Annotated in this window: 51 protein-coding genes (1 of these 51 cut by a window edge); 23 read left to right on the top strand and 28 right to left on the bottom strand. The window is 64.2% G+C overall.

Features of this window, described 5'->3' with window-relative positions:
• Together ASN89_RS16845 and ASN89_RS16840 are read right to left on the bottom strand one after the other, a co-directional pair.
• Positions 1-424, bottom strand: partial view of an efflux RND transporter periplasmic adaptor subunit gene (locus tag ASN89_RS16845; RefSeq protein ID WP_058050088.1) — the 5' end (the start) only. 677 nt of this gene lie to the left of the window's left edge; only the first 424 of its 1,101 coding nucleotides appear in the window; the start codon lies at positions 422-424; the stop codon falls past the left edge of the window.
• A gap of 46 nt (positions 425-470) precedes the next feature.
• Positions 471-953 carry a DUF2165 family protein gene (locus ASN89_RS16840; protein ID WP_058050087.1) on the bottom strand — a complete coding sequence of 161 codons (483 nt, stop codon included), beginning with the start codon at positions 951-953 and terminating at the stop codon, positions 471-473.
• 124 nt (positions 954-1,077) lie between these two features.
• Between ASN89_RS16840 and ASN89_RS16835 the strand changes: the two genes are divergently transcribed.
• On the top strand, positions 1,078-1,737 hold the full coding sequence (locus ASN89_RS16835) for a helix-turn-helix transcriptional regulator (protein WP_058050086.1): 660 nt from the start codon (positions 1,078-1,080) through the stop codon (positions 1,735-1,737).
• On the opposite strand, the gene ASN89_RS16830 is transcribed toward ASN89_RS16835, so the two are convergent.
• Positions 1,734-2,993 carry an MFS transporter gene (locus ASN89_RS16830; protein ID WP_058050112.1) on the bottom strand — a complete coding sequence of 420 codons (1,260 nt, stop codon included), beginning with the start codon at positions 2,991-2,993 and terminating at the stop codon, positions 1,734-1,736. The genes ASN89_RS16835 and ASN89_RS16830 overlap by 4 nt on opposite strands.
• A gap of 112 nt (positions 2,994-3,105) precedes the next feature.
• Between ASN89_RS16830 and ASN89_RS16825 the strand changes: the two genes are divergently transcribed.
• A complete protein-coding gene (locus tag ASN89_RS16825; protein WP_058050085.1) occupies positions 3,106-4,005 on the top strand; it encodes a LysR substrate-binding domain-containing protein in 900 nt (299 codons plus the stop codon).
• Here ASN89_RS16825 and ASN89_RS16820 read toward each other — a convergent pair.
• Both ASN89_RS16820 and ASN89_RS16815 read right to left on the bottom strand, forming a co-directional pair.
• Entirely contained in the window at positions 4,002-4,754 is a 753-nt protein-coding gene (locus ASN89_RS16820; RefSeq protein WP_046681801.1) for an SDR family oxidoreductase, read from the bottom strand. The two genes, ASN89_RS16825 and ASN89_RS16820, sit on opposite strands and share 4 nt — an antisense overlap.
• A 117-nt stretch (positions 4,755-4,871) precedes the next feature.
• Positions 4,872-5,915 carry a methyltransferase domain-containing protein gene (locus ASN89_RS16815; RefSeq protein WP_058050084.1) on the bottom strand — a complete coding sequence of 348 codons (1,044 nt, stop codon included), beginning with the start codon at positions 5,913-5,915 and terminating at the stop codon, positions 4,872-4,874.
• Positions 5,916-6,042: 127 nt separating this feature from the next.
• On the opposite strand from ASN89_RS16815, the gene ASN89_RS16810 reads away from it, so the two are divergent.
• Positions 6,043-6,933, top strand: coding sequence for a helix-turn-helix transcriptional regulator (locus ASN89_RS16810; protein WP_058050083.1), 891 nt, complete (start codon positions 6,043-6,045; stop codon positions 6,931-6,933).
• Between the two features lie 57 nt (positions 6,934-6,990).
• Positions 6,991-7,395, top strand: a complete 405-nt coding sequence (locus ASN89_RS16805) for a VOC family protein (RefSeq protein ID WP_046681798.1) — start codon at positions 6,991-6,993, stop codon at positions 7,393-7,395.
• A gap of 126 nt (positions 7,396-7,521) precedes the next feature.
• On the opposite strand, the gene ASN89_RS16800 is transcribed toward ASN89_RS16805, so the two are convergent.
• A complete protein-coding gene (locus tag ASN89_RS16800; protein ID WP_058050082.1) occupies positions 7,522-10,392 on the bottom strand; it encodes an insulinase family protein in 2,871 nt (956 codons plus the stop codon).
• A 282-nt stretch (positions 10,393-10,674) separates the two neighbouring features.
• Between ASN89_RS16800 and ASN89_RS16795 the strand changes: the two genes are divergently transcribed.
• The 5 genes from ASN89_RS16795 (at position 10,675) to ASN89_RS16775 (ending at position 15,841) form a co-directional block, all read left to right on the top strand.
• Positions 10,675-12,087, top strand: a complete 1,413-nt coding sequence (locus ASN89_RS16795; protein WP_058050081.1) for an ATP-binding protein — start codon at positions 10,675-10,677, stop codon at positions 12,085-12,087.
• The gene (locus tag ASN89_RS16790) at positions 12,084-12,626 is read left to right on the top strand and encodes a hypothetical protein (protein ID WP_235501995.1); all 543 of its coding nucleotides are present in this window, start codon (positions 12,084-12,086) and stop codon (positions 12,624-12,626) included. The genes ASN89_RS16795 and ASN89_RS16790 overlap by 4 nt, the downstream gene beginning before the upstream one ends.
• Positions 12,623-13,990 (top strand): sigma 54-interacting transcriptional regulator, encoded by a 1,368-nt coding sequence (locus ASN89_RS16785; RefSeq protein ID WP_046681794.1) that lies wholly within the window; start codon positions 12,623-12,625, stop codon positions 13,988-13,990. Before ASN89_RS16790 ends, ASN89_RS16785 begins: the two co-directional genes overlap by 4 nt.
• A gap of 267 nt (positions 13,991-14,257) precedes the next feature.
• On the top strand, positions 14,258-14,620 hold the full coding sequence (locus tag ASN89_RS16780; protein WP_034752546.1) for a BON domain-containing protein: 363 nt from the start codon (positions 14,258-14,260) through the stop codon (positions 14,618-14,620).
• Between the two features lie 207 nt (positions 14,621-14,827).
• Positions 14,828-15,841, top strand: a complete 1,014-nt coding sequence (locus tag ASN89_RS16775) for a bile acid:sodium symporter family protein (RefSeq protein ID WP_046681787.1) — start codon at positions 14,828-14,830, stop codon at positions 15,839-15,841.
• A 3-nt stretch (positions 15,842-15,844) separates the two neighbouring features.
• Here ASN89_RS16775 and ASN89_RS16770 read toward each other — a convergent pair whose 3' ends face one another.
• Both ASN89_RS16770 and ASN89_RS16765 read right to left on the bottom strand, forming a co-directional pair.
• Positions 15,845-17,263 carry a UdgX family uracil-DNA binding protein gene (locus tag ASN89_RS16770; protein WP_058050080.1) on the bottom strand — a complete coding sequence of 473 codons (1,419 nt, stop codon included), beginning with the start codon at positions 17,261-17,263 and terminating at the stop codon, positions 15,845-15,847.
• Entirely contained in the window at positions 17,260-18,492 is a 1,233-nt protein-coding gene (locus ASN89_RS16765) for a putative DNA modification/repair radical SAM protein (RefSeq protein WP_058050079.1), read from the bottom strand. Before ASN89_RS16765 ends, ASN89_RS16770 begins: the two co-directional genes overlap by 4 nt.
• A 137-nt stretch (positions 18,493-18,629) precedes the next feature.
• Here ASN89_RS16765 and modA point away from each other — a divergent pair, with 137 nt between their 5' ends.
• Genes modA through ASN89_RS16745 form a run of 4 tightly spaced genes read left to right on the top strand, consistent with a single transcriptional unit; the run spans position 18,630 to position 21,590 of the window.
• Complete coding sequence (modA, locus tag ASN89_RS16760) at positions 18,630-19,388, top strand: molybdate ABC transporter substrate-binding protein (protein ID WP_058050078.1); 759 nt, start codon at positions 18,630-18,632, stop codon at positions 19,386-19,388.
• 15 nt (positions 19,389-19,403) lie between these two features.
• Positions 19,404-20,075 carry a molybdate ABC transporter permease subunit gene (modB, locus tag ASN89_RS16755; protein WP_058050077.1) on the top strand — a complete coding sequence of 224 codons (672 nt, stop codon included), beginning with the start codon at positions 19,404-19,406 and terminating at the stop codon, positions 20,073-20,075.
• Between the two features lie 5 nt (positions 20,076-20,080).
• Positions 20,081-20,782, top strand: a complete 702-nt coding sequence (locus ASN89_RS16750) for a sulfate/molybdate ABC transporter ATP-binding protein (protein WP_058050076.1) — start codon at positions 20,081-20,083, stop codon at positions 20,780-20,782.
• Between the two features lie 40 nt (positions 20,783-20,822).
• Complete coding sequence (locus ASN89_RS16745) at positions 20,823-21,590, top strand: TOBE domain-containing protein (RefSeq protein ID WP_058050075.1); 768 nt, start codon at positions 20,823-20,825, stop codon at positions 21,588-21,590.
• A gap of 98 nt (positions 21,591-21,688) precedes the next feature.
• Here the strand turns inward: ASN89_RS16745 and ASN89_RS16740 are convergent, their stop codons facing one another.
• Positions 21,689-24,763: a response regulator gene (locus tag ASN89_RS16740; protein WP_058050074.1), complete on the bottom strand. Its 3,075-nt coding sequence runs from the start codon at positions 24,761-24,763 to the stop codon at positions 21,689-21,691.
• Between the two features lie 238 nt (positions 24,764-25,001).
• Here ASN89_RS16740 and fnr point away from each other — a divergent pair, with 238 nt between their 5' ends.
• On the top strand, positions 25,002-25,760 hold the full coding sequence (gene fnr, locus ASN89_RS16735) for a fumarate/nitrate reduction transcriptional regulator Fnr (RefSeq protein WP_058050073.1): 759 nt from the start codon (positions 25,002-25,004) through the stop codon (positions 25,758-25,760).
• 3 nt (positions 25,761-25,763) lie between these two features.
• On the opposite strand, the gene ASN89_RS16730 is transcribed toward fnr, so the two are convergent.
• The 14 genes from ASN89_RS16730 to ASN89_RS16665 all read right to left on the bottom strand — a co-directional run bounded on the left by ASN89_RS16730 (position 25,764) and on the right by ASN89_RS16665 (position 41,492).
• Positions 25,764-26,288 (bottom strand): FixH family protein, encoded by a 525-nt coding sequence (locus tag ASN89_RS16730; RefSeq protein WP_058050072.1) that lies wholly within the window; start codon positions 26,286-26,288, stop codon positions 25,764-25,766.
• Positions 26,289-26,341: 53 nt separating this feature from the next.
• Positions 26,342-27,724: a cytochrome c oxidase accessory protein CcoG gene (gene ccoG, locus ASN89_RS16725; RefSeq protein WP_082654612.1), complete on the bottom strand. Its 1,383-nt coding sequence runs from the start codon at positions 27,722-27,724 to the stop codon at positions 26,342-26,344.
• 4 nt (positions 27,725-27,728) lie between these two features.
• Positions 27,729-28,649, bottom strand: coding sequence for a cytochrome-c oxidase, cbb3-type subunit III (gene ccoP, locus ASN89_RS16720; RefSeq protein ID WP_034752517.1), 921 nt, complete (start codon positions 28,647-28,649; stop codon positions 27,729-27,731).
• The gene (locus ASN89_RS16715; RefSeq protein ID WP_035823305.1) at positions 28,642-28,845 is read right to left on the bottom strand and encodes a cbb3-type cytochrome oxidase subunit 3; all 204 of its coding nucleotides are present in this window, start codon (positions 28,843-28,845) and stop codon (positions 28,642-28,644) included. Before ASN89_RS16715 ends, ccoP begins: the two co-directional genes overlap by 8 nt.
• Position 28,846: 1 nt before the next feature.
• Entirely contained in the window at positions 28,847-29,461 is a 615-nt protein-coding gene (gene ccoO, locus ASN89_RS16710; RefSeq protein WP_058050071.1) for a cytochrome-c oxidase, cbb3-type subunit II, read from the bottom strand.
• A gap of 15 nt (positions 29,462-29,476) precedes the next feature.
• Entirely contained in the window at positions 29,477-30,904 is a 1,428-nt protein-coding gene (gene ccoN, locus ASN89_RS16705) for a cytochrome-c oxidase, cbb3-type subunit I (protein WP_034752511.1), read from the bottom strand.
• Positions 30,905-31,139: 235 nt separating this feature from the next.
• Complete coding sequence (gene ccoS / locus ASN89_RS16700) at positions 31,140-31,316, bottom strand: cbb3-type cytochrome oxidase assembly protein CcoS (protein ID WP_034752510.1); 177 nt, start codon at positions 31,314-31,316, stop codon at positions 31,140-31,142.
• 2 nt (positions 31,317-31,318) lie between these two features.
• On the bottom strand, positions 31,319-33,745 hold the full coding sequence (locus ASN89_RS16695) for a heavy metal translocating P-type ATPase (protein ID WP_058050070.1): 2,427 nt from the start codon (positions 33,743-33,745) through the stop codon (positions 31,319-31,321).
• 22 nt (positions 33,746-33,767) lie between these two features.
• On the bottom strand, positions 33,768-34,523 hold the full coding sequence (locus ASN89_RS16690) for a sulfite exporter TauE/SafE family protein (protein WP_058050069.1): 756 nt from the start codon (positions 34,521-34,523) through the stop codon (positions 33,768-33,770).
• Between the two features lie 15 nt (positions 34,524-34,538).
• A complete protein-coding gene (hemN, locus tag ASN89_RS16685; protein ID WP_058050068.1) occupies positions 34,539-35,987 on the bottom strand; it encodes an oxygen-independent coproporphyrinogen III oxidase in 1,449 nt (482 codons plus the stop codon).
• A gap of 24 nt (positions 35,988-36,011) precedes the next feature.
• A complete protein-coding gene (locus ASN89_RS16680) occupies positions 36,012-37,679 on the bottom strand; it encodes a PAS domain-containing methyl-accepting chemotaxis protein (protein ID WP_058050067.1) in 1,668 nt (555 codons plus the stop codon).
• 195 nt (positions 37,680-37,874) lie between these two features.
• A complete protein-coding gene (locus ASN89_RS16675; protein WP_058050066.1) occupies positions 37,875-39,983 on the bottom strand; it encodes an EAL domain-containing protein in 2,109 nt (702 codons plus the stop codon).
• Between the two features lie 45 nt (positions 39,984-40,028).
• A complete protein-coding gene (gene yiaA / locus ASN89_RS16670; protein WP_058050065.1) occupies positions 40,029-40,460 on the bottom strand; it encodes an inner membrane protein YiaA in 432 nt (143 codons plus the stop codon).
• 84 nt (positions 40,461-40,544) lie between these two features.
• Positions 40,545-41,492: a DUF808 domain-containing protein gene (locus ASN89_RS16665; protein WP_058050064.1), complete on the bottom strand. Its 948-nt coding sequence runs from the start codon at positions 41,490-41,492 to the stop codon at positions 40,545-40,547.
• A 192-nt stretch (positions 41,493-41,684) separates the two neighbouring features.
• Between ASN89_RS16665 and ASN89_RS16660 the strand changes: the two genes are divergently transcribed.
• The 3 genes from ASN89_RS16660 (at position 41,685) to ASN89_RS16650 (ending at position 44,807) form a co-directional block, all read left to right on the top strand.
• The gene (locus ASN89_RS16660) at positions 41,685-42,326 is read left to right on the top strand and encodes a LysE family transporter (RefSeq protein WP_058050063.1); all 642 of its coding nucleotides are present in this window, start codon (positions 41,685-41,687) and stop codon (positions 42,324-42,326) included.
• A 104-nt stretch (positions 42,327-42,430) separates the two neighbouring features.
• A complete protein-coding gene (locus tag ASN89_RS16655) occupies positions 42,431-44,188 on the top strand; it encodes a DUF6600 domain-containing protein (protein ID WP_058050062.1) in 1,758 nt (585 codons plus the stop codon).
• Between the two features lie 322 nt (positions 44,189-44,510).
• The gene (locus tag ASN89_RS16650; RefSeq protein ID WP_034752493.1) at positions 44,511-44,807 is read left to right on the top strand and encodes a DUF493 family protein; all 297 of its coding nucleotides are present in this window, start codon (positions 44,511-44,513) and stop codon (positions 44,805-44,807) included.
• Here the strand turns inward: ASN89_RS16650 and ASN89_RS16645 are convergent.
• Positions 44,800-45,999, bottom strand: coding sequence for a multidrug effflux MFS transporter (locus tag ASN89_RS16645; protein ID WP_058050061.1), 1,200 nt, complete (start codon positions 45,997-45,999; stop codon positions 44,800-44,802). The two genes, ASN89_RS16650 and ASN89_RS16645, sit on opposite strands and share 8 nt — an antisense overlap.
• A 124-nt stretch (positions 46,000-46,123) precedes the next feature.
• On the opposite strand from ASN89_RS16645, the gene ASN89_RS16640 reads away from it, so the two are divergent.
• The 4 genes from ASN89_RS16640 (at position 46,124) to ASN89_RS16625 (ending at position 50,228) form a co-directional block, all read left to right on the top strand.
• On the top strand, positions 46,124-47,596 hold the full coding sequence (locus tag ASN89_RS16640) for a PLP-dependent aminotransferase family protein (protein ID WP_058050060.1): 1,473 nt from the start codon (positions 46,124-46,126) through the stop codon (positions 47,594-47,596).
• Positions 47,597-47,671: 75 nt separating this feature from the next.
• Complete coding sequence (gene lipB / locus ASN89_RS16635) at positions 47,672-48,376, top strand: lipoyl(octanoyl) transferase LipB (protein ID WP_058050059.1); 705 nt, start codon at positions 47,672-47,674, stop codon at positions 48,374-48,376.
• Positions 48,377-48,414: 38 nt separating this feature from the next.
• Positions 48,415-49,422: a lipoyl synthase gene (gene lipA / locus ASN89_RS16630; RefSeq protein ID WP_034752483.1), complete on the top strand. Its 1,008-nt coding sequence runs from the start codon at positions 48,415-48,417 to the stop codon at positions 49,420-49,422.
• A gap of 143 nt (positions 49,423-49,565) precedes the next feature.
• The gene (locus ASN89_RS16625; RefSeq protein ID WP_058050058.1) at positions 49,566-50,228 is read left to right on the top strand and encodes a uracil-DNA glycosylase; all 663 of its coding nucleotides are present in this window, start codon (positions 49,566-49,568) and stop codon (positions 50,226-50,228) included.
• 68 nt (positions 50,229-50,296) lie between these two features.
• Here ASN89_RS16625 and ASN89_RS16620 read toward each other — a convergent pair whose 3' ends face one another.
• The 4 genes from ASN89_RS16620 to ASN89_RS16605 all read right to left on the bottom strand — a co-directional run bounded on the left by ASN89_RS16620 (position 50,297) and on the right by ASN89_RS16605 (position 54,311).
• A complete protein-coding gene (locus ASN89_RS16620; protein WP_058050057.1) occupies positions 50,297-52,453 on the bottom strand; it encodes a TonB-dependent receptor in 2,157 nt (718 codons plus the stop codon).
• Between the two features lie 87 nt (positions 52,454-52,540).
• Positions 52,541-52,885, bottom strand: coding sequence for a hypothetical protein (locus ASN89_RS16615; RefSeq protein ID WP_058050056.1), 345 nt, complete (start codon positions 52,883-52,885; stop codon positions 52,541-52,543).
• 69 nt (positions 52,886-52,954) lie between these two features.
• Positions 52,955-53,776 carry a helix-turn-helix transcriptional regulator gene (locus ASN89_RS16610; RefSeq protein ID WP_200969061.1) on the bottom strand — a complete coding sequence of 274 codons (822 nt, stop codon included), beginning with the start codon at positions 53,774-53,776 and terminating at the stop codon, positions 52,955-52,957.
• Positions 53,766-54,311 (bottom strand): YbhB/YbcL family Raf kinase inhibitor-like protein, encoded by a 546-nt coding sequence (locus ASN89_RS16605; RefSeq protein ID WP_058050055.1) that lies wholly within the window; start codon positions 54,309-54,311, stop codon positions 53,766-53,768. The genes ASN89_RS16610 and ASN89_RS16605 overlap by 11 nt, the downstream gene beginning before the upstream one ends.
• Positions 54,312-54,532: 221 nt before the next feature.
• On the opposite strand from ASN89_RS16605, the gene ASN89_RS16600 reads away from it, so the two are divergent.
• Both ASN89_RS16600 and ASN89_RS16595 read left to right on the top strand, forming a co-directional pair.
• A complete protein-coding gene (locus tag ASN89_RS16600) occupies positions 54,533-55,690 on the top strand; it encodes a PepSY-associated TM helix domain-containing protein (RefSeq protein ID WP_058050054.1) in 1,158 nt (385 codons plus the stop codon).
• Positions 55,691-55,774: 84 nt separating this feature from the next.
• Entirely contained in the window at positions 55,775-56,197 is a 423-nt protein-coding gene (locus ASN89_RS16595) for a PaaI family thioesterase (RefSeq protein WP_058050053.1), read from the top strand.
• Positions 56,198-56,335: the final 138 nt, after the last annotated feature.

Raw genomic sequence — 56,335 nt, 5'->3', positions numbered from 1 at the left:
CCAGGGCGCTATCGAGCTGCTCCTGCGTGGCCGCCTTTTCCTTCACCATCTGCGCCGTGCGGGCATGGCTGCTTTCCGCGTTTTTCAGCTGCGCGCGCTGGCGCAGCAGCATTGCCTGTTCTTGGGCGTCATTCAGTTGTACCAGCACGGTGCCGGCCGCCACGCTCTGCCCCGACTCGAAGCGGATCTGCGTGATGCGCCCGCCCGTTTCGGCCGCCACCTGCACCTGGCGCGCCGCTTCCAGTTCGCCCACGCCAGCGAAGTAGCGCTCCTGCGTGCCCAGCACGACGGGCACCAGCGCCACCTTGGTGGCGGGGTAGGCGGCGGCATCGGCCGCATGGGAGTCGGCGCGCGGATAGAGGGCGGCGCCCGCGACGGCCAGGGTGACGGCCAGCGCGGAGGCGCCGACGATTTTCGTATGCATGATGAAGTCCTTTACAACTGGGAAGAAGAGGCGCAGCGGAGGCTGATCAGGTCCGCTGCGCGTTGAAGGTGAAAAACAGCGCCAGGGTCCACAGCAGCAGCACCAGGTGCGTCGTCTGCAAGCCTTCCTGCGCGATCCAGTAGCCGAACCACAGGCCGCCCAGGTGCATCAGCAGCAAAAAGGCGGCCATGGCGCACAGGGCCAGGTTCAGCCAGGGCAGCGCCTGCGTCAGCGACGCGCCAAAAAACAGCGCCACGCCCGTCCAGGCGGCGATGGCGGCCAGCAGTTGCAAGGTGAGCACCACGCCCAGCGCCAGCCGGTGCAAGCGCAAGGACGTGAGCGCGCGGCGCAGCAGCGGCGTCTGGATGGTGGGATCCTGGCGCAGCGGATCCATGCGCATGGTGTTGCCGATGGCCCAGACGGAGCCGTGGAAGGCATGCAGGTTGTTGATGGCGGCCAGGCTGAGCCAAGTGGCCAGGCCGGTGGCGAGGATGGCGTGAAACAGCCAGATCGAGTGCTGCAGCTGCATGGTGATTCCCGTCCAAAGAGTGTCTTGCCGGCATGCGGACGTGGAAACTCCTCGACAGCGGGGAGCTACCGGCCTATTATGCAAGCAATTAGTTGGTTAACTGAGCCCATGATAGTTGAGTGAAATGAATTACACAAGTAAACGTTTGGATAATAGCGAGGCGCCGCAAACGACGGAGCGCATCCTGTATTTCATCAAGACCAAGGGACCCGTCTCCACGGCGACCCTGGCCAAGACCCTGGACATGACGGGCGAGGCGGCGCGCCAACAAGTGCAAAAGCTGGTGGCGGCGGGCTTGATCGAGGGACGCCAGGAAGCGCAGGCGGGCGCGGGCCGGCCGCGCCAGAATTGGGTCTTGACGGAAGCAGGCAATGCGCGCTTTCCCGACACGCATGCGCAGCTGACGATCAAGCTGATCGGTTCCGTGCGCCAGTTGTTCGGCGAGGCGGGCCTGGACAAGTTAATTTCCCAGCGCGAAGAGGAAAGCCGCGGCGCGTATGCGCTGACGTGTTCGGCGCCGGACTTGCCCACGCGCCTGCGGCAACTGGCGGCCGTGCGCGACGAGGAGGGCTATATGGCGCGCGTGGAAGAAGACGGCGACGACTGGCTGCTGATCGAGGATCACTGCCCCATCTGCGCCGCCGCGCGCACTTGCCAGGGTTTTTGCCGCTCCGAATTGCAGCTGTTCCAGGAAGTGGTGGGACCGGGCGCCAGCATCGTGCGCGAGCAGCACGTGCTGGCCAATGCCATGCGCTGCGTGTACCGGATCAGGGCGCTGCCCTAGGCTTTCGGAAACAGCGGGCGGGCCAGCAGCGCCACCAGCCCCGCCAGCCACCACACGACGGGCCAGCTGCTGGCCGCCAGCAAATGCGGGATGGCAATCGGCGTGAGGAACAAGCCCACGTAGACGGCCGTGTTCGCCATGCCCAGGGCCGTGCCCGCGTTGGCGCCGCCCGCTTCCGTGGCCAGCTCCGTGTAGGCCACGCCATGCCAGGCGGACACGGCGATGCCGGCCACCACCACGGCGGCCATCAACAGCCAGCCCGGCGCATCGCATGCGGCGGCCATTCCCAGCAGCATGAACGTGGCCAGCGCCACCAGGGCCGAGCCGCGCAGGTAGGCGGGCCGGTTCGCGTGGCGGTCCGTGTGGCGTCCGCTCCAGATGCGCATCACCATGGCGCCAGCCTGCAGGGCCACCATCACGGCCGTGATGCCCGCCAGGCCCAGGTGGCCGTCATCGTGCAGGAACACGGTGGCATAGCTGAGTACGGCAAACTGCGGCACGCACAGCAAGCCGATGGCGGCCACCATGCGCCAGACCCTACGGTTTTTCAGGGGCGATGTTGCCTGGTCTTTCATCAGGCCCGTGGGCGCGTTGTGCGGGCCTGTGGCGGCCTCGGCAGATAAATCGGGCTCATGCATCCAGCGCCACGTAAAAAACGCCGACAGGCCGCATATGAGGGCCAGGGCGCCAAACACGGGCATGAAGCCATAGCGCGATGCCAGGCTGGGCAGGACGAGCGCGCCGAGGCCGCCGCCCAGCGGCACGGCCGTCTGGCGGATGCTCATGGCGAAACCCCGTTCGCGGGGGCCGAACCAGCGCATCACGGCGCGGCCGCTGGCGCCATTCACGCTGCCGCCCAGCACGCCGACCAGCGCCAGCCCGGCCGCCAGCGCCCACAGGGGCGGCACGGCGCCGTCAGCCGGCGTGATCCACAGCAGCAAGGTCAACAGCGCCAGCATGGTGCCCAGCAAGCCGGTCAGCAGCACCGGGCGGTCGCCCCAGCGGTCGGTGGCCATGCCCCAGGGCAATTCGCTCAAGGCCACGCCCAGACCCATGGCGCCCAGCGCCACCCCCAGTTCCGTATTGCTCAGGTGATAGCCGCTGCGCAGCCAGATGGCCGTGGTGGGCATGCCGTTGGCGGCGGCGGAAAAGCTGGCATTGGCCGCCACGCCGACGGCCAGGACTTTCCAGCGGTGGGCGTCGCCCAGCGCGGGCGTGGTGGCGGGGACAGGAATAGCTTGGCAATTGGTGCTCATGGCAAGGACAGGAAAGTGGTTGACCCTGACAGTGTTGCGCAGTACGATCATTCTGAATATCAGATAATTTACGTTAAACCATCCCATAAAACCGGACGATTGCATCTGCACCATGAGCCTGCTTAATTTCGACATCGCCTTCTTGCGCAGCTATGTGGCTGGCATTGAGCTGGGCAGCTTTGCCCGCGCGGCGGACAAGGTGGGGCGTTCCACCTCGGCCGTCAGCGCGCAGCTGAAAAAACTCGAGGAGCAGGCGGGCATGCCCTTGTTCCGCAAGGATGGACGGGGGCTGGCGCTGACGCCGGCCGGCGAAGTTTTGCTCGGCTATGCGCGCCGCCTGCTGGAACTCAATGACGAGGCGGCCGTCGCCTTGCGCGGAGCGGAACTGGAAGGCTGGATCAGGCTGGGTTTGCAGGAGGATTTTGGCGAAGCCTTGCTGCCCGATGTGCTGGGGCGTTTTGCCCGCGCGCATCCGAAAGTGCGCATCGAGGCGCACGTGGCGCGCAACACGGCCTTGATGGAAGGCCTGGCCATGGGGCAGCTGGACCTGGCCCTGCTGTGGGGCGGCGCCGGCATCGCCGACGTGGCCGAGTATCCGCAGCAGCAGCGCCAGCATATTGCCGAACCGGCCATGCGCTGGATCGCCTCGTCCAGCTTGGCCTGGCGGCCTGAGTCGGGCGAGCCGTTGCCGCTCATTGCGTTTGACCGCGAATGCCTGTTCCAGCGCTGCGCCACGCAGGCGCTGGACCATGCCGGCATCGCTTGGCGCACGGCGTTTACCAGTCCCAGCCTGGCCGGCCTGTGGGCGGCGGCAGCAGCCGGACTGGGCGTGACGGTGCGCACGGGCCTGGGCTTGCCCTCAAGCGTGCGTGCGCTCGATCACGTGGCGGCGGGCTTGCCCGCCCTGCCCCCGCTGTCGTTGGAACTGCTGCGTGCGTCCAGCGTGTCCAGGCCGCCCGTCGAGCGCCTGGCCAGCCTGATTATCGAGTCGCTGCAGCAAGATTCCGCTTAAAACGCCTGCGCCGTCGGGCGCAGCACGATTTCATTGATGCTCACGTCGGCTGGCTGCTCGATCGCATACGCGATGGCGCGCGCCACTGAGGCGGCGGGAATGGCAATCTCGTAGAACTCCTTGACGGCCTTGGCGCTCTCGGCATGGCTGCTGCCCTCGCTCAGTGGCGTGTCCACGGCGCCCGGTGAAATGACGGTGGTACGGATGGTACCGCCGCTGGCCGCCAGCTCATGGCGCAAGCCTTCCGAAATGGCGCTGACGGCAAACTTGGTGCCGCTGTAGACGGTACCGCCCGGGCTGAAGACTTTTTGTCCCGCCACCGACGAGATATTGATGATGTGGCCGCTGTTTTGCGCCTGGAAATGCGGCAGCACGGCGGCGATGCCGTTCAGTACGCCTTTGATGTTGATATCGATCATGTTATTCCATTCGTCGACCTTCAAGGCGCTCATCGGCGCGATGGCCATCAACCCCGCATTGTTGATCAGCACGTCGACCTTGCCGAACACGGCCAGCGCCGTGTCGATCAAACGCGTCAGGTCGCCCGCCTGGGTCACGTCGGTCTGGGCGATGGCGGCCTGACCGCCGGCCGCCGTGATTTCCTCGGCGATGATGGTGAGCAAATCCATGCGCCGCGCACCAAGCACGACGGAAGCGCCCAGTGCGGCCAGATGGCGCGCGGTGGCTTCTCCCAGGCCGCTGCTGGCACCGGTGATGACGACGACTTTCCCTGCGATATGTAGACTCATGATGGATTCCCTGTGGAGGCAGCAGAGTGCTGCGGATGACATCGATCAATGCCGGCACAGCTTAGCGCATTTGCGTCCCTTTTTGCTATAAAAAAGATAATTGCTAAATGGTAATTGTTAGGCACGAGCAATCAGCACTTGCACGGGCGCCATGGGGAAATCGCTGGCGCCGTACTGCTCCACTTGTCGCCAGCCCGTGTCGCGCAGCAGCTGCGCCAATTCACCGTGCCGTGTCACCTTGCGGCCCAGCATGCGCATCGGCAAGTAGTACGGCAGCACGCGTGCCGCGTCGCCCGGCGCCGGGGCGATTTCCGCCTGTACGCAGACGAGTACGCCACCGGGTTTTAACGCTGTCTGCATCTTGCGCAAGGCCGCCGCCATGTCGGGCACGAAATGCAGCACGGACGAGCACCAGATCAGGTCGTAGCCGTTGCCGATGTCGTCGCAGCCCAGGTCGCCACCCAAGGTTTCCAGGCGGTCGGATAGTTGTGCATGGGCGATGTTGGCGGCCGCCACGGCCACCGTTTCCGGCCAGTCGAACACGCAACCGTGCAAGCCTGCATGGGCTTGCGCCAGCGCAATGGCCACCCAGCCCGGGCCGCCGCCTACGTCGAGCAGGCGCAAGGGCGTGTTGCCGTCCGCAAACGGGGCGATGCGCTGCATCACGGACAGGGCCGCGCGCATGGTGACGGCACGTTGTTCCTGGCCAATTTGCTGCTGTGCGGCGGCGGCCCAGTTGACCCCGTTCGCCGTGTTGTAGGGCGCCACCTTGCCGCCGTCGCGCACGAGGGCAGGTAACTGCGTGGCGAAGTGACGCAGCGCATGCAGCCGGTATAGCCAGGCATCGCCGCAAAAGGCCACGGAGTTGCGGCAGAAATACTGCAAGGTGCTGGCCGTGCAGCGGTAGCGTTGTGTGTCTGCTTCAGCATCCGCAGCGGCCCCGTCGCGCTCCAGCACCTGCATGCTCCAGAGCAGTTCCAGCAGCAGGGCCGTGTGCGGCGCATGCAGCGACAGGGTGTCGGCCAGCTGCGCCGGCGTGTGCGGCGTGGCCAGCACATCGAAAATACCCAGTTCCAGGGCGGCGGCCAGCCCGTCCGCTTGCACGGGCGCGACGGCCAGGTCCCAGTAAGGCTGCAAGGCATGCTGTGACGTGAATGACATGAAAGTTCCTTTCGACGAGATGGGCATAAGCGCAATTTTATGCAACAATGAGAATAATTATCATTTGCATTTGAATGCGGCACGGCGTATTTCGTATGCGCGACGGCGCGAAAGGACGGGAGGAGCGATGAGGGGACAAGACAGGGAAGCGGCGGGCTGGACGCGGCGCCAGCTGGACCCGGGGATGGGCGAGTGCCGCGCCGACCAGCGCCAGGTCGACCAGGGCTTGCTGCTTGTGCATTCCGATTACCGTCCGCGGCTGGCGCTCGTCGAGCAATCGAAGCATGACGATGCGGGCGGCATGGTGATCACCATCGGCCTGGAAGGCGCGTCCGGCTACGTCACGCGCGATGGCGAACAATTGCGTTTCCGGGGCGGCCATACGACGGTGACGGCGTTTCGCCACACGAGCGGCGAGCGCCGTTTCGAGGCGAATCAGCGGGCGGCGCAGTTGCGCGTGCTGGTGGGCGAAGAGGCGCTGGCGCGCTACTGGCCGGAAGGCCTGGCGTCCCTGCTGCCCGAAGGCGGCGCGCGCCAGCTGGCGCATGCGGCCACGACGCGCAGCACCGCCCTGCACGCGCGCTCGCTGCTGCGCGCGACGGACCCGCTGGACGTGCATATCGGCGTGCTCAGTCTGTTGGCGGAACAGCTGCGGGCACTGCGGCCGGCGCCCTCTCCCGTGCCGCGCTGGTCCGAGGCCGATATCGCCAGATTGGAACGCGTCCACGCGCTGATGCAGGAACAGATGGCACAGGAACTCACGCTCGATTACCTGTGTGCGCAAGCAGGACTGAGCTTGTTCAAGCTCAAACAGGGATGGCGCTACCGCTACAACGACAGTCCGCAGCGCACCCTGCTGGCGCTGCGCATGCAGCGGGCAAAGTTATTGCTGGAAAATGGTTGCCAGGTGGCGCAGGCGGGCTGGCAAACCGGTTATCGCCACCCAGCCAATTTCAGCGCCGCGTTCAGCCGCTATTTCGGCTACGCGCCGAAGACCGTGGCGCGCGCGAAGGGCTGAACAGCCGGTGTAGAATCGGCGGGCAGCACATATTCATACGACCCACAAGGAGACATGATGGCCCGCAAAATCTTTGTCAATCTGCCTGTCCAGTCGCTGGAACGCTCCGTCGCGTTTTTCACGGCGCTGGGCTTCAGTTTCAATGCCCATTTCACGGATGAAACGGCGACGTGCATGATCGTCGCCGACGACATTTTCGTCATGCTGTTGACGCACGACAAATTCAAGCAATTCACGCCCAAGCAGCTGTGCGACACCAAGGTGGCGACGGAAGTGCTCGTGTGTCTGTCGGCCGAGAGCCGCGGTGAAGTCGATGAGCTGGTGGCGAAGGCCGTCCAGGCGGGCGGCAGCATCTACAAGGAGCCGATGGATTTCGGCTTCATGTATGGACATAGTTTCCAGGATCCGGATGGACACCAGTGGGAGTTGATGTATATGGAACCGAGCGCTGTACCGCAGTAGCAGCGCAATCCGACAAGACAGGCCAACAATGTTGTCGGATTACGCTGCGCTAATCCGACCTACCCGATTCGTAGGTCGGATTAGCGGCGGCACGCCGCGTAATCCGACATGATCCGCCTGCCCAGCTTAGGAAGCCAGCGCCAGCAAATCCACCACTTCCAGCCCGGCCAGATCCTGCGTCGTATTGCCCGCAAACGCGGCGCGGCTCGGCTGGCCGTTTTTCAGCCACGTGCGCGTGACTTCCTTGATCTGCGCCAGGGTGCAATTGAGCACGCCGGTGCGGAATTGCTGGCGCACGGCTTCCGTCGTGCCACGCTGCTGCATGTTCCACGCCGTCAGCGCTTCCGCGTACGGCGAGTGCGGCTTGTCGAGGCCCTTGATGACGCAGATGATGGCTTCTTCCACTTGTTCCTGCGAGAACTCGCCGTCGAGGATTTGATCCAGGGTCGTGCCGAAGTCGGCGAACGTGCCCGCCAGGCGCGGATCGCGGTAGGAACTTAACGTAAACGTGCCGGCGCCGGCCGCATAGCTGGCGCTGCCGCCATAGGCGCCGCCTTTTTCGCGCAGGGCCGTATGCAGCACCTGGTTGGTCATCAGTTCGGCGGCGACGGCCAGGGCTGAAGCGTCCGGATTGTGCACGCCCGGCACAGCCCAGGAAACGAAGCAATGGTTGATCTGGCTTGTCGCATGCAGGGCCGTGTTGGCCAGCGGCAAAGCTGCCGGCGCGGCCGCCTCTGTCGATGCGGTAGCGTCCGTGCTGGCTGCCGGCAATTCCAGCAAGCGGGCCAGGGTAATGCCATCCTGCTCGAGGCCGGCGCACAGCACGGTTGGCTGCTGGGCGATGATGTGCGCGTGCAGGGTGTCGAGTTCGCGCGCGATTTCCTGCAAGCCTACCGACGTCTTGCTCAGCTGCTGCAAGCGGCGGTAGAACGGCAGCGCTGCCGGGCCGCCGACGATGTCGTCAAAGCGGCGCGTAGGCGACAGGGGAGCTGCCGAGGCCAGCATGGCGTAGCGGTTGCCGGACTCGGCCAGGCTGGAGAGTTTGTCTTGCACCAGGCTTTCGATCAGGAAAGCCAGGCGCTCTTCTTCATCGAAGCGGGGCTTGGCGATCCAGGCCGACAGCACGGCGGCGATGGCCGCATGTTCTTCGCGCAAGCCGCTGGCCGAGAACGACAGTTCCACGCGCATCGCCTGTTGCGGGCGGGGAATGGCTTCCAGGCCGATGTGGAACGAGGGGACCATGCTCTGGCGCCAGGCGCTGGCGTCGTCGAACGACATGTCGCCCACGCCCAGTTCCGGCGCCAGGTCCGTGTACAAACGCAGCCATGGCCACGATGCTTCCGGCAAGTTCGACACGTCGTACAGCACGTTGGCATAGCTGATGCCGTTGGAAGCAATGCTGAACGCCACGGCGCCGTCGACGGCGGCTGGAATCGGCAGGGCTGGGCGCGGCAGTGCGCTGACGTCGCCAGGGCGGATACGCGGCAAGACTTCGGAATTCGATGGCAGTTGCTGATGCGCTTCCAGCGCGGCGGACTCGGCCACGATGTGCTCGCGCTCGGCATCCGTCAGCGTCGCCTGCAAGGCCGCCAGCTTGGCGTCTTCCTGGGCGGCGCGGGCCGTGAAGTAGGCGCTGTCGGGCACCACGTGCGTCGTCAAGCGGGTCGGATTGGCGATCAGCTCGCGCACCAGCTGCTTGAAGAATTCAGGATCGTCGATCTGCTGTTCCAGGGTTTCCAGGATGGCCGCATTGTCGAACGCGTCCATCACGTCGCCGCCATACATGGCCAGCGGCAAGGCGTGCAGCAAGCGTCCCAGGCCGTAAGGCATGCGGCCGCTGCTGATTTCGCGCTGGCTGTACTTGATGTCGCGCAAGGCCGCGTGCAGCACGGCGGCGGGAATACCCTCTTCCGCCGTCTCTTCCAGGGCCGTCCAGATGCGCTGGTGCGCATCGGCGATCTGTTCTTGGGTTAAACCTTCCATGCCGATGTGGAACACCATCTGGCGGATGCCCGCGTCGCGGCCATTCATGTCCGATGGGCGGCCATAGCCGGCCGATTCCATGGCGCGCATGACGGGCGCCGACGATTCACCGAGCAAGCCGTGCGACAGCAGATGCGCGTGGTAGTAGGCGATGGGGTCGCTCGACTCGCCCATCAGCCAGGCGAATTGCAGACCGAACTCATCGTCGCGCGCTTCCTGCGAAGGAATTTTCACAATATTTTCCTGTGGCGCCGTCCATGCGGGCGCCAGCTGCGGCAGGCGGCGTTCGGAGAAACCGCTGAGCTTGGACAACACGCGCTCGGCGACTTGTTCCTGCACGGCCGACGCTTCGATATTGCCGGCGGTCATGATCACGGCTTGCGAAGGGTGATAATGGCTGGCGTGGAATGCTTTCAGCATGTCATGCGTCAGTTCTGGGATGTCGAGCGGATCGCCGCCCGATTCCACTTCATACGTCGTGCCTTTGAGCAAGGCGCTGGCGATGCCGCTGTCGAGCGCGCGCATGGGGCTGTTGAACGCGCCCTTCATTTCATTGAAGACGATGCCCTGGTACACGAGCTTGTCGCCTTCGAACGCATGGCGCCAGCCTTCCTGGCGGAAATTCAGGTAATCGAGGTTCGGGAAGAAGGCCGCGTCGAGGTACACGTCGAGCAGGTTGAAGAAATCCTTGCGGTCGGTGCTGGCGAACGGGTACACGGTGCGGTCCGCATAGGTCATTGCATTCATGAACGTGGCCGTCGAGCGGCGCAGCATCGAGAAGAACGGGTCGCGCACCGGGTAGCGCGACGAGCCGCACAAGGCCAGGTGTTCCAGGATGTGGGCGCGCCCGTCGCTCACTTCGGGCACAGTGGGAAAGGCCACCAGGAACACCATCTCAGCCTGCTCGGTATGCATGTGGATATGGCGCATGCCCGTTGCTGGCTCGACATATTGCTCGATGGTTGCCTGCAAGACTGGAATGAAGTTGCTGCTGACTTTTTCAAATGTGCTCATGCGGTATGGGATCTCTGCGGTAGGTGATTCGGATAGTCGGTGGGGCTGCATCACATGTGGGGGCAAAGCGGCGTAATGCCAGGGCCGGGGCCACTTTGATGCCTGTATGAAGTTTTTCCCTATTGTACTAGGAGTATCTGCGCGCCGCCGCCGCCGCTTGCTTGTCGGACGCAAAAGCAACAAGGTTGCCAAATAGGCTATTTTTGACAGCTGGCGCCCCGCGATGGAGGCTTAGCGTACCATGCGCCTTTTACTCTCCAGACTGAACCGAAGGCGCCTACCTTGTCTCGACTTTCCTTTCGCCAACTGTTATTTGCCGCCTTCATTTTGACGACGGGCATTTTGACGGCTACCTCCGTGCAAGCCCTGCTGACCCTGGAACATCTGGCGCGGCTGGGGCGCGAGACGGCGGCGCAGGCGATTGCCCTGACGGAACAGTCGCAGCGCCTGTCCGAGCGCACCTTGGCCATGGAGCGCAGCGCGCGCCAGTTTCTCGTGCTCGATGATCCCGTGTTCCGCGAGCGTTTCGCGGCGGCCCGCGACGAAGCGACGGCGGCGCTGCAAGTGCTGAACCGGGCCACGCCCGAGTTCGCTCCCCAGCTGGCCGACGAATGGACGGTGCAGGCGCAATCGGCCTGGGAAGTTTTACAGGCGGGCAAGCGCCGCAAGCGCGATGGCCACGCCGTCGTATACCGCGCGTTTGCCCGCATGGCGCAGATCAATGACAGCCTGGCGCGCGAAAGCAAGACGGAAATCGGCAGCCGCAACGACGCCCTGCTGGCCGAGCTGGAACGTCAGCGCCGCCTGCTGGGCATGCTGGTCGGCGGCGCCGTGCTGCTGGCGGCCGTGCTGGCCACCTGCTTCGGTTTTCTGTTGTCGCGTCCGCTGCGCCGCATCAAGACGGCCATCGAGCGCCTGGGCGACAAGCGCTACGACCAGCCCATCGTCGTCGGCGGCCCGGCCGACACGCGCCGCCTGGGCCAGCAGCTGGACTGGCTGCGCCAGCGCCTGGCGGACCTCGATGCCGACAAGGAACGGTTTTTGCGCCATATTTCGCATGAATTGAAAACCCCACTGGCGGCCCTGCGCGAAGGCGTGGCCTTGCTGGAAGACGAGGTGGCGGGCAAGCTCAGCGACAGCCAGCGCGAGATCGCCGGCATCCTGCAGCAAAACACGGCGTCCTTGCAAACCCAGATCGAGGACTTGCTGCGCTACAATACCGCCGCTTTTGACGCCCAGCATCTGGCACACAGCAAGGTCGATTTGCTCGTCTTGCTGCAAGATGTGGTGGCCGGGCAGCGCCTGCAATGGCTGGCCCGCCGCTTGACGGTCGAGGTGCAGGGCGAGTCCCTGATCGTGCAGGCCGACCGCGACAAGCTGGCGACGGCGCTGGCGAATTTGCTGTCGAATGCCGTGCGCTTCAGCCCGGAAGGCGGCACCGTGCGCTTCACCCTGTCTTGCGAAGGCGGCCGCGTATGCATCGATTGCATCGACGAGGGTGCCGGCGTGGCGCCCGAGGATGCCGCGCGTATTTTTGAACCGTTTTACCAAGGAGTGCGCCAGGCGGCCGGCGCGCGTAACGGCAATGGCATCGGCCTGTCCATCGTGCGCGAATATATCGCCGCCCATGATGGCAGCGTCACTCTTTTACCGCGCCCCGCCGGCGCGCATTTTCGGATAGAACTGCCCTTATGATGACGAGAATTTCCCTGGCCGCCATGGCCGCCTGCGCATTGCTCTTGGGCGCTTGCGCCGCCAAGCCCCCCATCCAGACGCCCGTGCTGGTGCAAACGCCGCCCCGCGTGGTGGTGGTGGCCGATCCCCAGCTGACCGAACTGCTCGCGTATCAAAGCGCCTTGCGCCTGATGACGCCGTCGGAACTGGTGAAAGCGCAGCTGGACCTGGCGAAAGCCGACCATGCGCCGCACAACACGCTACGCCGCGCCATGCTGCAAGCGGCCTTGCGCGGCCCCGGCGACCTGGCCCGCGCGCAAGCCTTGCTGGAACCGCTGGCCACGGCCACGGGCAAGGATGCGCAACTGCTGGCGCCGCTGGCACAATTGCTGGGCAGCCAGTATGCGGAACTGCGCCGCCAGGAAGAGAGCATCGACAAGCTCAACACACAGCTGCGCGACGCCCAGCGCCGCAACGACTTGCTCAATGAAAAACTCGAAGCGTTAAAGAATATCGAGCGCAGCCTGTCCGTGCGCCCTGCTGCGGGAGCGCCGAAATGAGCGAGCACGCCCACATTTTATTGGTCGACGACGATCCCGACCTGCTGCGCCTGCTGACCATCCGCCTGAAGGCGGGCAACTATCGCGTGACGGCCGTGGGCAGCGCGGAAGCGGCGCTGGCGCGCCTGGCCGTGGAATTGCCGGCCCTGGTCATTACCGACGTGCAATTGCCGGGCCGCGACGGCCTGGCCCTGTTTGATGAAATCCGCCGCCAGCATGCGGCCCTGCCCGTCATCCTGTTGACTGCCCACGGCACCATTCCCGACGCTGTCGACGCGACGGCGCGCGGCGCGTTTGCGTATCTGACGAAACCGTTCGACGGCAAGCTGCTGATGGAAAAAGTGGCGTATGCCATCAACTTGTCCACCGTCATGCCGGCGCAAGCGTCCGGCGACGAGAGCTGGCGTGCCGAGCTGATCAGCCGTAGTTCGCAGATGGCCGAATTGCTGGCCGAAGCCAAGCTGGTGGCCGGGTCCGATGCCAGCATCCTGATTCGCGGCCCCAGCGGCACGGGCAAGGAGTTGCTGGCGCGCGCCCTGCACAATGCCAGCCGCCGCGCCAAGGCGCCGTTCATCGCCGTCAACTGCGGCGCCATTCCCGAGCAGCTGCTGGAATCGGAACTGTTCGGCCACGTGAAGGGATCGTTTACGGGCGCCGTCGGCAACCGCGAAGGCTTGTTCCAGGCGGCCGATGGCGGCACCCTGTTTTTGGATGAGATCGGCGACATGCCGCTGCCGCTGCAAGTCAAACTGCTGAGGGTGCTGCAGGAGCGGGCCGTGCGCCCCGTCGGCGCCGACCAGACGCGTCCGGTGGACGTGCGCTTGCTGTCGGCGACGCACCGCGACCTGGACGTGGCGATGACCGAGGGGCAATTTCGCGAAGACCTGTATTACCGCCTGAACGTCGTGACCTTGACCTTGCCGCCGCTGGCCGAGCGCCGCGAAGATATCTCTCTGCTGGCGAACCATTTCCTGCAGAAACTGGCAGCCAAGTATCAAAAACCCTTGAACGGTTTCGCGCCCGACGCCTTGACGGCCCTGGTGGCCGCACCATGGCCCGGCAATGTGCGCCAGCTGGTCAATGTCGTCGAGCAAGTGTGCGCGCTGGCGACGGCGCCGCTGGTGCCCTTGTCGCTGGTGCAACGAGCCCTACGCGTGCCGTCGCTGGAAGCGCTCAGCTATAACGAAGCCAAGCAGCGCTTCGAGCGCGACTATCTGATTCAGCTGCTGCGCCTGACGGACGGCAACGTGGCCGACGCGGCCCGCCTGGCCGACCGCAACCGCACGGAGTTCTACCGCTTATTACAGAAATACGAGCTGACGCCGGCCCTGTTCCGGGGCGATGGCGACCCTGTCGCTGAATAGCGACAAAAATAAAGCGTTAAAAATCAGGGGCTTGGCGTAAAACATTGACGGTCTTGCCACAAGCTGTCGCTGCCAGGCGACAAAAAGCCCCTTTTTTCGGGCCAGATCGCCGCGAAATGGGCTGGAAAAATCGAGATGGGATGTAAGTCCTTGATTTTGAATACAATTTAAAAGCTGGCACGGCGCTTGCTGTATGGGTAGATGTGACGCTTCAAAGTGTTGCTTTATCCAAGTAAGAAGCTTTTAACTTCATTGAGAGGAACTACCATGCAAACATCGAAACTGTTCAACACCCTGGTTGCCGCTATCGTACTGTCGGGCGCCTCGATCACCGCTTCGCATGCCGCTGACTCCGCACCAAAAGCACAAGCTCCTGCTGACACCGTCGTGGCCGCCAACGCTGCCGCAGCCGTCCCTGATGAAACCATCACTTCCTCGGCCAAGGCCGCCCTGAGCGCCGATGCGCAAGCCGCTGCCCTGCCAGTCAAGGTAGCAACCCAGCAAGGTGTGGTCGTCCTGTCGGGCGACGTGCCGAGCGCCGAAGCGGGTGACCGCGTCGTGCAGATCGTCGCTTCCGTGAGCGGCGTTAAAGAAATCAAGAACGAGCTGAAAGTCAAAGCCGCCGGTTAATCCCCTCGCGCTGTACTTTACTCCGGGTTGCCCTGTCTGCGGACAGGGCATTTTTTTGCACGCACGGTTTTTCCCGGCAAGCCATGCCGCCAGGCAAGGAGCTGGGCAATGCGGTTAGAATAGCCAGCACTGGCGCCGCTCCCGGCGCCGTTTGTCATCCCCGGCACAGCGTTCTGTTGCAAGGCTGCGCCGTTACCAGGTTACCGCATGTCTTCTTTTTCTCCCGCTGCCCTGCTGCGCAATTTGAAACCCGATAATTTCACTATCGCCCTGCTCGTCACCGTGGCGCTGGCCACTTTCCTGCCCTGCACGGGCCAGACGGCCGTGGTCTTCGGCAATATCACCACGGTCGCCATCGGCGCCCTCTTCTTCCTGCATGGCGCCAAGCTGTCGCGCGAAGCCGTGGTGGCAGGCGCCATGCACTGGCGCTTGCACTTGCTGGTGCTGGCCAGCACCTTTGTCCTGTTTCCGCTGCTGGGCCTGGCCCTGCGTCCGCTGGCGCTGACCTTCCTCACGCCGGACCTGTACATGGGCATCTTGTTCCTGTGCGCGCTGCCGTCCACCGTGCAATCGTCGATCGCCATGACGGCGATGGCGCGCGGCAACGTGCCGGCCGCCATCTGCAGCGCCTCGGCCTCGAATTTCATCGGCATCTTCCTTGCCCCCATCCTCGTGGGCTTGCTGGTGGCCAAGGGCGCGGAAAGCAAGTCGTCCGTGGACGCCGTGCTGTCCATCGTCATGCAACTGCTGTTGCCATTCCTGGCCGGCCAGTTCCTGCGCCGCTGGATCGGCCGCTGGGTCGACCGCCATAAAGCTACCTTGAAGTATGTCGACCAAGGTTCGATCTTGCTGGTGGTCTACACGGCCTTCAGCGAAGCCGTCAGCGAAGGCCTGTGGCATACGATCTCGGTAGAAACCCTGGTCGCCCTGGGCCTGATCAGCCTGCTGCTGCTGGCGCTGGTGCTGGGCATCTCCACCTTTGTCAGCCGCCGCCTGGGCTTCAACAAGGAAGATGAAATCGCCATCGTCTTTTGTGCCTCGAAGAAAAGCCTGGCCAGTGGCGTGCCGATGGCCAAGGTGCTGTTTTCCACCCGTTCGCTGGGCATGGTGATCTTGCCGCTGATGCTGTTCCACCAGATTCAGCTGATGATCTGCGCCGTGATCGCGCAACGCTATGCGCGGCGCGATGAGGGGCAGGATGTGCCGGCGACGACGTTGTGATGGCTACCCTGCCCTAGGCCCCAACAGCAGTGCCTGCCGCAGGCCGTCCACGATCACCGCGTAAGCCTGCCGCCGACTCCCCTCATCAGGCGCGCGCAGCACGTATGCCGGGTGATACACGGTTACCACCGAGCGTCCCGCATGCTCGATAGTCGTGCCGATCAGCGGTGTCATGCTCACCGCACCGTCCTGCAGGATGGACTTCAAGGCTGTGCTGCCCAGCGCCACGATCACCTGCGGCTGGACACGCTCGATCTCTTCTTCCAGCCAGCCATGGCAGGCGAGGATTTCGCGCTGCGCGGGCGTCTTGTGCAGGCGGCGCTTGCCGCGTGGTTCCCACTTGAAATGCTTGACGGCGTTGGTCAGGTAGATGCTGTCGCGCGCCATGCCCGCTTCCTGCATGGCTTGCTCGAGCAGCGCACCGGCCGGGCCCACAAACGGCAAGCCCTCCAGGTCTTCCTGGTCGCCCGGCTGCTCGCCCACGAGCATGATGCGCGCCTGTGCCGGGCCAATGCCCGGCACGGCTTGCGTGGCGTGTTGCCACAGTTCGCAGCGGCGGCACTGGTCCAGGCTGGTCGCTACCTCGCGCGTGGGCTGGGCGCGCTCGGCGGCAATCGGGATCGTGGTGGCGCCGCTGCGCTGGCCCACGCTGGCCGTCTGGCCCGTGCGCCGTTCGCCGTTGGCGGCGCCGCTGAGCATGGCGGGCACGATGGCGCCTTCCGGCAGATTTTTCCAGAAACGCGAGGGGATATGACTGTGCAGCAAATCCGCATTCACGCGCGCGGGGTTGAAGATGCTGCGGTAGTAGGTCAGCCATAGCGCTTCGCCCGCATCGTCGATATCGGCCGCGCCGCTCAGCAGGGCCGGTCCCGCGTGCAAGGTCGTGCCATCCCACAGCATGCTGGCGGCGGGCGTGGCGATCATCCAGCTGGTAGCTCCCATGCGGCGGGCAAAGTGGCGCGCCACTTGCGGCAGCACCTCGTGCACGGGTTCGAACCAGGCAACAAAACGGGGCGGGCCCTCGCATTCCGGCCGCTCGCGAAAGCGCACATACGCATGCATGTCGTGCTCCTCGCGGTGCACGGCCTTGATCATGGCGTGCAGGCGCGCGCCGTCCGCGTCGGCGGGCGACATCACGTCGTGCTGGCCCAGCTGCCAGCGCCACAGCACCTGGTACAAAAAGGCCCAGCGGTCAGGCGCGTTGAAGCAGGCGGCGCTTTCCAGCAATTCCACCAGGGGACGGGGCAGGCGCAGCCGTGGCGCGCCGGTATCCGTGGCATCCGGCGTGGCGGAAAACAGGTCGCCCTCACCGGGCTGCGACTGCCAGGCCACATCGGCAGGTGCTACGCCGCGCGCGATCAATTCCCTTGCGGCAGCGCGCCACTCGTCGAACGTCTGCGCCAGCCGCACCACCGTACTCATGCGGCCTGCAGCTCCGGCCACAGATTCATCTGCTGAGGCGCCTCCGCCATGGCGCGCCGCAGGTGTTCCGAGGCGGTGGTGTCGCGCGCGGGAAAATAGTCGGCCGTGATGATGAAGGGGGAGATTTTCTTCATGCTGCAGCGCAGGCGCGACAGGTCGGCGTAGCGCACTTGCCGCAAGCGTCGCAGGTCGACGATGCGCTGGGCATTGCGCAGGCCGATGCCGGGCACGCGGGCGATCATGTGCTGCGCGGCGCGGTTCAAGTCCAGCGGAAAATGTTCGCGGTGCGCCAGCGCCCACGCCAGTTTCGGATCGATATCGAGCGCCAGGTTGCCGCCCGTGGCGGGCAGCAGTTCGCTGGCCTGGAAACCATAGCTGCGCAGCAGGAAATCGGCCTGGTACAGCCGGTGTTCTCGCAGCATGGGTGGCGGCGCCAGCGGCACGCTTTTCGGGCTGTCCGGGATCGGGCTGAAGGCCGAGTAATACACGCGCTTGAGTTTATAACTGCCGTACAAGGTCTCGGCCGTGAAGAGGATCTGCTGGTCGTCGCTGGCGTCGGCGCCGACGATCATCTGCGTGCTTTGCCCGGCGGGCGCGAAACGCGGCGAGCGCGGTTCTTCCGCCTTCTCGTCGAGCTTGCGGCGAATGGAACCCATCGCCAGCTTGATCGTATGCACGCTCTTTTCCGGCGCCAGCTTTTGTACGCTGTCCTGTGTCGGCAATTCGATATTGACGCTGAGGCGGTCGGCATAGCGGCCCGCCTGCGCGATCAGGGCCGGATCGGCGTCGGGAATGGTTTTCAAATGGATGTAGCCGCGGAACTGGTGTACCTCGCGCAACTCGCGCGCCACCTGCACCAATTGTTCCATCGTGTAGTCGGCCGACTGGATGATGCCGGAACTGAGGAACAGGCCGTCAATGTAGTTGCGCAGGTAAAAGTCGGCCGTAAGCTTGACCACCTCGGCCACCGTAAAGCGCGCGCGCGGCACGTTCGAGCTGCGGCGGTTGACGCAGTACTGGCAGTCGTACAGGCAGTAATTGGTCAGCAATACCTTCAGCAGCGAGACGCAGCGCCCGTCCGGCGTGTAGCTGTGGCAAATGCCCATGCCCGAGGTGGCGCCGAAGCCGTCCTTGCCGATGGAATCGCGCTTGGGTGCGCCGCTGCTGGCGCAGGACGCGTCGTACTTGGCCGCGTCGGCCAGGATTTCCAGCTTGTCCGTCAATTCCATGGCTCACCTCGATATACTGTGTTTATATACAGTATATCAGGGAATCAGCATTGCGCTGGCTTGACCTGTGCGATGGCAGAACGCTATATATCGGTGTATATTACGGGCCTGGTTCTCTTCTCATCAAGGATACGATCATGCGCCTCACCTCCCTCGCCACACTGCTTGGCGCCGCCCTCTTCGCCACCGCCGCCTCGTCCGCCCTTGCCGGCGAAGTGGTGGTGTCGGCCGCGGCCAGCCTGACGAATGCGTTCAAGGAGGCGGCGCAGGGCTATGAGGCGCAGTATCCGGGCAGCAAGGTGTCCTTGAATTTTGCCGCCTCGGGCGTGCTGTTGCAACAGATCGTCAAGGGCGCGCCCGTGGACGTGTTTGCCTCGGCCGACCAGGAAACCATGGATGCGGCGCAAAAGCAGGGCCTCGTCTTGCCGGCCGATCGCATGGACTTCGTCGGCAACAGCCTGGTGCTGATCGTGCCGCACGACAGCAAGCTGGGCATCAAGAGCTTGAGCGACCTGACGCACAAGGACGTGACGCGCGTAGCCATCGCCAATCCGGCCAGCGTGCCCGTCGGCCGCTATTCGGAAGGCGCGCTGAAGAAGGCCAAGCTGTGGGACGCCGTGCAACCTAAAGCCATCGGCACGCAGAACGTGCGCCAGTCGCTCGACTACGTGGCGCGCGGCGAAGTCGATGCGGGCTTTGTCTACGCCACCGACGCGGCCATCATGAAAGACAAGGTCAACGTCGTGCTCGACGTGCCATTGGACGCGCCCGTGCTGTACCCGATCGCCACCATCAAGGGCAGCGGCAATGCGGCCGAAGCGAAGCGCTTCGTCAGCTATTTGCAGACGGCGCCGGCGCAAGCCATCCTCGTCAAGTACGGTTTCAAGAAACCATAAAGCAAACGACTGCGCATGGATATCGCCTGGACCGCGCTGGCCCTGTCGCTCAAAGTGGCGGCGTGGGCCACGGCGCTCAACTTGTTGCTCGGCATCGGCACGGGCTATCTGCTGGCGCGCACGCGTTTTCCCGGGCGCGAGTTGCTCGACGCCCTGTTAACCCTGCCGATGGTGATGCCGCCCACCGTGCTCGGTTATTATTTGCTGGTGCTGCTGGGCCGGCGCGGCACCCTGGGCATCTGGCTGCAGGACAACTTCGGTATCAACCTCATCTTTACGTGGCAGGGCGCCGTGATCGCCTCCACCGTGGTGGCTTTTCCCCTCGTCTTCAAGCCCGCGCGCGCCGCCTTCGAGGCCGTCGACGGCCAGCTCGAGCAGGCGGCCCGCGTGCTGGGCATTTCGGAAATGGCGATCTTCTTTCGCGTCACGTTGCCGCTGGCCTGGCGCGGCATCCTGGCTGGCGTGCTGCTGGGATTCGTGCGCGCGCTGGGCGAATTCGGCGCCACCCTGATGGTGGCTGGCAGCATCCCCGGCAAGACGCAGACCCTGTCGGTGGCCGTGTATGAAGCCGTGCAGGCGGGCCAGGACGACGTGGCCAATACGCTGGTCGTGATCATCTCGTTTGTCTGCATCGTGGTGCTGCTGTCGGCTGGCCGCCTGGCGCCCGGGCGCGTCGCTCATAAATGACCACTATGCAACTCGACCTTGACATCCGCGCCACCTTGCGCTCCGGCAAACGCCGCTTCGATCTACAGGTGCAATGCACCTCAGGCAGCCAGCGCATCGCCATGTATGGCCCGTCCGGCGCCGGCAAGAGCATGACCCTGAAAGCCATTGCCGGCCTCTTCACGCCGGACGAAGGCCATATCCGCCTGAACGGGCGCACCCTGTTCGATTCCGCCGCCGGCATCAACCTGCCGCCGCAGCAGCGCAACGTCGCCTACCTGTTCCAGGATTACGCGCTGTTCCCGCACCTGACGGTGCGCCAGAACGTGGGCTTTGGCCTGAGCCGCGGCTGGTTCAATCCGCGCGTGCGCGAAAAGTTGGCCAAAGTCGAGCATTGGCTCGACGCCTTCCACTTGCAGGAACTGGCGCACCAGTTCCCCGACGAGTTGTCCGGAGGCCAGCGCCAGCGGGTGGCGCTGGCGAGGGCGCTCGTGGCCGAACCCAACGCGCTGCTGCTCGACGAGCCGTTTGCCGCCCTCGATCCGGCCCTGCGTGTCAAAATGCGGCTGGAATTGAGCCAGTGGCAGCAGCGCCTGGACGTGCCCATGATCCTGATCACGCACGATCCGGAAGATGCGCGCATCCTGGGTGAACACGTGCTGTACTTGCGCGACGGACAGATCGATAACAGGGAAGACCACATGGCATTGGGTGAACGCATTGGATAAATCAGCGGCAGCGGGAATCGGCCTGCAAGGCTCGGTATGGATGACGGTGGGCGGAGAAAACCTGGGCGGCGCCGGCAGGGTGGAATTGCTGGGCGCCATCGCCGAATGCGGCTCCATCACGCAGGCGGCCAAGCTTGTAAAGATGAGCTACAAGGCGGCCTGGGACGCCATCGACGCGATGAACAATCTGGCCGGCGAACCGCTGGTCGAGCGCCTGACGGGCGGCAAGGGCGGCGGCGGCACGCGGCTGACGCAACGGGGACGCCAGCTGGTCGACAATTTCCGTATCATCGAGCGCGAACATGCCCGCTACCTGCGCCAGCTGGGCAGCCAGGCCGAAGGCATCGCCGACGATCTTTTACTCATACGGAGAATGGCCATGAAAACGACGGCACGCAATCAATTCCTGGGCAAGGTGGCCGAACTGAAACAGGGCGCCGTCAACGACGAAGTCACTCTGGAATTGCCCGGCGGCCAGCACATCGTGGCTATCGTCACGCAAGGCAGCAGCGCCAGCCTGGGCCTGGTGCCAGGCGCGGAAGCGTTTGCGCTGATCAAGGCCTCGTCCATCATCCTCGTGGCCGACAGCGAAGGCGCGCGCTTTTCCGCGCGCAACCAGCTGGCCGGCACGGTCACGCGCGTGCAGACGGGCGCCGTCAACACGGAAGTGGTGCTGGACCTGCCGCGCGGCGGCACGATTGCCGCCATCATCACCAATCAGAGCAGTACGGACCTGGGTATCGAGATTGGCAGCAGCGTGACAGCGATGTTCAAGGCGTCGAGCGTGATACTCGGTGTGCCCGCATAAGTGCGTAGGTCGGATTAGCGCTTGCGCGTAATCCGACATGATCCGCCAACAATGTTGTCGGATTACGCGGCGTGCCGCCGCTAATCCGACCTACCCTTCTAATCTTTCAGCCTGGACAACCAATCCGCCGCCGCCACCAGCGCCAGTTCCAGCTCCTGCGCCGTATGCGCCAGCAGCGCCGGCACCTCGTCCAGGCGGCCTGCGTCGATGGCTTCCTCGGTGGCGAACGCGGCGCGGATCAGGCGTTTCGTGCCCAGGGTGCCGACGGAGCCGCGCACGCTGTGCAGGATGCGCGCCACGTCGCTGTGGCGGCCCGATTGCAACGCCGTTTCGGCGTCGCGCACGGGCGTCATGCCCTTGTTCAGCGCGTCGTCGACCATGCGCCGCAGCACGCCGCGCCCCTTCGCGTCGCGTCCCATCACGCGCATCAGCGGCGCCATGGAAAACACCTCCTCATCGGCGACGCGTACCGGCTCGGCCGTCTGCACTGGCGGGCGCTTGGGCAGGTGGCGCAGGATGACTTCCATCATCTCTTCCACCACCACGGGCTTGGCGATGAAGTCGCTGATGCCGGCCGTCATGCAGCGTTCGCGCTCGGACGCCAGCACGCCGGCCGTCATGGCGATCACGGGCAGGCTCAGGCGCAATTCTGTGCGGATGATGTGAGTGGCGCTGAATCCGTCCATGACGGGCATCTGCATGTCCATCAGCACGATGTCGTAGCGCAGCGCTTCCGTGCGCAGCCGCTCCACGGCTTGCAAGCCGTCGCCCACGACGTCCAGGGTGGCGCCCATGTGTTCGAGGATGCCGCGCGCCACGGCCTGGTTCAAATGATTGTCTTCCACCAGCAGGAAATGCACGCCCGCCAGTTCCGTGCCCAGCGGCTGGTGCAGGATGCGCTGCTCGCCGCCGTCGTTCTTGGCGATCAGGGCCTGGTGCAGGGCGTCGAACAGGCTCGATCCCGTGATCGGCTTCATCAGCACGACGTCGGCTTCGGCCGCGCTGGAGATTTCCTCGAGGTGGTTGCGGGCGAAGGCGTTGACCATCACCACGATGGGCTGGCGCTGCCCGCTGGCCGCCTGGCGGATGGCCTTGGCCGTGGCCAGGCCGTCCATCACGGGCATGTGCCAGTCGGCCAGCACCACGTCGTACGGTTGCTGCTGCGCCAGGCGCTCGCGGTACAGTTCGATGGCGGCAAAGCCGGAGTCCACTTCGTCGGCCAGCCAGCCCCACGCCTCGATCAGCTTGACGATCAGTTCGCGCGTGGTGCGGTTGTCGTCGGCCACCAGCAGGCGCAGCTGGCCCAGGGCCGGCGTGCGCCGCGTTTCTGCCGGCTGCGCCAGCATCTCGAAGGGCACGCTGAACCAGAAGCGGCTGCCCTTGCCTTCGCTGCTGGCGACGGCGATTTCGCCGCCCATCATGTGGATCAGCTGCTTGCTGATGGCCAGGCCCAGGCCCGTGCCGCCGAAGCGCCGCGTGATGCTCTGGTCGCCCTGTGAAAACGCGGAAAACAGCTGCTGTTGCTGCAGTTCCGTCATGCCGATGCCCGTGTCGCGCACTTCGAAGCGCAGCCAGGCGCGGCCGCTCTCGCTCTCGGCCAGGCTGACGGCCACCACCACTTCGCCGCTCTCGGTAAATTTGATGGCGTTGCCGGCCAGGTTGACGAGGATTTGCTGCAGGCGCTGGGCGTCGCCCACGAGGCGCCGCGGCACGTCGGGCTCGACGGCGATGGCCAGTTCCAGCTCCTTTTCGCCCGCATTCATCGTCATCGTCGTGGCCAGGGTATTCATGACTTCGTCAAGGTCGAATTCGACGGGCGACAATTCCATGCGGCGCGCCTCGATCTTCGAATAGTCGAGCACGTCGTTGAGGATGCCCAGCAGCGACTGGCCCGCCACTCTGACCATGGTCAGATACTTGCGCTGTTCCGTGTCGAGCCTGGTATTGCCCAGCAAATACACCATGCCCAGCACGGCATTGAGGGGCGTGCGGATTTCATGGCTCATGTTGGCCACGAAATCGCTCTTCGCGCGGTTGGCCGCCTCGGCCCGGTCGCGCTCCTGTTCCAGCTCGGCCGCGCGCGATTCGAGTTCCTGCTGCAGGCGGTCGCGTTCGCTCATCAGGCCGTTGAACGCTTCCGTCAGTTCGCCGATCTCGTCGCGCTGCTGCACCGGCACGGGGGTGAAACGGCTGCCGCTGGTGCGCAGGGCCAGCAGGGTGTCGCGCAGGCGCACCAGTGGCGACAGCAGGCGCACGGTGACCCAGCCCAGCACGGCTGCGGCCAGCAGCGAAGCGAGGATGCTCCACAGCACCAGCCGGTACAGCACGCCATCGAACGGCTCGAAGGCGTCAGCCACGGGCAGCGAGGTGGCCAGCAGCCAGTTCACCGATTTCAGGCGCTTGAAGCTGTTGACGGCCGTGATGCCGCGGCTGTTGGTGCTGACCATGCTGCCTTCGCCATCTTCCTTCAGCAACTGGGTGGTCGTCAGGTTGGCGTTCGGCTGACGCGGCTGCAGCAAGCGGCTGGTATCGGGGTGCAGCACGTAGCGCGGCACGGCGCCGCGCGTGAGGATGAAGTAATAGCCGCTCTTGCCGATCTTTTCCGAGCGCAGGCGCCCCAGCAGGTTGTCCTTGTACAGGCGCAGCACGCCGATCACCACGCCGGCCACCTGGCCATCGGCGGCCAGCACGGGCGCCACCATCTGCACGATGGGCATGCCGCTCGATTTGCCGAGCATCGGTTCGGTGATCATGGGCTGGCGCGTGCGCAGGACGGTTTGGAAATACTCGCGTTCGGCAACGTTGATGCCGGCGCGTCCCGCCACTTCCGGCATGTCGGCCACGACGGCGCCCTGCGCGTCGAGCACCAGCACGTCGTCGAACAGCACCAGCATCGAGCGGCGCGAATAGTATTCGCGCAACTGGGCGGGCTGGGCGATCAATTCCGGCGGCTGCTGCCTGGCCGTCAGGGTGACGATCTGCAGCAGCATGCCCAGCTTGTCGTCGAGCTCGGCAGCAGTGCGGCTGATCAGGGATGACTGCTGGCTCAGCAGTACTCGCGTGAAGTCGTCGCGCATGTGCTGCACCTGGATCATGGTGACCAGCGCGATCATGGCGATCGAGGTCAGGCTGGTGGCCAGCGCGACTTTTGCTTTGATGCCGAGAGGCTTCATGATTTCCTTTTCAGTACCGGGCGGCACAGGCGGCAGATAATGCTGTCAGGAATTTTCCTATCAATACCCCAGCTTGGCAAGCGCCGCCGCGCAAATGGCCCTTCCCGCATGGGCTTTTGACGATGTTGCCATATAATTAAAGGCTGGACGTCGTTTATTCGCCGAAATTGCGGTGAAATTGGCACACGGCAACCCTTATGCAGTAAACTTGTTGTTGCATTTTCTAAAAGGTACTGACATGACTGAAGCGCTCCTCACTCCAACCTTGCCCACAGTGAACGTGGAAGCGTTGCGTGCGCGATGCTCGACCTGCAGCATGCATCAATTGTGCCTGCCGATGGGCCTCGATATGGGCGACATGGACAGGCTGGACCAGATCATCGGCCGCCGCCGCAAGGTCGTGCGCGGCGCCTCGCTGTTCCGCATCGGCGACTCGTTCCAGAACCTGTACGCGATCCGTCTGGGGCACTTCAAGACGTACCAGATCAATCCCGGTGGCGAAGAGCAGGTGACGGGTTTCCAGATGGCCGGCGAACTGCTGGGCATGGACGCCATCAGCGCCGACCGCCACCACTGTAATGCGGTGGCGCTGGAAGACAGCGAAGTGTGTGAAATCCCGTTTTCCAGCCTGGAACAATTGCTGGGCAATATGCCGACCCTGCTGCGTCATTTTCACCGCATGATGAGCCAGGAAATCACGCGCGAGCAAAGCGTGATGCTGTTGCTGGGCAATATGCAGGCGACGCAGCGCTTTGCCGCCTTCATCGTCAACCTGGCGTCGCGCTATGAAGCGCGCGGCTATTCGGGCAGCAATTTCCAGTTGCGCATGTCGCGCGAGGAAATCGGCAACTACCTGGGCCTGACCATCGAAAGCGTCAGCCGTTTATTGTCCAAATTCAAGAAGGAGGGCTGGCTGCGCGTCTCGAACCGCGAGATCGAGATCTTGCAGCCGGCCAAGTTAAAAGCCATTACGGCAGGCACGGACGTCTGTAAATAAGGCTTACAGTTCTTCGTCGGCATGCAGCGCGATGCTGCGTTGCACGGGCCAGGTCCAGATGCCGGACAGGCGCCACTCGCGCTTGTCGTTTTCCACCAGCACTTGCCAGCGGCTGCGCTCGAGCATCGGCAGCGCGACCGAGAAATTGCCGGCCGCATCGGGTTGCACCAGCAGCTTGATATCTTTTTCCGGCAAGGTCGCATGCGCCAGGTGCAGCTGCAAAGGAGCCTGATAGGCCTTGCCGAAGCTGTGCACGGAACCGGTCAGGCGCGCTGACGCCACGTCGTATGCCAGGCTCGTATCCATGGCCAGGTCGCTGGCGATCGTGTCGCGCTTCAAATCCTGGTTGATGGCCTTGCCCTGCTTGTAATAATCGCCCACCACCAGCGCGTCGGGCTGCGTAAACGCGATATAGCCCATGAAGCTGCCGACGACCACGGACAGGCCGGGACCGATCATCAGCAGCCATGGCCAGCGATGCTTGTACCACGGTGCAACGCGAGGCTGCAGTTTCAGACTGTCGGACATGGTATTTCTCCTTTTAAACGGCCAGTCCCCGTGCGGGGACCGACCTTCCTGCATTAACGCGGCACGATGAAGACCGCGCTTTCACGCACATGCAGCGACGGGTCGTCCAGCGATTGCAATTCGATCGCAATCTTGTTCGAGCCCTTTTCGCCCACGCCGTGCGGCACGCGCAGGCGGATCGGCCAGCCCAGCGTTTCCGTCGGTTGCAAGGTCACTTCTTCGCGCGTCAGCAAGGTCAGGCCCGGCAAGCCGGTAGCGCTGATCTTGAAATGCTGGCTTTGCTCGGACGTGTTCATGATCTGCAGGCGGTAGACGTTTTCGATCATGCCGTCTTCCACTTCGCGCCCCATCGAACCGCGGTCGCGGATCACGTCCATTTTCAGGGGCGTGCGCAGGGCCAGCGAGGTACATACGGCGATGATGATCAGGGCCAGGATGGAAGTGTAGATCAGGACGCGCGGACGCATGGCGCGCTGGCGTATCTGCTTCGAATTGAAGTTGTTTTCCATCGCATGGTCGGTGCTGTAGCGTATCAGGCCACGCGGCCGCTCGACCTTGTCCATCACGCTGTTGCAGGCATCGACGCAGGCGGCGCAGCCGATGCATTCATACTGCAGGCCGTTGCGGATATCGATGCCGGTCGGACACACCTGCACGCACAGGGTGCAATCGATGCAATCGCCCAGCTTGTCGTTGTTGCCGGCCTTCTTGCTCATGGCGCCGCGTGGTTCGCCGCGCTTGGCATCGTAGGTGATGATCAGGGTGTCCTGGTCGAACATGGCGCTCTGGAAGCGCGCGTAGGGGCACATGTATTTGCACACCTGCTCGCGCAGCCAGCCCGCGTTGCCGTAGGTTGCCAGGCTGTAGAACAAGACCCAGAACCATTCCCAGGGACCGAAATTCAAGGTGGTCACCGACTGCGCCAGTTCCTTGATCGGCGTGAAGTAGCCGACAAAGGTAAAGCCCGTCCACAGGGCGATGGCGCCCCACACCAGGTGCTTGGCCGTCTTCTTGAACGCCTTGCGCACGGAAGGACCCTGCTTGTCGAGGGCCATGCGCGCGCTGCGCGTGCCCTCGATGCGGCGTTCGACCCACAGGAAGATTTCCGTGTATACCGTTTGCGGGCAAGAGAAGCCGCACCACACCCGCCCGGCAATGGCCGTGACGAGGAACAACAAATACGCACAGATGATCAGCAGGGCCGCCAGGTAGATGAAATCCTGGGGCCACAGCACGACGCCGAAAATGTAGAACTTGCGCGTGGTCAAGTCGAACAGCAGGGCTTGCCTGCCGTTCCAGGTCAACCACGGCAAGCCGTAGAACGCGAGCTGGGTAAGCCATACGCATACCCATCGCCAGGTAGCGTAGCGTCCTTTGGCCTCGCGAGGGTAGATTTGCTCGCGGGCCGCATACATCTTGATGACTTGAGGTTCCATTACATCATTTCACGGGCGTCTGGGGATTCGACAGGCTCCAGACATACGCCGACAGCACGTGCACCTTGGATTCGCCGAGGAAATCGCTGAAGGCCGGCATGGTGTTGCTGCGTCCCTTGCGTACGGTTTCCATGATGGTATCGGCGCTGCCGCCGTACAGCCAGACCTTGTCCGTCAGGTTCGGTGCGCCCAGCATCTGGTTACCCTTTGCATCGGCGCCATGACAGGCCATGCAGGCGCCAAACTTGGCCTTGCCCAGCACGGACTTGACGGGATCCGACGTCGAACCGGACAGGCTCAGCACATAATGGGCCACGTTCTCGACATCCTTTTCGGAGCCCAGGGCGGCGCCCATCGGCGGCATCTGCCCATTGCGGCCGTGCAGGATGGTGGTCTTGATGATGTCGGGTTCGCCGCCATACAGCCAGTCCTTGTCCGTCAGGTTGGGGAAGCCCTTGTTGCCGCGCGCATCCGAACCGTGACATTGCGCGCAGTAGGTCAGGAACAGGCGCTGGCCGATGGCTTGCGCCTGCGGGTCGGCGGCCACCGTTTTCAAGTCCTGGCTCAGGTACTTGTTGAACAGGGGGCCGTAGTCGGCTTCCGCCTTCTTCAGCTCTTCCTCGTACTGGCCCGTCGATTTCCAGCCCAGGCTGCCGGCATAGTTGCCCAGGCCGGGATACAGGAACAGGTAGGCCAGCGCGAAGACGATGGTGATGTAGAACAGCCACATCCACCAGCGCGGCATCGGCGTATTGAGTTCCTTCAAGTCCTCGTCCCAGACGTGGCCCGTGGTGCCGTCGGCGGGGGCGCCGGCGACCACTTTCACTTTCGACTGCGAGTACAGCAGCACGCCGCAGCCGATGATGCCCAGCAGGGACAGCACGATGATGTAGATATTCCAGAAGCCATTGGTAAAGTCAGCCATGGTGATGCTCCTTCGCCAGATTCATCTCGGCCTCGGCCGGATAGTCGAGCGCGTCGTCGGCGAACGGCAGGCGCGCCGCCGCGTCGAAGTCGCTGTTGCTGCGGCTGAACGTCCACCACAGGATGCCCACGAACGTCGTAAAGGAAACCACCGTCATGACGCTGCTGGCGCTGTCAAACAGGTTTTCGATTGCCATGCTAATTCCTTGTTTTGATTAATGTACCGAGGCCTTGCAGATAGGCGACCAGGGCGTCTTCTTCCGTCTTGTCCTGCAGCTGCGCGGGGCCGGCGGCGATCTCTTCATCGCTGTACGGCTGGCCCAGGCGTTTCAGGGCGCGCATCTTCGGCACGATTTCGTCAGGCACCAGCTTGGTCTTCGCCAGCCAGGGGTAGGACGGCATGTTCGACTCGGGCACCACGTCGCGCGGGTTGTTCAAGTGCGTGCGGTGCCATTCGTCGCTGTAGCGGGCGCCCACGCGGGCCAGGTCGGGCCCCGTGCGCTTGGAACCCCACTGGAACGGACGGTCGTAGACGAACTCGCCGGCGACCGAATAGTGGCCATAGCGTTCCGTTTCCGCGCGCAGCGGACGCACCATCTGCGAGTGGCAGTTGTAGCAGCCTTCGCGCACGTAAATGTCGCGGCCCGCCAGGCGCAGCGGCGAATACGGCTTCAGGCCGGCGACCGGTTCCGTCGTGCTCTTCTGGAAGAACAGGGGGACGATCTCGACGGCGCCGCCGATGCTGATCACCACCGTGACCAGGGCGATCAGCAGCCAGGGGTTTTTCTCAATCCATGCATGTGAAAATTTCATTTGCTTTCGCTCCTATCAGGCGTGCGCCGCGTTCAGTTCCGGAATGCGGGCGACGGGGAGTTTGCTGCCGCGCAGGGTCATCCAGGTGTTGTAGCCCATGATGCACATACCCGACAGGTACAGCAGGCCACCGGCCACGCGCACCACGTAGTACGGATACGTCGCTTTCACGCTCTCGACAAAGGTGTAGGTCAGGGTGCCGTCCGGATTGACCGCGCGCCACATCAGGCCCTGCATCACGCCGGCGATCCACATGGCGGCGATGTACAGCACGATGCCGATGGTGGCCACCCAGAAGTGCACGTCGACCAGGCGCGTGCTGTGCATCTGCGTGCGGCCAGCCAGGCGCGGCAGCAGGTAGTAGATCGAACCCATGGTGATGAAGCCCACCCAGCCCAGGGCGCCCGCATGCACGTGGGCAACGGTCCAGTCGGTGTAGTGCGACAGCGAGTTGATGGTCTTGATCGACATCATCGGACCTTCGAAGGTGGCGATGCCGTAGAACGACAGCGAGACGATCATGAATTTCAGGATCGGGTCGGTGCGCAGCTTGTGCCAGGCGCCCGACAGGGTCATGATGCCGTTGATCATGCCCCCCCAGCTTGGTGCCAGCAGGACCAGCGAGAAGACCATGCCGATCGATTGCGTCCAGTCAGGCAATGCCGTGTAGTGCAGGTGATGCGGACCCGCCCACATGTAGGTGAAGATCAGCGCCCAGAAGTGGACGATCGACAGACGGTACGAGTACACGGGGCGCTCGGCCTGTTTCGGGATGAAGTAGTAGACCATGCCCAGGTAGCCGGCGGTGAGGATGAAACCCACCGCGTTATGGCCGTACCACCACTGGATCATGGCGTCCTGCACGCCCGCATAGGCGGAATACGACTTGGTGAACGAGGCTGGCATGACGGCGCCATTGACCACGTGCAAAATCGTCACGGCCAGGATGTAGGCGCCGAAGAACCAGTTGGCCACGTAGATGTGCTTGACCTTGCGCTTGATCAGGGTGCCGAAGAACACGATGGCGTAGGCGATCCAGACGACGGCGATGAGGATGGCGATAGGCCATTCCAGTTCCGCGTATTCCTTGCCGCGCGTCATGCCCATGGGTAAGGTGACGACGGCGCACAGGATCACGGCTTGCCAGCCCCAGAAGGTGAAGGCGGCCAGTTTGTCGGAAAACAGGCGCACCTGGCAGGTGCGTTGGACAACGTAGTACGAGGTGGCGAACAGGCCGCAGATGCCGAAGGCGAAAATCACCGCATTCGTGTGCAGCGGACGCAGGCGTCCGTATGTCAGCCATGGTATGTCGAGGTTCAGGGCAGGCCAGGCCAGCTGAGCGGCGATGATAACGCCAACCAGCATGCCGATGATGCCCCATACCACAGTAGCGACCGCGAATTGCTTCACGATCTTGTAGTTATAGTTCAGCGATTGATCCACAAAGACTCTCCCTGGAATTACTATTTATGATGGTGGCCAGAGAGTAAGTGTTTGACCGTGAAAAAACTTTGATGTGGATCAAAATTCCCCGGATGAAATAAGCGTAGCGAACTGGCATCGAAATAAAGCGGTATTTCGGTCAAATTCCGCTCAAAAAAGCCATACAAGATCCCTGCAATCAGGGCGGGGCAGACGCGCCGGCCATGGCGTGCGGGACGCCGACCGGGCTGGGAGGTCAGGGATGCGGTTCGCCGGGCGCCGGCTGGGGCGGCGTGTCGTCGTCCTGCAGCACGCGCAGGCCCGGTCCGACGAGGTCGTCGAACTGGCCGCCGTCCGAGGCCGTGAAATACACCCACAGGGCGATGAAGACGACGACGACGCTCAAGGGGATGAGGAGGTACAGTGCTTCCATGTTCAGGCTTTCCGCAGGCGCAGGGCGTTGGCGATGACGACGGCCGAGCTGGCAGCCATGCCGACGCCGGACAGCCAGGGGTTCAAGAAACCCAGCGCGGCGGCCGGGATGGCCGTCAGATTGTACAGGGTGGCCCAGCCCAGGTTTTCGCGGATGATGCGCATGCTGCGCGCGGCCGTCTTCGCCGTGTCGAGCACGGACACCAGTTGGCTCGACAGCAGCACCGTGTCCGCATGCGCCTGCGCCAGGGCGGCGCCGGAACCCATGGCGAACGAGACATCGGCGCCGCTCAGCACGGCCGCGTCGTTGATGCCATCGCCCACCATCGCCACCACGGCGCCCGTCGCCTGCAACTGCTGCACGAAATCGAGCTTTTCATCGGGCAGGCATTCGCCGCACGCCGTGTTGATGCCCAGTTCCGTCGCCACGCTTTGCGTCAGCGCTTCCTGGTCGCCGCTGAGCAGCACGACTTGTTTGCCGCGCCGCTGGAAATACGCGACCACGTCGCGTGCTTCCGGGCGCAGCGCATCGCTGAGTAAAAAGCGCGTCAGCCAGCGCCCCTGCGCGCCCAGGTACAGCGGCGTCATGCCCTGCATGCCGATGGCCGTGTCGCCCAGCGGCGGCCCGGCGATGGCGGCGACAAAGGCCGCATTGCCCAGGCGGTAGCGCACGCCGTCGACGATGCCTTCCAATCCCTGCCCCTGCACTTCCTGCACTTGCTCTGCATGCGCGCCCGATGGTTCGCCTGCCGCCGCCAGGATCGCCTGCGCCAGCGGATGGGCGCTGCCCGCTTCCAGCGCGGCGGCCACCTGCAGGCAAGCGTTCTCGCTCAGGCTGCCGAGCCCTTCGATTTGCCGCAGCACGGGCCGGCCCAGGGTCAAGGTGCCCGTCTTGTCGAAGACGATGTGGGTGGCGCGGTGCAGGGTTTCCAATACGTGCGGCTGGACGATCAGCACGCCGCGCCGCAGCAGGCTGTCGGTGGCGGCCGCCAGCGCCGTCGGCGTGGCAAGCGACAGCGCGCACGGGCACGACACGACCAGCACGGCAATGGCCACGGGCCAGGCCTGCGACGGGTCGTGCCAGCTCCAAAAGGCGAACACGGCGATGGCAAACAGCAGCAGGCCCAGCACGAACCAGGCGGCGACCTTGTCGGCCCACTGCGCGATCTGCGGCTTGCCGCTGCCGGCCCGCTCGATCAGTTTCAATAAATCGGACAAGGTGCTTTCGCGTGCCGGTTTCAGCACGCGCAAGATGAGTGCTGCGCTGGCATTGATCGCCCCGCCCGGCACCCGCTCTCCCGTTTTGCGTCGCTGCGCCGCGCTCTCGCCCGTCAGCAAGGACAAATCGAGCGCGCTCGTGCCCTCGACGATGACGCTGTCGGCGGCGATCGCCTCGCCCGGCTTGACGAGGATGACGTCGCCCACGGCCAGGCTGCCGGCCGGCACCAGGGTGGTGGCGCGGTTGTCGGGATAGCCCGCCATCAGCGAGGCGGAGGCAGGCAAGGCGTGCTGCAGGCGATCGAGCGCGGAAGCGGCCTTGCGGCGCGCCTGCAGCTCGAAATAGCGGCTGCACAGCAAGAGAAAAATGAACATCGTGGCCGAGTCGTAATACACCTCGCCGCGGCCCGTAAAGGTTGCCACCACGCTGCCGAAGAAGGCGGCCAGGATGCCCAGCGCGACGGGCACGTCCATGCCCAGGGTGCGCGCGCGCAAGCTGGCCCAGGCGCCCTGGAAGAAGGGCATGGCCGAATAGCAGATGGCGGGCAGGGTCAGCAGCAGACTGGCCCAGCGCATCAGGCTGGCCATATTGTCGTCCAGGGTGCCATCCTCGGCCAGGTAGGCGGGCGCCACGTACATCATCACCTGCATCATCGACAGGCCGGCCACGAACAGCTGGCGGCCCAGGGTCTTGCTGGCTTTTTGCAGGCGCTCGCCATGGCGCACGGCGTCATACGGATAAGCCGTGTAGCCGACTTGCCGCACGGCTTGCAGGATGTCGCCCGGCTCGCACTGCGCGCGGCTCCAGCGCACGTACAGGCGCTCCGTGGCGACGTTCAGGCTGGCTGCCTGCACGCCGGGCAGGCGCGTCAGCTGGCGCTCGATCAGCCAGACGCAGGCGGCGCAGCGGATGCCTTCGACGGACAGGGTCGCTTCGCAGCTGCTGGCGTCGCGCGCGAATTGCGCGTCGTCATTGCTGTACAGGCGCAGTTCGGGCGGCACCATGGTCGCATCGGCTGCGTTGACGGCGTATTCGTCGCGGTCGCGGTAATACGCGCTCTGGCCGATGTCGACGATGGTTTGCGCCACCGCTTCGCAGCCGGGGCAGCACATGGCGCGCGGCACGTCGTCGATGGTCACGTTCCAGCTGGAACCGCTTGGCACGGGCAAGCCGCAATGGAAGCAGGCGGAGGGTTGTAGCACAGCGTTCATAGGTTTGTTTTCATGCGTCTTTTCATGGATGGCCCGTGACGCACAGGGCGTCGAGCCAGCCCAGCGAGACGCCATTGACGGCGCGCAACAGACCCAGCAGACCAAAGCCCAGCACCAGCAAGCCGCTGGCAATGCGCACGGGACGGCGCTGCATCTGCGTGCGCAAGCGCGTGCCCAGCAAACCCATGCCCAGCAAAGTGGGCAGGGTGCCCAGGCCGAAGGCCGCCATCGTGGCCGCGCCGTTCAGGGCCGAACCTTGCATCATGGCCGTCAGCAGCGCGCTGTAGACCATGCCGCACGGCACCCAGCCCCACAGGCCGCCCACGGCCAGCGCCTTGAACGGCGTATCCATGGGCATCATCGGTTTCAGCAGGGGGCGCACGCGGCGCCAGACGACGTTGCCGGCCGCTTCCAGATGGGCCAGGCCGCGCCAGGCATCCATCAGGTACAGGCCCAAAGCAACGAGCATCAGGTTGGCCAGCCAGTAGCCGGCCACTTGCAGGGACGCCAGGTGCAGCATGCCCGCGCCCGCCAAGCTGCCGGCCATGGCGCCGGCCAGCATGTAGCTGACTATGCGCCCGCCGTTGTAGGCCAGCACGCGCAGCACGTTCGCCTGGACTGCGGGGCGTGCCACGGCGATGGCGATCACGGGCCGTGTTGGCGCCGGTGCGCCGCCGCCCAGCGACAACGCGCCCACGATGCCGCCGCACATGCCGATGCAGTGCACGCTGCCGGCCAGGCCGACGAGGAACATGGGCACGAGGCTGAGGGCGTTCATCGCGTGGCGCTACACCTACACCGTTTTCGAGTAGCGCAGCGGTTGCACCGCGTCGGGCGCCGTATTCGCGCGCGCCATGGTCAGGTAGCGGTCGAAGACCATGCAGATATTGCGGATCAACAAGCGCCCTTTCGGCGTGACCGTCAGCCAGTCTTCCTCGATGACGAGCAAGCCGTCGCGGGCCAGTTCGCGCAGCTTGTCCAGTTCGCTGGCAAAGTAGCTGCGAAATTGCACGGGGTGTGCCTGCTCGATGCTGGCGATCGACAATTCGAAATTGCACATCAGCATCTGGATGATGATACGGCGCAACAAATCATCCGTGTCGAGCTTGATGCCGCGCGCGATCGGCAGCACGCCTTCGTCGAGCTTTTCATAGTACGCGTCGAGCGTCTTTTCATTCTGGCTGTAGACGGCGCCGACGGAACTGATGGCCGACACGCCGCAGGCGATCAGGTCAGCTTCCGCACGCGTGGAATAGCCCTGGAAGTTGCGGTGCAAGCGGCCCTGGCGCTGCGCCACGGCCAGGTCGTCCGTCGGCTTGGCGAAATGGTCCATGCCGATGTAGACGTAGCCGGCGGCCGTCAGGCGCGCGATGCACAGGCCCAGCATGGCCAGCTTGGTGGCGCTGTCGGGCATGTCGGCGTCGAGGATGCGGCGCTGCGGCTTGAACAGATGCGGCATGTGCGCGTAGTGGTACAGGGCGATGCGGTCCGGGCTGGCGTTGATCACCTTGCGCAGCGTTTCCGTCATCGTTTCCAGGTTTTGCTTCGGCAAGCCGTAGATCAGGTCGATGCTGATCGAGCGGAAACCGGCGTCGCGCGCCGCCTGCATGATGGCCACCGTTTCCGCTTCCGGCTGGATGCGGTTGACGGCTTTTTGCACGTCGGCGTCGAAATCCTGCACGCCCAGGCTGATGCGGTTGAAACCTTGCGCGCGCAGCGAAAACACGCGTTCGCGCGAGACGGTGCGCGGGTCGATCTCGATCGAATATTCGCCGTCTTCATCGGATGCAAACTCGAAATGCTGGCGCAGGTGCGCCATCAGTTCGTCCATCTGCTTTTCGCTCAGGTAGGTGGGCGTGCCGCCGCCGAAGTGCAATTGCTCGATCTGGTTCATGCCGGCAAACAGCTTGCCCTGCATGGCGATTTCCTGTTTCAGATAGCTGAGATAGGTGGCGGCCTTGCTGCGGTCTTTCGTGATGATCTTGTTGCAGGCGCAGTAGTAGCACAGGGTGTCGCAGAACGGCACGTGCACGTACAGCGACAGCGGACGGCGGCCGCCGCGCATGCGCAGGGCGGCCAGCGCTTCGAGGAAGTTGCCATAGCCGAAGTCGGCATGGAAACGGTCGGCGGTCGGATAGGACGTGTAGCGGGGGCCGGACTGGCTCATCTTGCCGATGATGACCGGGTCGAATTCGACGACGGCGTCCAGGTCGGCGGAAGCACTGCTGAGTAGTGTAGGCATGATGTGTATGAAGTCTTGAAAGGTTTAGGCGGCCAGGCGTTTCATGGCGGGCTTGCCGGCGTTCGCGGCGCCCGCAGCGCCCGACTTGCCGCCGGGCGTGGCGACGCGGCGCGGTGGCGGCATCTTGCCGAAATTGAACAGGCTCACGGCTTGCGACAGGCTGGCCGCTTCTTCCGCCAGGCGCGTGGCCGCCGCGGCCGCTTCTTCCACCAGGGCCGCGTTCTGCTGCGTCACCTGGTCCATGTGGGCGATGGCCTGGTTGACCTGGTCGACGCCGATGCTCTGTTCGCGCGAGGCAATGGAAATTTCCTGCATGATGGCCGTCACCTGCTTGACGGAGCTGACCACCTGCTCCATGGTGGCGCCGGCGCGGTTCACCTGCAGCATGCCGGCGCCCACCTTGCCGACGGAAATTTCAATCAGTTGCTTGATGTCCTTGGCCGCCACGGACGAGCGCTGCGCCAGGTTGCGCACTTCGCCCGCCACGACGGCAAAGCCCCTGCCCTGCTCGCCGGCACGCGCCGCTTCCACGGCCGCGTTCAGGGCCAGGATGTTGGTCTGGAAGGCGATGCCTTCGATCAGGCCGATGATGTCGACGATTTTCTTCGAGGAAGTGTTGATGTCGTCCATGGTGGTGATCACTTCGGAGACGATCTCGCCGCCCTGCACGGCCACTTTCGAGGCGGCCACGGCCAGCTCGTTTGCTTGCACGGAATTGTCCGCATTCTGTTTCACGGTCGACGAGAATTCCTCGATGCTTGAAGCCGTCTCTTCCAGGCTGGCCGCCTGCGATTCCGTGCGGCCCGACAAATCCATATTGCCGACGGCGATTTGCCTGGTGGCCACGGCCATGGTTTCCACGTTGATGCGCACGTCGCGGATGGTGGCGATCAGGTTGCTGTTCATCTGTTGCAGCGCGCGCAGCAATTGCCCCATTTCATCCGTGCTGTCCGTTTCGAAACTGCCCGACAGGTCGCCGGCGGCAATGGCCCGCGCGCCGTTCAGGGCCTTGCCCAGCGGCTTGAGCACGGACATGCGCAAGGTGTACCAGAGGAAGACGTTGATCAGGAAGCCGAACAGGGTGGCGCCGAAGATGGCGTAATTGGTGATCTTGCCGCCGCTGGCGAACAGGCTGATGACGCACACCAGCAGTTGCAGACAGTTGACGATGGAGGTGGCGGCCCAGATGCGCAGGTTGAGCGACATGTGCGTCAGTTTGTGCAGCAGGTGCGCCAGGCCCGGGCGCACGATCTGGCCGTGCTTGATGACGATGTTGCCGCCTTCCTTGTTGCGGATGGCCGCGTAGGCTTCCTCGGCCACTTTCACCTGATCTTTGTCCGCTTTTACGCGCACGGACATGTAGCCGATGGTCTTGCCTGCTTCGCGGATGGGCGTGACGTTGGCGCGCACCCAGTAAAAATCGCCGTTCTTGCAGCGGTTCTTGACCAGGCCCGTCCACGGCGTGCCGGCCTGGACTGAGGCCCACAGGTCGGCAAACGCTTCGGCCGGCATGTCCGGGTGGCGCACGATGTTCTGGGGCGAGCCGAGCAGCTCGGCCTCGCTGAAGCCGCTGACCTGGCTGAAGTACGGGTTCACATACACGATATTGCCGTTCATATCCGTTTTCGACACGATGGCCTGGTCGTCCAGAACGAGGACTTCACGGTTAGTCACTGGCAAATTTTGTCGCATGGTCGCGGCTTCCTGATCAGTTGAAGAGCTAATTGGTGAGTAAGACTTGCACGATTGCAAGAATGGAGATCAGTGTAAGGAGTCGCCTGCGCAAATTTATTGATGTAGATCAAAATCCTCCAGATTGGTCGTGCTTGCACGCATTTAGCGATAGCAATGCGGCATTGTTTTAAAGTTACTGGTTGTCGGTGGCTGCTAATCCACGCCCGCCGTCAGCGGCCGCAGGCTGCCCACGGCGTAGCCTTGCGCGTAGTCGATGCCCAGCTCGCGGATGACGGCAAGGGTGGCTTCGTCTTCCACGTATTCGGCCACCGTTTTCAAGCCCATCACGTGGCCCACTTCATTGATGGCCTTGACCATGGCGCGGTTGATGGCGTTGCTGGCGATGTCGCGCACGAAGACGCCGTCGATCTTCAGGTAGTCGACGGGCAGGGCCTTCAGGTAGCCGAACGAGGAAAAGCCGCTGCCGAAGTCGTCGAGCGAGAAGCGGCAGCCCATGGCCTTGAGCTGGCGCATGAACACTTGCGCCTTGGGCAGGTTGGCGATGACGGCCGTTTCCGTGATTTCAAAGCAGATTTGTTCGGGGGCGATGGCGAACTGCACGAACTGCTCGGTGATGTAGTCGTGCAAGCCGGCGTCGGCCAGCGACATGCCCGACAGGTTGACGGAATACAGGGCCGGTGCGCGGCGCCGGCTTTCCGTCATCGCTTCGATCGGCGGCAGGCTGTCGCGTACGCTCTCGATATGCGCGCACACGGCGCGGATGACCCAGCGGTCGATGGACAGCATCATGTCGTAGCGTTCGGCGGCGGGAATGAAGGCGCCTGGCAAGATCAGGTCGCCCTGGCTGTTGCGGATGCGGATCAGCACTTCGTCGTGGTGTTCCTGGCTGTCGTGCAGGTGCACGATGGGCATGGCGTACAGGCGGAAGTAATCGTGGGCGAACGCTTCGTTCAGGCGCGAAATCCACAGCATTTCGCCGTGCCGCTGCGCCAGCATGACGTCCGACTCCTGGTAGACGTGGATGCGGTTGCGGCCCTGCTCCTTGGCCAGGTAGCAGGCCTGGTCCGCCGCGCTCAGCAGCTCGCTCATGGACTTGCTGTCCTGGTTGATCTCCACCATGCCGATGCTCACGCCCAGCTCGAAGCTGCGGCTATCCCAGGCGAAACGGAAATCGCGGATGGACTGGCGCAGCTGTTCGCCGATCACGCGCGCGTGGTCGAGCGGGCAGTGCGGCAGCAGCACGCCCAGTTCGTCGCCGCCCAGGCGCGCGAGGATGTCGCTGTCGCGCATTTGTGCCTGCAGCATTTTCGCCAGCAGTTGCAGCAGCACGTCGCCGGCGCCATGACCGCAGGTATCGTTGATGACCTTGAACTGGTCCAGGTCCAGGTACAGCAGCGCATGCACGTGGCCATCCTGCTTGGCCGTGTGCAGGGCGCCGGCAACCAGGTGTTCGAATTCGCGCCGGTTGATCAGGCCCGTCAGCATATCGTGCGTGGCGTGCCACGACAGTTGCTGGCTCAGCTTGCGCTCATGGCTGACGTCGCGGAACACGACGACGGCGCCGAGGATATTGCCGTTGCGCGACCAGATGGGGGCGGCCGAGTCTTCCACGGCGATGCGCCGCCCGTCGCGCGTGACCAGCTGCGCATGCGTGGAAATGCCGATGGCCTGGCGCTGGCGCAAGCACTTGATGGCCACGTGGTCGAGCGGCTCACCCGTATGTTCATCGACGAGGTTCAGGGTTTCCCAGATGTCCATGCCCTGGGCCAGCTCGTTGCTCCAGCCCGTCAATTGTTCGGCCACCCGGTTCAGGTAGCGGGTCTTGCCGAACGGATCGGTGGTGATGACGCCGTCGCCGATGGAGCTGAGCGTCACTTCGGCCAGTTCCTTGCTCTCGGCGATCATCAGTTCACGCAGCATGTGCTCGGTGATATCCCAGATGATGCCCAGGGTGCGGTCGGGCTGGCCGTCCGCATTCGTGAAGATGTGCGCCTTGGCCGCCAGCCAGTGTTCGCTGCCATCGGGCCAGACGACGCGGTATTGCAGGTCGTAGCCGCCGCGCCGACGCACGCCATCCTGCAGCACGCCGAGCACCTTGCCGCGGTCGTCGGCGTGCACGCAGTCGAGAAAGCTGCGGAACGGTTGCGTTAGCGGGCGCTCTTCCAGGCCCAGCAAGGTGGCGCCCCTGGCCGACCAGCTGACCGTGCCGTCGATCACCTGGCCATCGACGATGCGCGAATCCCAGATCGCCATGTGCGCCGCCTCCAGTGCCATCTGCAAACGTTTTTGCTGGTCGCTCATCGTCGCCTCCCTGTGCGGATACAGGGATAGATGCGCGGCTGGCGTTTAAGTTCCCGGCACCTCGACGGGTGTGGCGGCCGAGGCGCGCGCCACGTCGCGCACATTCTTTTGCACGGCCACGGCGGCGAACAGGCTCAGCAGGAATGCCATCGCATAAAACCCCTTCTCGCTGTTCTGCAGGGTGGCGTTCCACAGGCCGACCGTCAGCAGCAGCAAGGCCAGCAGGACGGAAATCCAGCACAGGCCAAAGTAAATCCCCGTCACGGCGATGCCCTCGGCGCGGTCGCGCACGGATTTCTGCAGCGAGATGGCGGCGAACAGGCCGTACATGAGGATCGTAAAATAATAGCCCTTCTCGTTGAGGGCCATGCTGGCGTTCCACAGGCCTGACAGGTAAGTGATGACACCGATCAGCAATGCCGCCCAGGAGGCGCCGATAAAGGCGCTGCTGGGACGTTGGATGGGGGAAGTCTGCATAGGGTCTCCATGGACGGACGGCGCCGTCGGCATGGCCGGGGCGACAGGCACGGATGCGCCTGCCGCCCCATCAGACCAGAAAGCCTATTTGCTTGACTTGACCATGCGCAACAAAGCCGACACGGCCGTGACGCCGGCCAGCACCAGGCCACCGGCGATGAGGCCGGCTACAGCGTTGATCAGGCTGGGCGTGACGGCTGCCAGCACGGGGCCGATGCCGGCCACGCCGCCGACGGCCGCTTCCGCGTGGTGCAACATGCCGCTGGCCCACGGCCAGCCGTGCGTCAGGATGCCGCCGCCGACCATGAACATGGCCAGGGTGCCCACGACGGAGAGAAATTTCATCAGTTTCGGCGCCGCCGACACGAGCATGCGGCCAAAGCCGCGCACGCCATCCATCAGCGCGCCCGCGCCCTTGCGCGCCGCCAGGTAAAAGCCTGCGTCGTCGAGCTTGACGATGCCGGCCACCAGGCCGTACACGCCCACCGTCATGATGAGGGCGATGCCGACGACGACGGCCACCTGCTCGGCGAAGGTGGCCGCGGCCACCGTGCCCAGCGCGATGACGATGATTTCCGCCGATAAAATGAAGTCGGTGCGGATGGCGCCCTTGATCTTGTCCTTTTCCAGCGCGACGAGGTCGACCTGCGGGTCGCGCAGCGCCTGGGCCAGCTCGGCCTTGTGGCTGTCGTCCGGATGCAGGTATTTGTGGGCGATCTTTTCGAAGCCCTCGAAGCACAGGTAGGCGCCGCCCACCATCAAGAGCGGCGTGATGGCCCACGGCGCAAACGCGCTGATGGCCAGCGCGGCGGGCACGAGGATGGCCTTGTTCTTCAGCGAGCCGACGGCGACGGCCCACACGACGGGCAATTCGCGCTCGGCGCGCACGCCGGCCACTTGCTGCGCGTTCAGAGCCAGGTCGTCACCGAGCACGCCGGCCGTCTTCTTGGCGGCCACTTTGGTCATCAGGGAAACGTCATCGAGGATGCTGGCGATGTCGTCGAGCAGGGCCAACAGGCTGGAGCTGGCCATCTCAGCGCGCTCCCATGGCGGTGGCAGGGAGTCGGGGAGCGAGGAAAGTGTTGTTTTTCATGATGTTATTCTTGGTTGTACGGCAAGGGATGGCATAGGTAAGGCACGAGTGCGATCTTACCTCAGGGCGGGCCGGCAAGGCCGCACTGAGCGGGTTAAAATTGCCTCTTATCCCCATTTTTTGGAAACCGCATGCCCTTCGCCACCTGGATCACCTTTGTCGTCGCCGCCTCCATCATCGCCGTCTCGCCCGGCTCGGGCGCCGTGCTGTCGATGTCGCACGGCCTGTCGTACGGGGTGAAGAAGGCCAGCGCCACGATTCTCGGCCTGCAGCTGGGGCTGCTGGTGGTGCTCGGTATCGCCGGCGCCGGCGTCGGTTCCCTGCTGCTGGCCTCCGAAGTGGCGTTCAATATCGTCAAGACGGTGGGCGCCCTGTACCTGATCTACCTGGGCCTGTCGCAATGGCGCGCCAAGGTGGCGGTGGCCGGCGAACTGCATGCCGACGCCGTGGTGCCGTCCTGGCGCCGGCGCGTGCTGACGGGTTTTTTGACGAACGTGACGAATCCGAAGGGCATCATCGTCATGGTGGCGGTGTTGCCGCAATTCATCAGCCCTGCTGCGCCGTTGCTGCCGCAATTGCTGATACTGGCCGTTACCATGTGCACGATCGACCAGATCGTCATGCACAGCTATGCCTTCCTCGCCTCGTCAATGCAGCGTTTTTTCCGCGACGCCAAGGCCGTGAAAAAGCAGAACCGCTTCTTTGGCGGCTTGCTGATGGCCGTCGGTGCCGCCCTGTTCTTTGTCAAGCGCGGTGGCCAGGCGGCGGCCTGACCGAAGTTAATATGCAAACATTTGTAAGCCCGCTTGCGATGCCCGCCTGATGAGGATGTAATCGACAGCATGTCGTCCTTGTAAGTCCTGCCTGGAGCGCTACCATGCGTCCTATCCTGTCTTTTCCCCTGTTCAATACCGTGTGCGCCGTGCTGCTGTCGTCGGCCTGTTCCCTGGCCTTGGCCGAAGACCCGCCCGCGCGCGTGGGCCGCATTTCCACCGTCGAAGGGCAGGTGCTGGTGCGCGCCGGCGATGGCGATGCGCAAAACGCCCTGCTGAACTGGCCCGTCACGACGGATAACCGGCTCAGCACCATGCGCGGCGCGCTGGCCGAGTTTCGCGTGGGCGCTGCCGCCGTGCGCCTCGATGGCGATTCCGAGCTGGAAGTGAGCGAGCTCGATGACGACAGTTTCAAATTGCACCTCAGCTATGGCACGGTCAGCGTGCGCGTGCGCAACCCGGACGCGCTGCGCGGCTTCGAGCTGACCACCGCCCAGGCCCGCGTGATCCTGACCCAGCCGGGTTGGGTGCGCATCGAGGCGGGGCGCCAGCCCGGCACCAGCGTCGTCAGCGTGCTCGACGGCGCGGCCGACGTGGATGGCGCGACGGGCAGCGTGACCTTGCGCGCAGGCAAGCGCGCCGAGCTGACGGACGAGGAATTGCGCACGGGCGCCTTGCACAGGATCGCTTTCGACAACTGGCCCGAAGCCTTGCCCGCCGCCGCGCCGGCCTTGCGCTATGTCACGGACGATACGACCGGCTATGAAGAGCTGGACCGCTACGGCGCCTGGCAAGACAACGCGGAATATGGCCCCTTGTGGCTGCCCAGCGCCGTGCCGGCCGGCTGGGCGCCATACAGCGACGGACGCTGGACATGGATCGCGCCGTGGGGCTGGACCTGGGTCGACAATGCGCCGTGGGGCTATGCGCCTTCGCATTACGGCCGCTGGGTGCTGCTGGGCCATCGCTGGGGCTGGGCGCCGGGCCGCGAACGTGGCCGCGTGCCCTGGGCGCCGGCGCTGGTGGGCTGGGTCGGCGGTAATCATGGACCACATAACGGGCCACAGCATGGCCAGCGCCCCGGCGTCGGCTGGTTCCCCCTGTCGCCGCACGAGCGCTACGTGCCCGGCTACCGCGCCAGCGCGGAGTATGAACGCCGCATCAACCGTATGGCCGAGGGGCGCCGCCCCGTAGCGGGCGAGCGCGAACGCCGCGAAGGCATGACGATGCTGCCCGGCGAGCGTTTTGGCGGCGCGCGCACGGTCGACGTGCCGCGCCGCAACCGCACCACCATGCCGCCGCCCGTCATGCAAAGCTTGCCGTTGAGTACGGCGCCTGCGCCGGCCGGCAACTGGCAGCGACCCGTTGATGCGCCGCGCGGCGACAGGGAGCCCCGGCGCGACTGGGTCAACCGTCCTGGCCGCTTGCAGACGGACGATGGCCAGACGCACATGGCGCCGCGTCCCATGCAGCCGAACCGGCCGCCCGTGCCAGCCCAGCCTCAGCAGCCGCAACAGCCGCCGGTGCCGCAACAGCCCCTGATGCCGGCCATGCCGGCCTTGCCGCCCGTGCAAGATCATGTGGCCCGTCCCGGGTGGCGTGGCGAGGAGCGGCCCCGCGCCGACTGGCACCGCGCCGAACGTGGCCCCCGCCGCGAAGTGCTGCAGACGGCGCCGCCGGTCTTGCCTGCCCCGCCGCCTGTGGCCCAGCCGCGGCCCGCGCCGCCGCCGATGCCGGCGCCGGCCGCCCGTCCGCCCCAGGAAGCGCGCGGTGCCGAGCGCCCCAATGCGCCGCGTGAGCGCAACCATGAGCGCGGCAATCCCGGTCGCAACAGCCGGCTGCAGCCGGAAGCGGAGCGCTGACGGCGGCGGCCCTCCCGTCTGTCGCGCCGTATCGACATTCAAGCCGCAAAATGCGCAGTTCGTCACATACCGGAGGCAAAGCCGCCGTCGTTTGTCTATAGTACGACCACTGCTTATCCTCCAAGTGACAGCATCGCTTTTCCGGCTATTTTGTCCAAACGAAATAGTTTTCCGCCAGCTTACCCAGCTGGCTTTTTTTTTGCCTTGCCGTCTGTGCCATGGCGGCTGGGGCAGCCGCCCTCAAAGTTGGCTACAATACGCTTTTATGCAGCCGCCGCGCGATAAGCGCTGCCTGTTCTGACCGGCACTGATTGGATTTCCCATGCAAACGACCCCACCGACCGAAGTGACGATTCCCCCCAGCGAATCGCTGATCGAATACCCGAGCGACTTTCCCATCAAGATCATGGGCCCGACGCATGTCGACTTCGCGCCGACCATGCTCGAGCTGGTCATCAGCCACGATCCGACCTTTCACGCGGGCCGCATGGAAGAGCGCCCATCGGGCAAGGGCAATTACACGGGCCTGACCGTCACCGTGCGCGCCATCAGCCGCGAGCAGCTCGACGCCCTGTACACGGCGCTGTCGGGCCACCCGATGGTGAAGATCGTCATGTAAGACATGCCTCCGTCGTGCTGGCCCGCTTCCTCGTGAGCAGCCAGACGGCGGCAAAGGCCGCGCTGGCCGCCGCCGTCACCCACAGTAGCGGTTTTTCGCTGCCGTCCGTGATGGTGGCGATGACGGCGCCGCAAATGGCCGTGATGAGCATTTGCACGAAGAAGAACAGGCCCGAGGCGCTGCCCGCCTGGTCGCCATACGGCTGCAGCACGGCCAGCTGGCAGGCGGGAATGGCCATGCCCACCGACACCATCACCAGCAACATGGGCGCCACCAGCGAGGCCACGTGCCGCGGCGCCAACGTCCCCGCCAGCAACAGGCTGGCCGCGCCCGCCACATTGATCAGCACCGCCACGCCCAGCATGTAATCGGCGCCCAGGCGCGGTCCCAGGGCGCGAAACAGGCTCGAACCCGCGATATAGCCGCTGACCGTCAGCGCGAATACCAGCGCATATGCGTGCGGCGACAGATGCATGCCTCTTTGCAACAGCACGGACGATTCCGCGATGAAGGGGAAATACGTGCAATACACACAGCCGATGGCCAGCGCATAGCGCAGGAAATACCTGTCGCCCAGCAGGCGGCGGTACAGCGCGAGGGTATTTCCCTGTGGCACGACGCTGGCCGGTTTGGTTTCCGGCACGTAGGCGGCGATCAGCCCCAGCGACAGCGCGCCCAGTGCGCACAGCACGCCAAACACGGCGCGCCAGCCGAAGGCCGCGTCGAGCACGCTGCCGGCCAGCGGCGCGAGGATAGGCGACAAGCCCATCACCATCGAAATTTTTCCCAGCATGCGCGCCTGCGTGGCGGGGTCAAAACGGTCGCGCACCATGACCCGGCCGATGATGGTGCCGCTGCAGCCGCCGAACGCCTGCAGCACGCGCGCGGCGATCAGCACGTGCACATCGCTGGTGACGGTGCAGACAATGCTGGCGAGCACAAAAATGCCCGTGCCGGCCAGCAGCACGGGACGGCGTCCGTAGCGGTCGGCCAGCGGCCCGCAAGCGAGCATCGAGGCGGCCGAACCGGTCATGAACAGGCTCAGCGTCAGTTGTAACTGAGCATCGCTGGCATGCAGGGCATCGGCCATGGCCGGCAGCGAAGGCAAATAGATGTCGATGCTGATGCGCGACAGGCAGACCAGCAGCAGCACGATGCCGCCCCAGGCCCATAAAGCGATTTGTTTCTGCATTGTTTATACGATCCATACAAGCGTGCGCCCCGCTGGCGTACCGGAACGGTGAGAGTAGGATGGTTGTGGTGTAATGCGAAGTGCCACTCATCAGAAAACTCATTGGACCACTTGGACGATTATCATGCCGCGAGGAAAATCACCGCACGCCCTGGACTTGCCTCGCCCAACCAGCTGGCTCGACAAGGAAGGCGTCAACAAGCAGGATAGCGCGTATGAAGCGCTGCGCTCGGCCATCCTGACGAAGATGCTGCCCGCAGGCAGCCGTTTGCCGTCCAGCCGCACCCTGGCGGAACGGTGGGAGTTGTCGCGCGGCACCATCGAAACCGTGTTCGACCGCCTGCACGCGGAAGCGTACGTGACGCGCGTGCCCGGTTCCGGCACGCGCGTGTGCGCCGTCGTGCCGGAACGTTTCTTGATGGCAGGCTTCGGCGATACCACCCTGGCCGTACCGGCCGCCGCGCCCGTACCCGCTTCGGACACGGGCGTGCGCGACGGCTTGCCGTTTGTTGCGCGGCGCGCCGACGCCAGCCTGTTTCCCATGGCCGCCTGGTCCAAGTGCGCCACGCGGGCGCTGGCCGCCGCCACGCCGGAGCAGCTGTGCAGCGCCGACCCGGCCGGCTTGCCCCAGCTGCGCCAGCAGATCGCCGATTTCCTCGCCAAGTACCGCGGCATCCGCTGCGACCCGCAAGACATCGTCGTCACGACCGGCATCCGCCACGCGATCGACTTGCTGGCGCGCGGCATCGTGCGCGATGGCGATAAAGTCTGCCTGGAAGAACCGGGCTATCCTGCCGCGCGCGCCCTGTTCGCCCTGGCGGGCGCCGTGCCGGTGGATATTGCCGTCGACGCCGAAGGCATCGATTGCGCCGCCCTGGCCGCGCACGCGGATGCCTGCCTCGCGTACGTGACGCCGGCGCACCAGTCGCCGCTGGGCGTGACCATGTCCGTCACGCGCCGCCTGGCCTTGCTGGAATGGGCGAACGACCACGGCGCCTGGGTGGTGGAAGACGATTACGACAGCGAATTCAATTACCACAGCGCTCCGCTGGCGGCCCTGAAGGCGCTGGACCAGTACCAGCGCGTGATTTACTGTGGCAGTTTTAATAAAACCCTGTTTGCCGGCCTGCGCGTGGGCTTCATGGTGCTGCCGCCCGCCTTGCGCCCGCAGCTGCTGCGCATCGTGCAGTTGACGGGCCGCTCCGTGGGCGTGACGGAACAGCTGGCGCTGGCCGCCTGGATGGAGGAAGGCGCCTTCGTGCGCCATCTGCGCCAGGCGCGGCTGGCCTACAAGGAACGGCGCGACCTGCTGCTGGCCTGCCTCGAGCAGACCGCGCCCGGGCGCTACACGATCACTGGACAGCAGGCGGGCTTCCATTGCGTGCTGTGGCTGCCGCCGGACAGCGACGAACGGGCGTTTTGCGCGCGCGCGGCGCAGGACGGGCTGGCGCTGCAGCCGCTCGGTGATTTTTGCCACAGTGCAAAATTGGCGCCGGCCGTGCTGCTCGGTTACACGGCCTTGAGCCTGGCTCAGGTGCGCCATGCTGCACAAAAATTGGGCAGATTGCTGTTGTTGCCGGCGCCCACGGCTGAATGAAACGGCGGCCTGGCTTATAATCACGGCTTCGCCGCAGCGTCCGCAGGGCGCCGGCAGTTGATTACAGAACCTGTCATGACCACCACCCGCACCGAAACGGCGCTGATCCGCGAACTGGGCCGCGTCGATTACGAGCCCACCTTTGCCGCCATGCGCGCCTTTACCGACGCGCGCACGACGGAGACGCGCGACGAACTGTGGATCGTCGAGCATCCGCCCGTATTTACGTTGGGCCTGGCGGCCGACCGCGGCCATCTGCTGGCTGGCGCAGATGCGATCCCCGTGGTGCAGACGGACCGGGGCGGCGAAGTGACGTTTCACGGTCCTGGCCAGGTGGTGATTTACCTGCTGATGGACTTGCGCCGCAACAAGCCGGGCGGCAAGCTGTATGCGCGCCAGTTCGTGCATAAAATCGAGCAAGCCATCATCAACGTGCTGGCGGCGTATAATCTCGCTGGCGAGCGCATCGATGGCGCGCCTGGCATCTATATTGCCGGTGGGCCAGACAAGGGTGCGAAGATCGCCGCGCTGGGCTTGAAAGTGCGCGGCAACGGCTGCACCTACCATGGCGTATCGCTCAACGTGGCGATGGACCTGGCGCCGTTTTCCTGGATTAACCCTTGCGGCTATTCCGGACTGAAGACGGTGGACATGCGCAGCATGGGCGTCGTGGCGCCGCTGGCCGACGTGCAGCGGGCCCTGGCCCATGAATTGACCGTATTACTCGATGTAAGCGAAGCAAACAGCGCCGCAGGCGCGCCTCAGGCAGCGGATGCCTGAGCAAACAAACCAACACTGCCCGTCAAGGGCTTGCAGCCATGACTTCTGAGACCATTTCCAGCACCGCCCCCGCCGCTCCCGCCTACAACCCGAGCGAAAAGCAAAAAGGCGCCAGCAAGACTTCGCGCATCCCGATCAAGATCATTCCGATCGAGCAAGTCGAGCGCCTGAAAAAGCCGGACTGGATCCGCGTCAAGGCCGCGTCGGCCTCGACCCGTTTCTATGAGATCAAGGACATCCTGCGCGAAAATAAACTCGTCACTGTGTGCGAGGAAGCCAGCTGCCCGAACATCGGCGAATGCTTCGGCAAGGGCACGGCCACCTTCATGATCATGGGCGACAAGTGCACGCGCCGCTGCCCGTTCTGCGACGTCGGCCATGGCCGTCCTGATCCGCTGGACAAGGAAGAGCCGGCCAACCTGTCGAAAACCATCGCCAAGCTGCGTTTGAACTACGTCGTCATCACCTCCGTCGACCGCGATGACTTGCGCGACGGCGGCGCCGGCCATTTCGTCGAGTGCATCCAGCAAACGCGCGCCCTGTCGCCGAACACCCGCATCGAAGTGCTGGTACCGGACTTCCGCGGCCGCCTGGAAAAAGCGTTGTTGTTGTTCAAGGATGGCTTGCCTGACGTGATGAACCACAACCTGGAAACGGCCCCGCGCCTGTACAAGGAAGCGCGTCCCGGTTCCGACTACATGCACTCGCTGAAATTGCTGAAAGATTTCAAGGCCATGTATCCGGACGTGAAAACCAAGTCCGGCATCATGGTGGGCCTGGGCGAGACGGACGAGGAAATCCTGCAAGTCATGCGCGACATGCGCGAGCACGACATCGACATGCTGACCATCGGCCAATACCTGGCGCCATCGAACAGCCACTTGCCCGTGCGCCGCTATGTGCATCCGGACGTCTTCAAAATGTTTGAAGAGGAAGCGTACAAGATGGGCTTCACCCACGCCGCCGTCGGCGCCATGGTGCGCAGCTCGTACCACGCGGATGAACAGGCGCACAGCGCCGGCGTGGAGTCGGCGCTGAATTTCTAAGCCATTTGTGCCGCATCAAGCCGCCCGCTGCAAAGCCGGGCGGTTTTTTTTTGCCTGATCGTATCGTGCCCACTTCATGCGGCTGAGCGTCTATACTGGCATGCTGAAAAAGCATGGTTGACGGATAAGCTATGAGGTGACGCATGGACGTACGCATCGACGCATCCTGGAAGGCGCGGCTGGAAGGCGAGTTTGCCCAGCCCTACTGGGAACGCCTGGCCGCCTTCGTAAAGGAAGAATACGCGGCCGGGCCGTGTTTTCCGCCGGGTAAAACCATTTTCCGGGCGTTCGACCTGACGCCGTTCGAGCAAGTCAAGGTGGTGATCCTGGGGCAAGACCCGTATCACACGCCGGGCGCGGCCATGGGCCTGTGTTTTTCGATTCCCGAAGGCACGCCGCCGCAGCCTAGCCTGCAGAATATTTTCAAGGAATTGCATAGCGACGTGGGCGTGGCGCGCACGCGCACGGATTTGTCCGACTGGGCCGAGCAAGGCGTGTTCTTGCTCAACAGCGTGCTGACGGTGCGCGCGGGGGCGGCCGGCTCGCACGCGGGCAAGGGGTGGGAAAAACTGACGGACAGCGCCATCCGCCACCTGTCCGCCGAACGGGACAATCTCGTGTTCATCCTGTGGGGCGGCTATGCGCAGGCCAAGCGTACCCTGATCGATCCCGGCAAACACCTGGTGCTGGCTGCGCCGCATCCATCTCCCTTGTCAGCCAGCAAAGGTTTCTTTGGCAGCAAGCCGTTCAGCCAGGCGAATGCGTATTTGCAGGCGCATGGCCAGGCGCCCATCGTCTGGGGATAAGTCATGAAATAGTACGGCAACCGACAGCGGCAGGCGTTGCTCCCTGCCGCTGTCTTCGCGCGTAACTCTTAGAAGCTCGTTGATAAACCCGCATAGAAACTGCGGCGGGCGCCATACTGCGGCGCCCCCACGCCCACGCCGGAACCGTCGCGCAGCAGATACGATTTGTCGAACAGGTTGATCAGGGCCAGGCGTCCCTCGATTCTGCCGACCGGCGTGTTTTTCCACGTGTGCGTGAGGGCCGTGTTGACGGTGAAATAGCCGGGCAAATGGCCGGAATTGGGCGCGCCGCCGTCCGGGGTCATGCGCAGGCCGCTGCCGTAGAGGAAGTCAGCGCTTACTTGCGAATCGCCAAAGTGATAATGACCGCCGCCCGACAAGGTGTATTTCTGGTCATGATCGAGGTAGACATAGTGTTGGCTGATGTAGTTCAGCTCATCGGCGCCAAACAGGGCCTGGCCCGAATTGATGTTGCGGCCCTGCGCTTTTTGCGTGCTGGCGTTGAGGAACAGGCCCCAGTTTTTCTCGCTGTAGATGGCCGATAACTCCAGGCCCTTGGCGTAGCCGTCCGCATAGTTGAACGGCGTCAAAATCAATGCCTGGCCGAACTGGCCTTCGTCCAGCAGGTTGTTGATCTTTTTATAGTACACATCGGCCGTCACGGTCAGTTTCGCATTCACCTGGTGGCTGATGCCCACGTCGTAGTAATGCGTGCGCTCGGCCTTGACGTTGTCCGACTGGCCGATTTCCGGCGCATTCGTCGTGTTCGCGTACAGGTCGATGCTGCCTTGCGCCGCCAATTCCTGCGGTGGCGGCGTGAAGTAGCGCGAATAGCCGGCGTGCAAGGCCGTACCCGGCGCGATCTGATAGGCCAGATTGACGCGCGGGCTCCATTGCTGCTCGCTCGTGTAGGCCGATACCTTGTCGAAACGGGCGCCATAGTTCAGGGTCAGAGGCTTGCTGATGTGCCATTCATCCTGCAGGTAAAAACTGGCCAGGGTGCCCGTCTTGCCGCTGTTGTCCAGCACCGTGATGGGCGTGGTGGACGTTTGCGCGCCGTCCATGGCGGGGAAGACGGCCACCGTGTTGTCGCTCGTCGTCTTCTGGCGCGTGTAGGCCAGGCCCGCGCGCACGGTGTGGTCCTGGTGCCATTTGTAGCTGATGTCGAACTGGGCACCGGAAGCGCTGTTCGCGCGGCGCGAATCCGAAGCCACGCCGTTGTAGATCAGGTCGCCAATGGAATCGGGCGTGAAGTGCAGTTCCGAATACTGGTGGAAGGCCGACACCTGGTAATTGACGTCGCCCAGGCTTTTTTGCAGCGACAGCACGAGGAAGCAGTTCACTTCGCGCTGGTTTTCATTGAGCTGCGACGACGGTAACGTGGACGTGCCCGCCTGCGCATCGCTGTGGCCATCGAGCGAGAAGGCCGGCGCCTGATTCGGGTTGTTCGGGATCTGGAAGCGGCCGTTATACGTGCCGAACATGGCGCCCAGGCGCGTGTTGTCATCAAGGAAATACGACAGGCTGCCGAACGACTTGTTCTGGCGCGTCTTGTCGTGCAGGGCGCTGCGCGTGTCTTGCGGGTTTTCCACGCCCAGGGAATTGCCGAGGTAGCTGCCGGACAGGTAGTAATTGAACTTGCCCACGCTGCCGAAAAATTCCGCACTCGGCTCCACGTGGTCGTGGCTGCCGACCATAATGCCGATGCGCCCGCCCGGTGTCATGCCGCCCTCTTTTGTTTCAATATCGACAATGCCCGCCGTGCGCAGGCCGAACTGGGCCGGCAAGGCGCCCGTCATGAAATCCGTCTTGTCGATCAAGCGCGTGTCGATCGACTGGCCGAAGCCGGTGATGCTTTCCGGCAGTTGCACGCCATTGATGCGGTATTGCACGTTGGCATGGTCATCGCGCACGTGCAGGGCGCCCGAACCTTTCGAGTCCTGCGACACGCCCGGCAGGCGCAGCAGCACTTCATTGAACGGCGTGTTGTCGCCCTGGCCCAGCATGTCGACCATGTGGCTGTCGATGCTGTAGATGGTGGTGCCGACTTTCGGCGACAGCTCGATGCGCGCGCTTTTCAGGTGGGCAGAGGTGACTTCCACCTTTTGCATGTCTTGGGGGGCAGCATCGGTAGTGGCTTCGGCAGGCTCGGCGGCATGGGCGGAAACGGTAAACAGGCTGGCAAGGGCGAGCGACAGCGCGCTCAGGCGGGGAGTGTGTTGCATGGTAAGCCTCAAAATAGTCAACGCCAGGCGGCACGGCGCGTCAGAACACGGCGGTGCAGCCTGAAAAATGGATAAAACAGCGTGGAATTACAGTGAGGCGGCAGGCGGACCGCGCACGGGCGGCAGGATGAGGGTGGCGACGGGCGCCAGGAGTGCGGGCGCGATGGCCAGCAAGCGGTACGGCAGTAACTGGGCGGGTGGCTCGGCGATGGCCGGCGGCACGGCGATGTCGGCCACCTTGTCGATGGCCGTGGCGCACAGCGCGCATTCTTCCGCGTCGAGGCTCGTCTTGTGCAGGTGCGAGGCGGCCGTCGACAGCAGGAACACGAGGGCCAGCGCACTGAACAGCGCCACGCACAGCCGCCACGGCGTGCGCGCGAGGGCGGCGGCACCGTGATGAGCAAGCTTGCGGGTGGGCTGGCGGGAAGACATGGGCGCATAGTAGCAAGAAAATCGCCCCGCTGTCAGCGCTTGTTGCAATTCATTTGCGCTGAGAGGACCTTACAGCGTGGCGCGCAGTTCGCGCGGCGACAGGCCGTAGTGCTGGCGGAAACGGGCTGCGAAGCGCGAGGGCGAGGCGTAGCCGCAGGCGGCCGCGATATCGCTGATGGGTAAGATGCCAGATTGCAATTCCTGCAAGGCCAGTCCCAGCCGTACGTCTTCAAGGATGGCGCGGAAATGCCGCTGTTCCAGTGCCAGCTGGCGGCGCAGGGTGGACGCGCCCAGGTGCAGATGGCGGGCAACTTTGGCCACGCTCCAGTCGGCGCCCGGGTCCAGCAACAGCACTTGCTGCACGCGCGCGGCCAGCGGATCGCGGCGGTCCAGCAACAGCGGCCCGCAATGGCCGCCCAAGGCCAGGGCCAGCAGCAAGCCTTCCGCCTGGTGCGCCAGCAGCGCGGGCGGTGCGCTATCCGCCAGGCTGGCCATTAGCTGGTCCCAGGCCTGCGCCGCGTGGGTATCGAGCGGCACGCACAGGCTGGCCGTGGCCGCCTGGCGCAGCTGGGCATCGACGAGGCCGCCATGGCGCGCGCGGAAACGGGCGATCAGGGCCGGTGAAAAACTCAGCACTTCGGCCCGGTAGCCTTGCGCGCCGGGCAGGTTGGCCACGCCCAGTTCCTGTCCCGCCGGCATCAGCACCACATCGTGCGTGCCGGCGCGCGCTTGGCGAATGCCCCATTCCAGCAGCTTCGTACCCTGCCGCACGCGGCACAGGGCACTCTGGAAGACGGGCACGCGGCGCAGGGTTTGCGCGCGGCGCGCCTCGATGGTGCCGTGGGCGATGCGCAGTTCGCTCATGGCCACCGCGTCGATCTCATCGGCCATACAGTCCCGTCAGCTGCGCCTTGCCCAGCGCGTTGGCGTTGAGCATGTAGCCGAGCATGGCGCCGCTGGCGTGCTGGTCCAGCGGCAGCTTGCCCACGCTCAATGCCCACACGGTGATCTGGTAACGGTGCGCCTTGTCGCCCGGTGGCGGGCAGGCGCCGCCGTAGGCGCTGTCGCCGTAATCGTTGCGTCCTTGTGTGGCGCCCGCCGGCAGAGTGCTGGCCGTGGCGCCGCCTGGCAAGGAAGTGGTGCTGGCGGGCACATTAAACACGCTCCAGTGCCACCAGCCGCTGCCCGTGGGCGCGTCCGGGTCGTACAGGGTGACGGCGTAGCTTTTGGTGCCGGCCGGCGCGCCGCGCCATGACAATTGCGGCGACAGGTTGCCGCCCGTGCAGCCGAAGCCCTGGAATACTTGCGCCCGCGCCAGGGTTTGGCCCGGCGCGATGTCGGTGCTGGTGACGGTAAAGTCGGCGGCGTGGGCGCCCAGGTGCAAAGCGAGACCCAGCGTGACGGCGAGCAAACGGGAGGTGGTCATGGTTTTCCTTTCGATGAAGTATAGGGGAAAGTGTATGTCCTGCAACAGTTACCCGCGATGCCGATGCGCTCGATGATGGTGCCGAAACGCTCGTTTCCACCTGATTTCAATGTTCCCATGAGCGTGTTGTTGCGTTTGCCGCTTCCTTCCTGCGCATGATTTTCACTGCCGAGCTTTCATGCTATCGTTCTGCAGCCCAAATTTCCCCGAGTCGCCTCCCCATGTCCAAACGCCCGATCAAGTGGTTGTTCACCAAGCTGCACCTGTATGCGGGCCTGTGGTTCGGCGCCCTGTTCGTTTTGCTGGGCTTGACGGGTTCCGCCATCGCCTGGATGCCGGAGCTTGACGCGTACCTGAATCCCACCCTGTTGCAGGCGAGCACGCCCGCGCCCGGCCAGGTGTTCCAGGTGACGCCGCGCACGGTGCAGGCGGTGGTCGATGGGCTCGCGGCCGACCCCGCCTACGGCAAGCCGGCCCAGCTCAATCCGCCCGCCGATGCGCGCGACGTGTACGTGGCCTCGTACCGCCAGGCGGACAAGCCGTCGCCCTTCAGCCAGGCCATCGTGCGCCAGGTGATGATCGACCCCTACACCCTGCAAGTCAAAGGCGAGCGCGACTGGGGGCGTTTCGGCTTCACGCGTCCGCTGCTGATGTCGGGCATGTTTCATTTGCACCGTTATTTATTGTCCGGCGAAGTGGGTAAAACCATTACGGGTATCTCGGGCGTGATGCTGCTGCTGATGGCCTTGAGCGGCATCTATCTGTGGTGGCCGCGCCTGCAGTGGACGGCCATCAAGCGCGCTTTGACGGTGTCGCATGGCGGTTCCTGGCCCCGCTTCAACTACACGTTTCACAAGGCGGCCGGTTTTTTTGCCGCGCCCGTACTGGCCATGCTCGCCTTTTCCGGCATCTATTTCAATTTGCCGCAATTGGTCGTGCCGCTGGTGGAGCTCGTGTCGACGGCGCCGGACAAGGCCAAACTGAAAAATCTGCAACAGGATGGCGACCTGCTCGATGCGGGCCAGGCCATGGCCGCCGCGCAACAGCTGTATCCGCAGGCGCGCGTGTCGCGCATCGTGCTGCCGGCCAAGAAGGACCAGCCGTATGACGTGCGCGTACGCCAGCCCGGTGAAATCGCCGAGGGCGACGGCGCCACGCGCATCACCCTCGACGCGCGCAGCGGCTTGCCCCTGCGCATACGCGATCCCTTGCGGGCGCCGGCTGGGGATGTCTTCCTCGGCTGGCAATTCCCCCTGCATTCGGGCCAGGCCTTTGGCGCGGCCGGGCGCAGTTTTATTACCGTGTTCGGTCTGATGCCGTTGCTGTTCATGCTGACGGGGACCTTGGTGTGGTGGAAACGGCGGCGCGGCCGGAAATAAGCGGCCGGCAGACCGATGCGGGAAAAGTTGCTATCATCATAGTATTTTCCGGCGTATCCCGGCCTCCCCCGCACAAGGACCAGCATGAGCAATCCCGACATCACCGTAGCAATGTTGAATGAACGCGGCACGGGCCGCCTGCCCGGCCACCTGGGCATCGTCATCACGGAAGTGGGCGACGGCCAGCTGACGGCGGAATTGCCCGTGCTGCCGCATCTGCTGGCGCCGAATGGTTATTTGCACGCGGGCAGCGTGGTGACCCTGGCCGACACGGCTTCCGGCTATGGCTGCATCGCCAACCTGCCCGAAGGCGCCAGCAATTTCACGACCATCGAACTGAAATCGAACCACCTGGGCACGGCCCGCGAAGGCACGCTCACCTGCACGGCCAAGGTCGAGCACAAGGGTCGCAACACGCAAGTGTGGGATGCCGTCGTGAAAAGCAAGGAAACGGGCAAGACGATTGCCCTGTTCCGCTGCACGCAGATGATTCTGTATCCCAAATAAATCGACACCCTAAATCAACTGCTGGGGTCAGACCCGGCGGGTCTGACCCCGGATTTTTGCTTTCGGGTTAGATTTTCACCCAGTTACCTTTATACAAAATAGGCCCCGTCGGTCCGTCCGGATTCGGCGAACCGCCTT

Source organism: Janthinobacterium sp. Ant5-2-1 (assembly GCF_001445815.1).
Classification (GTDB): domain Bacteria; phylum Pseudomonadota; class Gammaproteobacteria; order Burkholderiales; family Burkholderiaceae_D; genus Janthinobacterium; species Janthinobacterium lividum_E.
This window is presented reverse-complemented; position numbering and strand designations above follow the sequence as displayed.

Bases quoted from the DNA above. Each gene is read 5' to 3' on its own strand.
- ASN89_RS16840 (WP_058050087.1), bottom strand. From the start codon at position 953: ATGCAGCTGCAGCACTCGATCTGGCTGTTTCACGCCATCCTCGCCACC.
- ASN89_RS16835 (WP_058050086.1), top strand. From the start codon at position 1,078: ATGAATTACACAAGTAAACGTTTGGATAATAGCGAGGCGCCGCAAACG.
- ASN89_RS16830 (WP_058050112.1), bottom strand. From the start codon at position 2,993: ATGAGCACCAATTGCCAAGCTATTCCTGTCCCCGCCACCACGCCCGCG.
- ASN89_RS16825 (WP_058050085.1), top strand. From the start codon at position 3,106: ATGAGCCTGCTTAATTTCGACATCGCCTTCTTGCGCAGCTATGTGGCT.
- ASN89_RS16820 (WP_046681801.1), bottom strand. From the start codon at position 4,754: ATGAGTCTACATATCGCAGGGAAAGTCGTCGTCATCACCGGTGCCAGC.
- ASN89_RS16815 (WP_058050084.1), bottom strand. From the start codon at position 5,915: ATGTCATTCACGTCACAGCATGCCTTGCAGCCTTACTGGGACCTGGCC.
- ASN89_RS16810 (WP_058050083.1), top strand. From the start codon at position 6,043: ATGAGGGGACAAGACAGGGAAGCGGCGGGCTGGACGCGGCGCCAGCTG.
- ASN89_RS16805 (WP_046681798.1), top strand. From the start codon at position 6,991: ATGGCCCGCAAAATCTTTGTCAATCTGCCTGTCCAGTCGCTGGAACGC.
- ASN89_RS16800 (WP_058050082.1), bottom strand. From the start codon at position 10,392: ATGAGCACATTTGAAAAAGTCAGCAGCAACTTCATTCCAGTCTTGCAG.
- ASN89_RS16790 (WP_235501995.1), top strand. From the start codon at position 12,084: ATGATGACGAGAATTTCCCTGGCCGCCATGGCCGCCTGCGCATTGCTC.
- ASN89_RS16785 (WP_046681794.1), top strand. From the start codon at position 12,623: ATGAGCGAGCACGCCCACATTTTATTGGTCGACGACGATCCCGACCTG.
- ASN89_RS16780 (WP_034752546.1), top strand. From the start codon at position 14,258: ATGCAAACATCGAAACTGTTCAACACCCTGGTTGCCGCTATCGTACTG.
- ASN89_RS16775 (WP_046681787.1), top strand. From the start codon at position 14,828: ATGTCTTCTTTTTCTCCCGCTGCCCTGCTGCGCAATTTGAAACCCGAT.
- ASN89_RS16770 (WP_058050080.1), bottom strand. From the start codon at position 17,263: ATGAGTACGGTGGTGCGGCTGGCGCAGACGTTCGACGAGTGGCGCGCT.
- ASN89_RS16765 (WP_058050079.1), bottom strand. From the start codon at position 18,492: ATGGAATTGACGGACAAGCTGGAAATCCTGGCCGACGCGGCCAAGTAC.
- modA (WP_058050078.1), top strand. From the start codon at position 18,630: ATGCGCCTCACCTCCCTCGCCACACTGCTTGGCGCCGCCCTCTTCGCC.
- modB (WP_058050077.1), top strand. From the start codon at position 19,404: ATGGATATCGCCTGGACCGCGCTGGCCCTGTCGCTCAAAGTGGCGGCG.
- ASN89_RS16750 (WP_058050076.1), top strand. From the start codon at position 20,081: ATGCAACTCGACCTTGACATCCGCGCCACCTTGCGCTCCGGCAAACGC.
- ASN89_RS16745 (WP_058050075.1), top strand. From the start codon at position 20,823: ATGACGGTGGGCGGAGAAAACCTGGGCGGCGCCGGCAGGGTGGAATTG.
- ASN89_RS16740 (WP_058050074.1), bottom strand. From the start codon at position 24,763: ATGAAGCCTCTCGGCATCAAAGCAAAAGTCGCGCTGGCCACCAGCCTG.
- fnr (WP_058050073.1), top strand. From the start codon at position 25,002: ATGACTGAAGCGCTCCTCACTCCAACCTTGCCCACAGTGAACGTGGAA.
- ASN89_RS16730 (WP_058050072.1), bottom strand. From the start codon at position 26,288: ATGTCCGACAGTCTGAAACTGCAGCCTCGCGTTGCACCGTGGTACAAG.
- ccoG (WP_082654612.1), bottom strand. From the start codon at position 27,724: ATGGAACCTCAAGTCATCAAGATGTATGCGGCCCGCGAGCAAATCTAC.
- ccoP (WP_034752517.1), bottom strand. From the start codon at position 28,649: ATGGCTGACTTTACCAATGGCTTCTGGAATATCTACATCATCGTGCTG.
- ASN89_RS16715 (WP_035823305.1), bottom strand. From the start codon at position 28,845: ATGGCAATCGAAAACCTGTTTGACAGCGCCAGCAGCGTCATGACGGTG.
- ccoO (WP_058050071.1), bottom strand. From the start codon at position 29,461: ATGAAATTTTCACATGCATGGATTGAGAAAAACCCCTGGCTGCTGATC.
- ccoS (WP_034752510.1), bottom strand. From the start codon at position 31,316: ATGGAAGCACTGTACCTCCTCATCCCCTTGAGCGTCGTCGTCGTCTTC.
- ASN89_RS16695 (WP_058050070.1), bottom strand. From the start codon at position 33,745: ATGAACGCTGTGCTACAACCCTCCGCCTGCTTCCATTGCGGCTTGCCC.
- ASN89_RS16690 (WP_058050069.1), bottom strand. From the start codon at position 34,523: ATGAACGCCCTCAGCCTCGTGCCCATGTTCCTCGTCGGCCTGGCCGGC.
- hemN (WP_058050068.1), bottom strand. From the start codon at position 35,987: ATGCCTACACTACTCAGCAGTGCTTCCGCCGACCTGGACGCCGTCGTC.
- ASN89_RS16680 (WP_058050067.1), bottom strand. From the start codon at position 37,679: ATGCGACAAAATTTGCCAGTGACTAACCGTGAAGTCCTCGTTCTGGAC.
- ASN89_RS16675 (WP_058050066.1), bottom strand. From the start codon at position 39,983: ATGAGCGACCAGCAAAAACGTTTGCAGATGGCACTGGAGGCGGCGCAC.
- yiaA (WP_058050065.1), bottom strand. From the start codon at position 40,460: ATGCAGACTTCCCCCATCCAACGTCCCAGCAGCGCCTTTATCGGCGCC.
- ASN89_RS16665 (WP_058050064.1), bottom strand. From the start codon at position 41,492: ATGGCCAGCTCCAGCCTGTTGGCCCTGCTCGACGACATCGCCAGCATC.
- ASN89_RS16660 (WP_058050063.1), top strand. From the start codon at position 41,685: ATGCCCTTCGCCACCTGGATCACCTTTGTCGTCGCCGCCTCCATCATC.
- ASN89_RS16655 (WP_058050062.1), top strand. From the start codon at position 42,431: ATGCGTCCTATCCTGTCTTTTCCCCTGTTCAATACCGTGTGCGCCGTG.
- ASN89_RS16650 (WP_034752493.1), top strand. From the start codon at position 44,511: ATGCAAACGACCCCACCGACCGAAGTGACGATTCCCCCCAGCGAATCG.
- ASN89_RS16645 (WP_058050061.1), bottom strand. From the start codon at position 45,999: ATGCAGAAACAAATCGCTTTATGGGCCTGGGGCGGCATCGTGCTGCTG.
- ASN89_RS16640 (WP_058050060.1), top strand. From the start codon at position 46,124: ATGCCGCGAGGAAAATCACCGCACGCCCTGGACTTGCCTCGCCCAACC.
- lipB (WP_058050059.1), top strand. From the start codon at position 47,672: ATGACCACCACCCGCACCGAAACGGCGCTGATCCGCGAACTGGGCCGC.
- lipA (WP_034752483.1), top strand. From the start codon at position 48,415: ATGACTTCTGAGACCATTTCCAGCACCGCCCCCGCCGCTCCCGCCTAC.
- ASN89_RS16625 (WP_058050058.1), top strand. From the start codon at position 49,566: ATGGACGTACGCATCGACGCATCCTGGAAGGCGCGGCTGGAAGGCGAG.
- ASN89_RS16620 (WP_058050057.1), bottom strand. From the start codon at position 52,453: ATGCAACACACTCCCCGCCTGAGCGCGCTGTCGCTCGCCCTTGCCAGC.
- ASN89_RS16615 (WP_058050056.1), bottom strand. From the start codon at position 52,885: ATGTCTTCCCGCCAGCCCACCCGCAAGCTTGCTCATCACGGTGCCGCC.
- ASN89_RS16610 (WP_200969061.1), bottom strand. From the start codon at position 53,776: ATGGCCGATGAGATCGACGCGGTGGCCATGAGCGAACTGCGCATCGCC.
- ASN89_RS16605 (WP_058050055.1), bottom strand. From the start codon at position 54,311: ATGACCACCTCCCGTTTGCTCGCCGTCACGCTGGGTCTCGCTTTGCAC.
- ASN89_RS16600 (WP_058050054.1), top strand. From the start codon at position 54,533: ATGTCCAAACGCCCGATCAAGTGGTTGTTCACCAAGCTGCACCTGTAT.
- ASN89_RS16595 (WP_058050053.1), top strand. From the start codon at position 55,775: ATGAGCAATCCCGACATCACCGTAGCAATGTTGAATGAACGCGGCACG.